The organism is Streptomyces sp. NPDC005483 (assembly GCF_040606035.1).
Taxonomy (GTDB): Bacteria; Actinomycetota; Actinomycetes; order Streptomycetales; family Streptomycetaceae; genus Streptomyces.
The window spans coordinates 125,039-182,478 of sequence record NZ_JBEXEA010000004.1 but is presented as its reverse complement, the minus strand read 5'-3'; the positions used below and the strand labels follow the sequence as shown (position 1 = coordinate 182,478).

Here is a 57,440-nt window from a genome sequence, read left to right as displayed (position 1 = left end):
TGATGCTGCGGCTCATCGAGCGGGCCCGCGAGAAGCGCGTGGCCGTGCCCGAGATGCGCAGCACGGACTACGTCAACACGATCCCCACCAGGGCGGAGCCGTTCTTCCCGGGCAACGAGGAGATCGAGCGGAAGATCCTGAACGCCACCCGGTGGAACGCGGCCGTGATGGTCTCGCGCGCCCAGCGTCCCGGGATCGGCGTCGGCGGCCACATCGCCACCTTCGCGTCCTCCGCGTCCCTCTACGACGTCGGCTTCAACCACTTCTTCCGCGGCAAGGACGAGGGCGACGGCGGCGACCAGGTCTTCTTCCAGGGCCACGCCTCCCCCGGCATCTACGCGCGCGCCTTCCTGCTCGACCGCCTCAGCGAGGCGCAGCTCGACGCGTTCCGCCAGGAGAAGTCGAAGGCGCCGCACGGGCTGTCCTCGTACCCGCACCCGCGCCTGATGCCGGACTTCTGGGAGTTCCCGACCGTGTCGATGGGCCTCGGCCCGATCGGCGCGATCTACCAGGCGCGGATGAACCGCTACATGCACGCGCGCGGGATCGCCGACACGAGCAAGTCCCACGTGTGGGCGTTCCTCGGCGACGGCGAGATGGACGAGCCCGAGTCGCTCGGCCAGCTGACCATTGCCGCGCGCGAGGGCCTCGACAACCTGACCTTCGTCGTCAACTGCAACCTGCAGCGCCTCGACGGCCCGGTGCGCGGCAACGGCAAGGTCATCCAGGAGCTGGAGTCGGTCTTCCGGGGCGCCGGCTGGAACGTGATCAAGCTGATCTGGGACCGGACCTGGGACCCGCTGCTCGCGCAGGACCGCGACGGCATCCTCGTCAACCGGATGAACACCACCCCGGACGGCCAGTTCCAGACCTACGCCACCGAGTCCGGCGCCTACATCCGCGACCACTTCTTCGGCGACGACCAGCGGCTGCGCGCGATGGTCGAGGGCATGACCGACGACCAGATCCTGCACCTGGGCCGCGGCGGTCACGACCACAAGAAGATCTACGCGGCGTTCAAGGCGGCCGTCGAGCACACCGGCCAGCCGACGGTCATCCTCGCCAAGACCGTCAAGGGCTGGACGCTGGGCCCGAACTTCGAGGGCCGCAACGCCACGCACCAGATGAAGAAGCTGACGGTCGACGACCTCAAGGGCTTCCGCGACCGGCTGCACCTGCCGATCTCCGACAGGGAGCTGGAGTCGGGCGCGCCGCCCTACTACCACCCGGGCCGGGACTCGGAGGAGATCCAGTACATGCACGACCGCCGGCTGGGTCTCGGCGGTTACGTCCCGACGCGTGTCGTGCGCGCCAAGCCGCTCGCGCTGCCGGACGACAAAACGTACGCGTCCGTGAAGAAGGGTTCGGGTCAGCAGTCGATCGCCACCACCATGGCCTTCGTCCGACTGCTCAAGGACCTCATGCGGGACAAGGAGCTCGGCAAGCGGTTCGTGCTGATCGCGCCGGACGAGTACCGCACCTTCGGCATGGACTCGTTCTTCCCGAGTGCGAAGATCTACAACCCGCTCGGTCAGCAGTACGAGTCGGTCGACCGGGAGCTGCTGCTCGCGTACAAGGAGTCCCCGACGGGTCAGATGCTGCACGACGGCATCTCCGAGGCGGGCTGCACGGCCTCGCTGATCGCGGCGGGTTCGGCGTACGCCACGCACGGCGAGCCGCTGATCCCGGTCTACGTCTTCTACTCGATGTTCGGTTTCCAGCGCACCGGAGACCAGTTCTGGCAGATGTCGGACCAGCTGGCGCGCGGTTTCGTGCTGGGCGCGACCGCGGGCCGTACGACGCTGACCGGTGAGGGTCTCCAGCACGCGGACGGCCACTCGCAGCTGCTCGCCTCGACCAACCCGGGCTGTGTGGCGTACGACCCGGCGTTCGGGTTCGAGATCGCGCACATCGTGCGGGACGGTCTGCGCCGGATGTACGGGCCGACCGCCGACGGCAAGGTGGGGGAGGACGTCTTCTACTACCTCACCGTCTACAACGAGCCCATCCGGCACCCGGCCGAGCCCGAGAACGTCGACGTCGAGGGCATCCTCAAGGGCGTCTACCGCTTCTCCGAGGGCACCTCGGGGTCGATCCCGGCGCAGATCATGGCGTCGGGTGTCGCCGTGCCGTGGGCGGTCGAGGCGCAGAAGATCCTCGCCGAGGAGTGGAACGTCAAGGCGGACGTCTGGTCGGCGACCTCCTGGAACGAACTGCGGCGCGAGGCCGTGGCCTGCGAGGAGTACAACCTGCTGCATCCGGAGGAGGAGCAGCGGGTGCCGTACGTGACGCGGAAGCTGGCCGGGGCGCAGGGTCCGTTCGTGGCCGTGTCCGACTGGATGCGGGCGGTTCCCGACCAGATCGCGCGGTGGGTGCCGGGCACGTACCAGTCGCTGGGCGCGGACGGGTTCGGCTTCGCGGACACCCGGGGTGCGGCGCGGCGGTTCTTCCACATCGACGCGCAGTCGATCGTGGTGGGCGTGCTGACGGAGCTGGCGCGGGAGGGCAAGGTGGACCGGTCGGTGCTGAAGCAGGCGATCGACCGGTACCAGTTGCTGGATGTCTCGGCTGCTGACCCCGGTGCGGCGGGAGGGGACGCCTAGTCGTGTGGCCGCGGGGCGGTGGGGGTTGTTCGCGCAGTTCCCCGCGCCCCTGAAGGGTGGTGAGGCCTGACGGCCCACCACCCTTCACCTTTTCTTTACGATGCGGGTATGACGGAACAGTCGGCGCAGGCCCGTTGGGAACAGCACACCCAGCGTCCTCTTCTGGCGCTCGCGGTGCTGTTCGCGGTCGCCTACGCCGTGCCGATCGTGGACGCCTCGGTGGGACGGTCGCTGACGACGGTGTGCACGGTGGCCGAGTGGGTGGTGTGGGGGGTCTTCGCCGTCGACTACCTCATGCGGTTGTCGCTCTCGCGGGACCGCCGTGCGTTCGTACGGCAGCACTGGATGGACCTGTGCGCGGTGGTGCTGCCGCTCATACAGCCCCTGCGGTTGCTGCGGCTCGTCTCCACGCTGCTGCTGGTGGGGCGGCGTGCGCGGATGGCCTCGCAGATCAGGGTGACGACGTACGTCGGCGGGGCGGTCGTCGGGCTGCTGATGTTCGGCTCGCTGGCCGTGCTCTCGGTGGAACGGGACTCGCCGAACGGGAACATCCGCACACTGGGTGACGCGGTGTGGTGGTCCTTCACGACCATGACGACCGTGGGCTACGGCGACCACGCCCCCACCACCGGCCTGGGCCGCATGATCGCGGTCGGGCTGATGCTGTCCGGGATCGCCCTGCTGGGTGTGGTGACCGCGAACATCGCCGCCTGGTTCATCGAGCGCTTCGAGAAGGACGACGTGGAGGAACGCGAGCAGACGGAGGCGATCCGCGTCCTGACGGAGGAGGTCCGGGCTCTGCGAGCGGAGGTCGCGGCCCTGCGGAAGACGTCCGTCGGGGGGTGACGTCGAACTCCGGCGGCGACGAGCTCGGTCCCAGCCGACTCCCACGGCCCCGATCCCACCGACAGACGACGGAGGCCCCGGGCCCGCCCACGAGGCGGACGGCGCCTGCTCGCCCCACCCGGGGGAGACGGTCCCTCACCCGCTGCCCGGGGTGGTCCCACCGATCCGAGCACTGACGCGGAAGCCCCGGGTCCGGACCAGGTCGGGCGGACCCCCGGTCGACCCACCGAGGGGCCATGCCTCACCCGCAGTCCAAGGCGGCCACACCGATCCAAGCACCGACACGGAAGCCCCGGATCCGGCCGAGGTCGGGCGGACCCCCGGTCGACCCACCGAGGGGCCATGCCTCACCCGCAGTCCAAGGCGGCCACACCGATCCGAGCACCGACACGGAAGCCCCGGATCCGGACCAGGTCGGGCGGACCCCCGGTCGACCCGTCGGCGGTGACCGCAGCGAACCGAGCGCTGAGGCGGGGGGTCCCGGTCCGGCCGACGGCGCGACCCCGCGCTGGACATCACAGACTCCGGCCCCCGATTCGCAGCGGACCGTCCCACCGGGAGACGGTCCCTCACCCGCTGCCCAACGTTGCCGCAGGGACCGGTCACTGACGCAAGAGGTCCAGGCCCTGCCGACGCCGTGATCCCGCGCCGGACACCACAGACCCCGGTCCCCCAAGACGCGGGCGGGCCCCCGGTCGTCCCACCGGGGGCCCTTCCCTCACGCGCCCCGGGTCAGAACAACCCGCTGCCCGGGGTGGCCGCTCCGACGAGCCAGATGATCGCCAGGAGCGTGTCGATGGCGCCCAGTACGAAGGCGACCAGAGCAGGCCAGGCACGGTTGCCGCCCGACCAGGTGCGGCCCATGGCGAGCCAGCCGCAGACGATCGCGACGGGGCCCAGGATGATGCCCAGTACGAAGAAGCCCGCGATCGCGCAGATGACTCCGATGATTCCGAGCGTCGCGCGATCCGGCCCGGTCCGTGACCACGTCCGGCCACGTGATCGGGGGTACCTGCGCGTTCCGTGTCCGAAGCCCGCCATCATCAACTCCCTGACACCCTAGGTTGGTTGGGTTCGTCTCGGGTTCAACGATGCGAGTACCCCGGTCCGCGCGGTTAATCCTCCGGCCTTGCGGCGCGCCGCCCCCCTCCGGCAGCGCGCCGCAGCGCCGTCCGCCCTCCGCGGCGTACGAGCGTGCCGTGCGGAGGACTTGACTTACTGTGACCTGCGGCGCGTACCGGGTGCGAGAAATCTTTAGCCTCTTCACCCTGATAGGGGAAGAACACTGAAGTCCCGTCAGATGTGGCCCACGCCCGCGCCCGCCTCCGCGTTCACCCCGCGCTTGGTGAACAGCGCGACCAGGATCGCGAACGCGGCGACTCCGGCAGCGACGAGGGACGCGAGGCTCATCCCCGAGATGAACGTGTCGTGGGCGACGTCGGTGATCTTCGCCGCGATCTCCGCCGGGGTCCCCTTGGCCACCGGGGCCACGCCCACCTGGACCGCCTCCGACGCCTGGTCCAGCTGCGCCGGCGTGAGCGGGGGCAGACCCGCGGCCTTCCAGTTGCCCGGGAGATCGCCGTCCACCTTGGAGGCCATCACGGCACCGAGGACGGCCGTACCGAGGCTGCCGCCGATCTGCATCGCGGCCTGCTGGAGACCGCCGGCCACACCGGAGAGCTCCATGGGCGCGTTGCCCACGATGACCTCCGTGGCGCCGACCATCACGGGCGCGAGGCCGAGGCCGAGCAGCGCGAACCAGAGGGACATCAGGGCGCTGCCGGTGTCCGTCTCCAGCGTGGACATGCCGTACATGGCGATCGCGGTGGCCGCCATGCCGCCGGCCAGCGGGATCCGCGGGCCGAGCTTGGTGATCAGCGCACCCGCGAGCGGGGAGCCGACGATCATCATCCCGGTCAGCGGGAGCAGGTGCAGACCCGCGTCGATCGGGCTCATGCCGTGCACGTTCTGGAGGTAGAACGTCACGAAGAACAGGCCGCCCATGAACGCGATCGCCATGAGCACCATGAGGACCACACCCGCCGACAGCGCCACCGAACGGAACAGCCCGAGCGGGATCAGCGGCTCCTTGACCTTCGTCTCCCAGAGCGCGAACAGCGCGAAGCCCACGACGGAGACGACGATGAAGGTCCAGGTCAGTCCGTCGCCCCAGCCCCAGGTCGGGGCCTTGATGAGCGCCCACACCAGGCAGAACATGGCGCCCGACAGCAGGGCTATGCCCAGGAGGTCGAAGGAGCGCGGGGCGTTCTCGGCGCGGTGGTCGAGCAGGATCAGCACCCCGAGGACGAGGGCGAGGACACCCACCGGCACGTTGATGAAGAACACCGACTGCCAGTTGACGTGCTCGACGAGGACACCGCCGAGGATCGGGCCGCCGGCGGTGGAGGCGCCGATGACCATGCCCCAGATACCGATGGCCATGTTGAGCTTCTCGGCCGGGAAGGTGGCCCGCAGCAGACCGAGCGCGGCCGGCATCAGCAGGGCGCCGAACAGGCCCTGCAGCACGCGGAAGGTGACGACCGCGGCGATGCTGCTGGACAGTCCGATCGCACCCGAGGCGGCGGCGAAGCCGACGACACCGATCAGGAAGGTCTGGCGGTGGCCGAAGCGGTCACCGAGCTTGCCCGCGGTGATCAGGGCGACCGCCAGCGCGAGGAAGTAGCCGTTGGTGATCCACTGGACGTCCGCGAAGCTCGCCTTGAGGTCGGCCTGGATGGCCGGGTTGGCGATGGCCACGATGGTGCCGTCGAGGGCCACCATCATGACCCCCACCGCCACGGTCAGCAGGGTGAGCCACGGGTGCCCGCGCAGCCCGGAGGAGGACGGCTGATCCGACGGGGACTGTGACGCCCTGTCCCCCGGCCCCGTCGTATCGATGGTGGTCTGACTAGTCATGTGTTCGAGGCTAGTGACAGCCACTGACAATTGACAAACCAATTCACAAGTCGGTAACTGACACCAATGGAAACACTGCGAGAACGCAAGAAGCAGCGCACCCGGGAGGCACTGCTGCGGGTGGCCATCGAGCTCTTCACCACCCGGGGCTACGAGCAGACGACCGTCGACGACATCGCCGACGCTGTCGGGGTCTCGCAGCGCACCTTCTTCCGCTACTTCGCCGGCAAGGAGGACGCCGCGCTCGCGCTCGACGAGATGACGGTGACGCGCTTCGTCGACGGCGTACGCGCGCGTCCGCCGCACGAACCCCCGCTGGAGGCGCTGCGCCAGGCCGTACTGGAGGGCTGGGACACGCTGCACGAGGTCGTGGAGTCGGTCGTACCGGTGGAGCGGTTCCTGGCTCTGTACCGGGTGATCGAGTCGACGCCCGTGCTGCTCGCCGCGCATCTGCGGCGCTCGGCGGAGGCCGAGGAGGTGCTCACACGCGTGCTCGCCGAACGCGAGGGCCTCGACGCGGCCACCGACCCGCGCCCCAGGCTGCTGGTGGCCGTCTTCAGCGGCGTGATGCGGGTGACGGAACGGCAGTGGTCGACCGACGGGGAGTTCAGCCTGGAGGCGATGCGCGCGTTGACGGTCTCCCACCTCGAACTGCTGGGTCCGGCGTTGACCGGCAAGTGGGTCCCCTACCTCAAAACGTGATCCCTGTCACTCGATTAACCCGAGACCGTCCCGTTCTCCTAGTGTGTCCTTTCAGTGACTTCCTTCGACACCTCCCCGCAACTCAACGTCTGGCGCGCACTGCTCGCGCTGGCCGTGGTGTTCGTGATGCTGGCGACCACCGGCTGGACCGCTCTGCGCAACCAGAGGGAGGCCACCCAGCTCCAGGCCTCGCTCGAGTCCTGGGGGCATGGCCACCTCCAGGGACACCGGCTGCCGGATCCGGAGACCGCCCCCGCCCAGCTCACGCGCTTCTTCGCCTCGCTCACCTCCCAGGAGCGGGTCCGTCTCGCCCAGAGCTATCCGCTCGCGGTCGGCAACATGAACGGCGCCCCCGTCGGACTGCGCTACCAGGCCAACCGCCTCGCGCTGCTCCAGGCCCGCGGTGCCGAGCGAAAACGCATGCACGACCCCCGGCTCACGCCGGCCGGTCAGCAGGAGGCGGGCCGCCGTATGCACCGCTTCGAGTCGCTGACGGCCCCGGAACGCCACATCCTCGCCTTCGACCCCGACGGCTCCGGCCGGGTCGCCGAGGTCTTCGGTGATCTCCGCACGGCGGAGCGGATCTCCGTCGTCGTGCCCGGCGTCGACACCGACCTGCTCACCTTCCAGCGCACCAACCGCAGTTTCTCCGCGCCGGTCGGCATGGCCCAGGCCCTCTACGGGGCCGAGCGTGAGGCGAGCCCGTCCACGCGGACGGCGGTGATCGCCTGGGCCGACTACACGGCGCCCGCCGGACTCGGCATCGACTCGGCCACCGCGATGCGCGCCGAGGACGGCGCCGTCCGGCTGAACGCGCTGGTGCGCGCGCTGCCCGGCACCGCGCCCGTCTCCCTGTTCTGCCACAGCTACGGCTCCGTGGTGTGCGGGGTGGCCGCGCACACGCTGCCCGGCCGGGTGGCCGACATCGCGGTGGCCGGCAGCCCCGGGATGCGGGTCGCCAACGCCTCCCACCTGCGCACCACCGCGCGCGTGTGGGCGATGCGGGACGCCGACGACTGGATCCAGGACGTGCCGTACCTGGAGGTCGGCGGGCTGGGCCACGGCGCCGACCCGGTGTCCTCCGCGTTCGGCGCGCGGGTGCTGTCCGCGCGGGGCGCGGACGGTCATGCCGGTTACTTCGAGCCCGGAACGGAGAGTCTGCTCAACTTCGCCGAGATCGGCATTGGCGCGTACCGCTCGGTGCACTGCGCCCACGAGGACGAAGCCTGCCGCGCCGGTTTGTCCGGCACGGCCACGGCCGGACGCGCGTAGAGACCGCAGGAACTGCGGTCTGCGCGAGGAGGGACGAAGGAGCTCGTGCCGAATACGATGACCCGCATGGGTGACGTACTGGCCGGATTTCATGCCGCCTGGGAGTTCGAGTCCGACTCCGTGCTCATCCGCTACGAACGGGGGATTCGCACACCGAAGCTCTTCCAGGCGCTGGGGGAACGACGGATCCCCCTGGAGGCGATCTCCGGGGTGACGCTGACTCCAGGGAAGCGGGGCACGGTGGTGCTGCACGCCGAGCCGCGGCCGGGGGCGGATCCGCTCATGGAGGCGGCGGCGGGGCAGCTGAAAGAAGGGTGCGATCCGTACCGGCTGGTGCTGCCGGCCGACAAGGAGACGCTCGCCGAGTACTACGCGGACGAGTTGCGTACGCTCCTGAAAGAGGACGACGAGCCGGCCGAACGTTTCCTGGTGCCCGCGCCCGAGGTGCCGTTGCAGTTCAAGGCGTACGACGGGAAGGCGTCCTTCGACGGCCGTACCGTGCGTTTTCGCTGGTTCTGGACGGGAGCGTCGTCGGCGAAGTGGAAGGCCGGCGACCAGAGCTTCCCGGTGTCCGAGCTGACGGGTGTCGAGTGGCGGTCACCGGAGGTCTTCGAGGGGCACCTGCGGTTGCTGCGCGGGGAGCCTGGGCCGGTACAGGCGGACCAGGATCCGGCGGCTGTGGTGTTCGGGCTGGGGTACGGGCCGGTGCACGAGTCGTTGCCGTTCGCGGCGGCGGTGCTTGCGGCTGTGCGGGGGCGGGGGGCTACGGCAGCGGTCCCGGCAGCGGGTGTGCCGCGCCGGGACCCTGCGGATATTGCCGAACGGATTCGCCATCTAGGGGAGTTGCATCAGGCCGGGCTGGTCACTGATGAGGAGTTCTCCGTGAAGAAGGCGGAGTTGTTGGCGGAGCTCTGAGGTTCGTCGCCGGGTGCGGGCCGGTGGGGGCTTGTCGCGCAGTTCCCCGCGCCCCTGGGTGGGTTCACTCACGCCCTGCCGACGAGAACCGCATGTCCGCGTACCGGTCGCCCGCCACCTTCGCCGCTATCGGTTCCAGCAGCTCCAGTTCCTCCTTGGTGAGCTCGATGGCCGTCGCCGCCGCGTTCTCCGCCACCCGGGTCGGCTTGCGGGTGCCGGGGATCGGGATCACCGGGAGGTCGTGGACCGTCGTCTGCTGCTGGACCCAGGCCAGGGCGACCTGGCCCAGGGAGACTCCGTGGGCCTCGGCGACCGTGCGGATCGGCTCCAGCAGGGCCGCGTTCGCCGCCGCGTTGTCGCCCGTGAAGCGGGGCTGCTGGCGGCGGAAGTCGTCGGCGGTGAGGTCCTTGTCGGCATTGGTGAAGGAGCCGGTGAGGAAGCCGCGGCCGAGCGGGGAGTACGGGACGAGGGCCACGCCCAGTTCGCGGGCGGCCGGGACCACCTGGGCCTCGATGTCCCGGCTGAACAGGGACCACTCCGACTGGACGGCGGCGATCGGGTGCACGGCCTGTGCGGCTCGCAGCTCCGCCGAGGTGACCTCGCTCAGGCCCAGGTGCTTGACCTTGCCTTCGCGCACCAGCTCGGCCATGGTGCCGACGGAGTCCTCGATCGGCACGTTCACATCGCGCCGGTGCATGTAGTAGAGGTCGATCGCGTCGACGTCCAGGCGCCTCAGGCTCGCCTCGACTGCCTGGCGGATGTACGGCGGTTCGTTGCGGATGACCCGCCGGGTCGGGTCGTCCGGCGGGATGAACAAGGCGAACTTGGTGGCTATCACGACCTCGTCGCGGTGCGCCTTGAAGAACGGGGACAGGAACTTCTCGTTCTCCCCGTTGCCGTAGGCGTCCGCCGTGTCGTAGAGCGTGATGCCGAGCTCCAGGGCCCGCTCCAGGGTGGCCCGGGACTCCTTCGCGTCCGGGGGGCCGTACGCGAAGCTCATGCCCATGCAGCCGAGTCCCTGGACGCCGACCTCGGGGCCTGTGTCGCCGAGCCGTGCGGTCGGGATCGTGCTGTCCGTCATCCTGCCTTCTCCGTTTCGTAGGTGCGACCGGCTCCGGCGTAGAAGCTGATCTTCCGGTCGAGCACGGCGAGCGTGTCCTGGAGCTCCGCGATCCGGGACAGGACGTCCCGGCGGGTCGACTCCAGGAGCTCGAACCGGTCGGTGAACGTGTGGTCGCCCTCCCGCACCAGTTCCGCGTACCGGACCATGTCGGCGACCGGCATGCCGGTGAGCCGCAGCTTGCCGACGAAGTCGAGCCAGTCCAGGTCGCGGTTGCTGTAGCGGCGCTGGCCGGTGTGCGAGCGGTCGATGTGCGGCATCAGGCCGATGCGCTCGTACCAGCGCAGGGTGTGCGCGGTCAGGCCGGTGAAGGCGACGACCTCGCTGATCGTGTAGCTGTCCTGGCCTGCCGGGCGCCGGTGGGGGTGCGGCGGGGCGGCGCAGCTGTCGGTCCTGGTACCCGTGGTCTCCATCACCGTCATGACCCCAACGCTATGGCCTTGGAGTGCACTCGAAGCAAGCGGAACCGGTAAGAAATCCGCGGGACGCGCCACCGGAGCGGTCGCTAGCGTGCGGCTCATGAGTCTCGTACGCCGTGCCACGACCGAGGACGCCGAAGAAGTGCTGCGTCTGCGCCAGGTGATGATCGACGCACTGCCCGGCGGGGACGTCTCCACAGGGTGGCACACGGAGGCACTGCCGTCGCTGCGAGGGAGGCTGGGCGAGGCCGACGGGGACTTCGCGGCCTTCGTCGTCGACCATCCGGACCGGCCGGGGGCGCTGGCCGCGCTGGTCGTCGGGACGGTCGACTACCGGATCGGGAAGGCGGGCAATCCGCACGGGCTCGCCGGGTACGTCTTCAGCGTCGCCACCGACCCGGACGCGCGTCGGCGCGGGTACGCGCGCGCGTGCATGGACGAACTGCTGGCGTGGTTCCGCGAGCGGGGTGCCGGGCAGGTCATGCTGACCGCCTCCCCGGAGGCCGAGCCGCTCTACGTCTCCCTCGGTTTCGTCCCCAAGCCGGACCCCACGATGATTCTGAAGCTGTGAGCCGCTTACTCTCGACGGCATGTCCTTGCAGAGCCTCGCGTCGATCGAGAACTGGCCGGTTCCCACCGCTGCGGCGGGGGTGGTGCGCGCCGACGGCACGGTCCTCGGCACCCACGGGCCGACCGCTCACCGCTTCCCGCTGGCCTCGGTCACCAAGCCGCTCGCCGCGTATGCCGTCCTCGTCGCGTACGAGGAGGGGGCCGTCGAGTTCGACGAGCCGGCCGGGCCGAGCGGATCGACGGTGCGGCACCTGCTCGCGCACACCTCGGGGCTGGCCTTCGACGAACACCGGGTGACGGCCGCTCCCGGGGAGCGGCGGCTGTACTCGAACGCGGGGTTCGAGCAGCTCGGTGACCATGTCGCCAAGGCGACGGACATTCCGTTCGCGGAGTATCTGCGGCAGGCGGTGCTGGAGCCGCTGGGCATGACGTCGACGTCCCTGGAGGGCTCCCCCGCGAAGGACGGGGTGTCGACGGTCGAGGACCTGCTGCGGTTCGCGGCGGAGGTGCAGGCACCGCGGCTGCTGGACCCGCGGACGGTCGCGGAGGCCATGACGGTCCAGTACCCGGGCACGAAGGGCGTGCTGCCCGGCTACGGCCACCAGAACCCCAACGACTGGGGCCTCGGCTTCGAGATCCGCGACGGCAAGTCCCCCCACTGGACGGGCTCTTCGTCCTCGCCGCGCACCTTCGGGCACTTCGGCCAGTCCGGCACGTTCCTGTGGGTCGACCCGGCCGCGGGGGCGTCCTGTGTGGCGCTGACGGACCGCGCGTTCGGACCGTGGGCGATCGAGGCGTGGCCGGCGTTCACCGACGCGGTGCTGGCCGAGCTCTAGGACATCTCCCACACCAGCAGCTCGGCCGGGGTCACCGCCACCACGTCCAGTTCCTCGGCGTCGGTGACCCGGGCCGCGTCACCGGCCCCCAACTCCTCGCCGTCCAGCCGTACTTCGCCCCGCACGACGTGGACGTACAGGTAGCGCCCGTCCGGCACCGCCGTCCGCTCCCCCGCGCCCAGCCGCCGCACGTGGAGCATCGCGGCGGCCTCCGGGATCGCGTAGGGCGTCGAGTCGGCGATCCCGCGGACGATCTCGTACGACGGCTCACCGCCGGGCTCGAGCGGCGCCAGCCAGGTCTGCACGAAGGTCAGCGGGGTCTCGGCGTCGTTGCGCTCGACGTGCCGGACGCCCGCGGCGGCGCTCAGCCGCTGGACGTCTCCGGCCCGTACGACCGTCTCGTGCCCCGTGGAGTCGCGGTGGGTCAGTTGCCCCTCGACCACCCACGTGACGATCTCGGTGTGGCTGTGCGGGTGCTCGTCGAACCCGGCCCCGGGCACGAGCCGTTCCTCGTTGCAGGCGATCAGCGCGCCGAACCGGAGGTTGCCGGGGTCGTAGTGCGGCCCGAACGAGAAGGCGTGCCACGACTCGATCCCGGCGCCGGGATCCCCGCCTGGGTAGCGCTCCGCTGCGCGCCGTACGTCCGTCACGGGACCACGGTAGCCGCGCGGCCACGTGTCCGACGGCGTAGGCCACCGACGAGCGGCAACGGCCCACCGACTCGGCCTGCACCCCGGACACCGGCCGTGAGGGAGCGCAGGGGGCGCATCGGTGTCGAGAGGGCATGGGGGCCCCTCCCGCTCGAGGGAAGCCGAAAGTGGGGGAGCGCGGAGGCCCGAAGGGTCGAGCACGATCCGCCTCTCGACACCGACTGAGGCGCCCCCGGAGCGACCGAACCATCAAGCACAGCCCCGGCGGCGCGCACTGACGTCCGGATAAGGCAGTCTTGTCCCCGTGCCCGAACCCGAACACCGCAAGTCCGACCCCTCCGCGCCCGGCGCCCACGCCCACGCCGCGACCCTGAAGCGGCTGGAGAAGTCGTCCGGGTCGCTCGCGCAGCAGGCCATCACGCGCATGGACGAGACGCTGCCGTGGTACCGGGCCATGCCCCCGGAGAACCGTTCCTGGATCGGGCTGGTCGCCCAGGCCGGTATCGCGGCCTTCACCGAGTGGTTCCGGCGTCCGGACGCCCCCCAGGCCATCTCCACCGACGTGTTCGGCACCGCTCCCCGTGAGCTGACCCGGGCCATCACACTGCGGCAGACCGTGGAGATGGTGCGCACCACCATCGAGGTCATGGAGAGCGCGATCGACGAGGTCGCCGCCCCCGGTGACGAGTCCGTGCTGCGTGAGGCCCTGCTCGTGTACGCCCGCGAGATCGCCTTCGCCACCGCCCAGGTCTACGCCCAGGCCGCCGAGGCACGCGGCGCCTGGGATGCCCGCCTCGAGTCGCTGGTCGTGAACGCCGTGCTGAGCGGTGAGGCCGACGAGGGGGCCGTGAGCCGGGCCGCCGCGCTGGGCTGGAACTCTCCCGAGCATGTGTGCGTCGTCCTCGGTCCCGCTCCCGAGGGTGACTCCGAGCTGACCGTCGAGGCCATCCGGCGGGCCGCCCGGCACGCCAAGCTCCAGGTGCTGACCGGGGTCCTCGGGGCCCGGCTCGTCGTGATCGCGGGCGGCAGCGACAACCCCCTCGCCGTGGCCAAGTCGCTGATCGGGCCCTACGCGGCCGGACCCGTGGTCGCCGGGCCCGTCGTACCCGATCTGCTGGCCGCCACGCGGTCCGCGCAGGCCGCCGCCGCCGGGCTCAAGGCGTGTTCCGCCTGGCAGGACGCCCCGCGCCCGGTACTGGCGGACGACCTGCTTCCGGAGCGCGCGATGGCCGGTGACCCCAGTGCGCGCGAGCAGTTGGTGGAGGAGATCTACAGACCACTGGAGGTGGCCGGTTCCGCGCTCCTGGAGACGCTCTCCGTCTACCTCGAACAGGCGTCCAGTCTGGAGGGTGCGGCCCGGATGCTCTTCGTGCATCCCAACACCGTGCGCTACCGGCTTCGACGTGTGACTGACGTCACCGGCTGGTCGCCCTCCGATGTACGTTCGGCGTTCACCTTGCGGATCGCGCTCATCCTGGGGCGTCTGGCCGACGGGGATCTCCAGCCCTAGGCTTTTGTCGGGGGCCCACAAAACCCCCTCCTGTTCTTCGTCCCTGTCCCCACGGGCGGCTTGGGCCGCCCTCAAGAGAGAGTGTGAGAGTGCTCGTACTCGTCGCTCCCGGCCAGGGCGCCCAGACGCCCGGCTTCCTGACCCCCTGGCTCGAACTCCCCGGTGCCGCGGACCGCGTCGCCGCGTGGTCCGACGCCATCGGACTGGACCTCGCCCACTACGGCACACAGGCCGACGCGGACGCCATCCGCGACACCTCCGTCGCCCAGCCGCTGCTGGTCGCGGCCGGGATCCTGTCGGCCTCGGCACTCGGTGCCGTCACGCCGGGCGCCGTCGCGGGCCACTCCGTCGGTGAGATCACCGCCGCCTCCTTCGCCGGCGTCCTCGACGACACCGCCGCCCTCACCCTTGTACGCAAGCGGGGTCTGGCCATGGCCGACGCCGCCGCGATCACCGAGACCGGCATGTCGGCGCTGCTCGGCGGCGACCCCGAGGTCTCCGTCGCGCACCTGGAGAAGCTGGGCCTGACCCCGGCGAACGTCAACGGCGCCGGGCAGATCGTCGCCGCGGGCACGCTGAAGCAGCTCGCCGTCCTGAACGAGGACAAGCCCGAGGGCGTCCGCAAGGTCGTCCCGCTGAAGGTCGCCGGCGCCTTCCACACGCACCACATGGCCCCCGCGGTCGACGCGCTGGCCAAGGCCGCCGCCGATCTGACGCCGGCCGACCCGACGGTCACGTACGTCTCCAACAAGGACGGCCAGGCCGTCGCCACCGGCGCCGAGGTGCTGGAGCGGCTGGTCGGGCAGGTCGCCAACCCGGTCCGCTGGGACCTGTGCATGGAGACCTTCAAGGAGCTCGGCGCCACCGCGTTCATCGAGGTCTCCCCCGGCGGCACGCTGGTCGGCCTCGCCAAGCGCGCGCTGCCCGGCGTCACGACGCTGGCCCTGAAGACCCCCGACGACCTCGACGCCGCTCGCGAGCTCATCGCTGAGCACAGCGCCTGAAAAGGAGCACCAGAGCAATGTCGAAGATCAAGCCCAGCAAGGGCGCCCCGTACGCGCGCATCCTCGGTGTCGGCGGCTACCGCCCGACCCGGGTCGTGCCGAACGAGGTGATCCTCGAGACGATCGACTCGTCCGACGAGTGGATCCGCTCGCGCTCCGGCATCCAGACCCGGCACTGGGCGAACGCCGAGGAGACCGTCGCCGCGATGTCGATCGAGGCGTCCGGCAAGGCGATCGCCGACGCCGGGATCTCCGCCGAGCAGATCGGCGGCGTGATCGTCTCGACCGTCTCGCACTTCAAGCAGACCCCGGCGGTGGCGACGGAGATCGCCGACAAGCTGGGCACGAACAAGGCCGCCGCCTTCGACATCTCGGCGGGCTGCGCGGGCTTCGGCTACGGCCTGACCCTCGCCAAGGGCATGATCGTCGAGGGCTCGGCAGAGTACGTACTTGTCATCGGCGTGGAGCGGCTCTCGGACCTCACCGACCTCGAGGACCGGGCCACGGCCTTCCTGTTCGGCGACGGCGCGGGCGCGGTCGTCGTGGGCCCCTCCCAGGAGCCGGGCATCGGCCCCACGGTCTGGGGCTCCGAGGGCGACAAGTCCGAGACGATCAAGCAGACCGTGGCGTGGACCGAGTACGACTCCACGGGCAAGTTCCCTGCGATCACGCAGGAGGGCCAGGCGGTCTTCCGCTGGGCCGTGTTCGAGATGGCGAAGGTCGCCCAGCAGGCGCTGGACGCGGCCGGGATCAACCCGGACGACCTGGACGTCTTCATTCCCCACCAGGCCAACGAGCGGATCATCGACTCGATGGTGAAGACGCTCAAACTGCCGGAGCACGTCACGGTCGCGCGTGACGTACGCACCACCGGCAACACCTCGGCCGCCTCGATCCCGCTCGCGATGGAGCGGCTTCTGGCGACCGGCGAGGCGAAGAGCGGCGACACCGCGCTCGTCATCGGATTCGGGGCGGGTCTCGTCTACGCCGCCACTGTCGTTACCCTCCCCTAGGCACTCCGTGCCGGATCAACCGGTCCGGGACGGGAAGCACTGCCAACCCTCTGAACAAGAAAACGAAGGAGCGCCCAATGGCCGCCACTCAGGAAGAGATCGTCGCCGGTCTCGCCGACATCGTGAACGAGATCGCCGGCATCCCGGTTGAGGACGTCCAGCTGGACAAGTCCTTCACCGACGACCTGGACGTCGACTCGCTGTCCATGGTCGAGGTCGTCGTCGCCGCCGAAGAGCGCTTCGACGTCAAGATCCCGGACGACGACGTCAAGAACCTCAAGACGGTCGGCGACGCCACCGACTACATCCTCAAGCACCAGGCCTGAGTCTCCCGGGCTCCCTCCGGAGCCCTCCAGGCCGGACATGCCCGGCCCCGCCACCCGGCGGTGGCGCCGCTTAATCCTCGTAACGTTGGAGAAAGATTTCCCGTGAGCCCGACCAATCGCACCGTGGTCGTCACCGGTATCGGCGCAACCACACCGCTGGGTGGCGACGCAGCCTCTACCTGGGAGGGTCTGGTCGCCGGCAAGTCCGGTGTCAAGCCCCTGGAGCAGGAGTGGGCCGCCGACCAGGCGGTCCGTATCGCGGCGCCCGTCGCCGTGGAGCCGACCGAGGTCATTCCGCGGCCGCAGGCCCGGCGCCTCGACCGTTCGGCGCAGTTCGCGCTGGTCGCCGCCAAGGAGGCGTGGGCCGACGCGGGCTTCGAAGGCAAGGCCGGTGAGGACCAGAAGGTCGACCCGGACCGCCTCGGGGCCGTCATCGCCTCCGGCATCGGCGGTGTGACGACCCTCCTCGACCAGTACGACGTGCTGAAGGAGAAGGGCGTCCGCCGCGTCTCCCCGCACACCGTTCCCATGCTGATGCCGAACGGCCCCTCGGCCAACGTGGGCCTGCTCGTGGGCGCCCGTGCGGGCGTGCACACGCCGGTCTCCGCGTGCGCCTCGGGCGCCGAGGCCATCGGCTACGCCATAGAGATGATTCGCACCGGCCGCGCCGACGTCGTCGTCGCGGGTGGCACGGAGGCGGCGATCCACCCGCTGCCCATCGCCGCGTTCGGCAACATGATGGCGATGTCCAAGAACAACGACGACCCGCAGGGTGCCTCGCGTCCCTACGACGTGGCCCGTGACGGCTTCGTCCTCGGTGAGGGCGCGGGTGTGGTCGTCCTGGAGTCCGCGGAGCACGCGGCCAGGCGCGGGGCGCGTGTCTACGCCGAGGCGGTCGGTCAGGGCATCTCCGCCGACAGCCACGACATCGTGCAGCCCGAGCCGGAAGGACGGGGCATCTCGGCCGCCCTGCAGCACCTGCTCGACAACACCGACCTGAACCCGGCGGAGATCGTGCACGTCAACGCGCACGCGACGTCGACTCCGGCCGGTGACATCGCCGAGCTCAAGGCGCTGCGCAAGGTGTTCGGGGACGACGCCGACCACATGGCCGTGTCCGCCACCAAGTCGATGACCGGTCACCTGCTCGGTGGCGCGGGCGGCGTGGAGACGGTCGCGACCGTCCTCGCCCTCTACCACCGGGTGGCTCCGCCGACCATCAACGTCGAGAACCTCGACCCGGAGGCGGAGGCCAACGCCGACGTCGTCCGCGGCGAGGCGCGCAAGCTGCCCGTGGAGGGCCGTATCGCCGCGCTGAACGACTCGTTCGGGTTCGGCGGCCACAATGTCGTACTGGCGTTCCGTACGGTCTGAGAATCGTCCCTACGCAACTGAAGGGCCCCCACCGCTCGGTGGGGGCCCTTCACGTGTACGGAGGACTCAGACGACCTGGTGCAGCCAGCGGACCGGGGCGCCCTCGCCGGCGTACCGGAACGGCTCCAACTCGTCGTCCCAGGGCTTGCCGAGGAGCTTCGCGAGCTCTGCCTCCAGGTCGGTCTCCCCTCGCTGCGAGCGCGTCAGCGCGGCCCGCAGGCGGTCCTCGGGGATCAGGATGTCGCCGTGGATGCCGGTGACGGCGTGGAAGATGCCGAGCTCCGGCGTGCAGCTGTAGCGCTCGCCCTCCGCGGTGGGGCAGGGCTCGGCCGTGACCTCGAAGCGCAGCAGGTGCCAGCCTCTGAGGGCCGACGCGAGCTTGGACGCCGTGCCGGCCTCGCCCTTCCAGGAGAACTCCGAGCGCCAGGTGCCCGGCGCGGCCGGCTGCCGGATCCAGTCGAGGTTGACGCGCGTGCCGAGCACCCCGGCGACGGCCCACTCGACGTGCGGGCACAGCGCGCGCGGCGCGGAGTGCACGTACAGAACTCCACGTGTCGTCACCGGGACCTCCGGGCAGAGCGGGACAAGTCTTGCTGGCTGGCATGGCGGCGATGGCAGGCAGCCACGTTGATGGCGAGGCTACCGTGCGGCGGCGCAAGGAGTGTGACGTACCGTCCGTCCCGATGCCCCGAAACGCCCGCCATTCACCCGGCAGGACGCTAGTACGGGTGTCGATCGTTCCCTCGCGGCCGCCGGGAACTCCCGTGCGTTGTGATGAGAGGACCACCATTTCACGAGGGGAACACCACGGATGCGGAAGCAGGGCCACCGCTCGCGGGCCGTAGTCGCCGTTCTGACGGCGGCTCTTGTGGGCGTCGCCGGCTGTGACGCCGTGGGCGGCGACTCGGCGGGACCGACCCAGAAGGCCAAGCCGTCGCCGAAGCCCACCCCGGCGTGGGACAGCAGCCCGGGGTCGGTAGCGGCCGTCGGGGACTCCATCACCCGCGGCTTCGACGCGTGCGGCATCCTGAAGGACTGCCCCGACGTGTCCTGGTCCACCGGGAGCAGTACGCAGGTCGACTCGCTGGCCGTACGGCTGCTGGGTAAGGCGAAGGCGGCCGGGCGCAGCTGGAACTACGCGGTGTCCGGGGCGCGGATGGCCGACCTGCCCGGGCAGATGGCGCAGGCGGCGGGGCACAGGCCCGGGCTGGTGACGGTGATGGTGGGCGCCAACGACGCGTGCCGCGACTCCACGGCGGCGATGACGTCGGTGTCCGACTTCCGCGCCGGCTTCGAGGACGCGCTCGACGTGCTGCGGAAGACGGCGCCCAAGGCGCAGGTGTACGTGGCGAGCGTGCCGAACCTCAAGCGGCTGTGGTCCGAGGGCCGCACCAATCCGCTGGGCAAACAGGTGTGGAAGCTGGGCGTGTGCCCCTCGATGCTGGCCGACGCGGACGCCCTGGACGCGGCGGCGGCCGAGCGGCGGGACACCGTGCAGGAGCGGGTGGAGGGCTACAACACCGTGCTGAAGGAGGTGTGCGCCAAGGTCGGGCGGTGCCGGTACGACGGCGGTGCGGTGTACGACTACCGGTTCGGCACGGACCAGCTCAGCCACTGGGACTGGTTCCATCCGAGTGTGAACGGACAGGCGCGGCTGGCGGAGATCGCTTACCGCAAGGTCAGGTCCGTGTCCTAAAGTTCCGCACATGAACGAACTCTTCGCCACACTTCCCGACGGCACGCCGGTTCACCGCTGGACCCTGGAGCGCGCGGGCGTCCGCGTGCGGATCCTGTCGTACGGCGGGATCGTGCAGTCGGTCGAGGTCCCGGACCGGGACGGGCGGACGGCGGACGTGGTGCTGGGCTTCGCGGAGCTGGAGGGATACCTCGAGCACTCCGGTCCGTATCTCGGCGCCTTCATCGGGCGGTACGCCAACCGGATCGCGGGCGGCCGCTTCGAGCTGGACGGGGTGACGTACGCGCTCGCGCCCAACAACGCGCCCAACTCCCTGCACGGCGGCGAGAACGGCTTCGACAAGCGGGTGTGGGACATGGAGCCCGCCGGTGAGCACGGGGTGCGGCTGAGCCGGGTCAGCGCGCACGGCGAGGAGGGCTTTCCGGGGCGGCTCGAGGTCTCCGGGACGTACAGCCTGGACGAGTCGGGGGCGCTGCGCATCTCGTACCAGGCGGTCACCGACGCGGCGACCGTCGTCAACCTGACCAACCACAGCTACTTCAACCTGGCCGGTTCCGGGAACGCGGGCGGGCACGAACTGCGGATCGACGCCTCGCGGTTCACCCCGGTCGACGCGGATCTGATCCCGACCGGGGTCGAGGAGGTCGCGGACACCCGGTTCGACTTCCGCCGGGCGCGCAAGGTCGGGGCGGGCTACGACCACAACTTCGTGCTCGACAAGGGGATCACCGAACAGGCCGTCGGGGTCGCCGAGTTGTACGACCCCGTGTCCGGGCGGGTGCTGACGGTGGCGACCACCGAGCCGGGGCTCCAGCTGTACACCGCGGACCATCTGCCCGAGCCCTTCGCGCCGGGCGACGGCATCGCCCTGGAGACCCAGCACTTCCCCGACTCCCCCAACCGGCCGGAGTTCCCGAGCACGGTGCTGCGGCCGGGCGAGGCGTACCGCTCGGAGACGGTGTACGGCTTCGGCACGCGGTAGGAACGGACGAGCCCCGGCCCAGGGGTCAGGTCCCGGGCCGGGGCTGCTTGTGTGAGGGCTGTGCCCCCTGCGATCAGACGTTAATCGTCGCGGTGACCCGGCGGTCGCCGATCGAGCGCCCCACCTGGATTTCGTACGAACCCTTCACATACGACCACGATGAGGTCTTCTCGTCCCAGACCTCGAAGGCCCGGCGCGGGATCTCCACCGTGACCTCGACGCTCTCGCCAGGACCGGCCTCGGCTCCCGCGAAGCCGGCGAGCCGGCGGGCCGGGCGTTCGGCGTCGGGTCCGGCGGGCGCCAGGTAGACCTGGACGACCTCGCGGCCCGCGCGGGCGCCGGAGTTGCGCAGCCGGACCCGGACGGTGGTGCCGCGCACCTCGACGGACTCGTAGGTCCAGTCGGTGTAGCCGAGGCCGTGGCCGAACGGATAGGCCGGGGTGCGGCCCTCCTTCTCCCAGGCCGCGTATCCGATGAAGACGCCCTCGTCGTAAGGGAGTTCACCGCCCTGCGGGGTGACCCGGGTGACCGGGGCGTCGGCCAGGGCACCCCAGGTGGTGGGGAGGCGGCCGCCGGGCTCGTGGGCACCGGTCAGGACGTCGGCGAGGGCCGCGCCGCCCTCCTGACCGGGGAACCAGCCGAGCAGGACGGCGGCGACGTCCTCGCGCCAGGGCAGCTCCACCGGGGAGCCGGAGTTGACGATCACGACGGTGTTCGGGTTGGCGGCGGCGACCGCGCGGACCAGCTCGTCCTGGCGTCCCGGCAGCGTGAGGTCCCTGCGGTCGAAGCCCTCGGACTCGACCCGCTCCGTGGTGGCGACCACCACGACGGCGGTGTCGGCATTGTGGGCCGCCTCGACGGCCTCGGCGATCAGCGCCTCGGGGTCGCGCTGCGGGTCCTGGTGGGCGAGGGTGAAGGCGATGACCTTCATCGGGATGTCCTCGGGGAGGGCGACGACGTAGGTGAGGGAGACGTCGACCGGCTCGCCCGCGGTCAGTTGGACCTGGGCGCGGGGCTGCGGGGCGCCGAAGAAGGTGATGAAGGGGTCGTCCTCGTCGGTGCTCTGGACGTCGTCGTAGTGCGTCGTGCCGTCGACGACCAGCTTGAAGGCGCCCAGTCCCTTGATGCCGAAGGTGTGTTCACCGCCCTCGCGCGCGGTGAAGGTGCCGGTCAGCTCGACGGTGTGCAGCCGGTCGTGGGTGACCCCCTCGGGGAGGTCCGAACCCATCCACTGGATCTGGCCGTTGGGGGCGGACCCCGTGCCGATGACGTTCCCGTCCGCGTCCCGGCAGACCGTGGTGAGAGTGAACCCCTTGTCGGCGAAGCCGAGTTCGGTGTTCGGGTCGGCGCCCACGGCGTAGGTGAGGGTGCCTTCGGGGAGGGCGGCGGTGAGGCCGTCGAGCGGGGAGACGACACGGTCCGGGAAGACGGTGGCGGAGCCGCCGCCGAGGACCCGGGCGTCGCGGGCGGCGGCGCCGATGAGGGCGACCGTGCCCTCGCGCAGGGGCAACGCCCCCTGGTTGCGGACCAGGACGAAGGCGCGGCGGGCGATCTCGCGGGCCAAGTCGATGCCGTCGACGGGGTCCGGGAGCTCGGTGACGACGGGTTCGGCGCCCTCCAGGATGCCGACGCGGGCGGCGAGCCGCAGCACGTTGCGTACGGCCGTGTCGACCGCGCTCTCCTCGACCTCGCCGTCCCGCACCGCCCGGGCGAGTGCCTCGCCGTAGACGGTCGTCGGGCCGGGCATCGCGACGTCGAGGCCGCCCTCGATGGCGCCCTTGGTGGAGCGGGCGGCCATCCAGTCGGAGACGTTGTAGCCGTCGAAGCCCCATTCGCCGCGCAGGACTTCGTTGACGAGGTGGTGGTGCTCGGTCATCGTCGTGCCGTTCACCGTGTTGTAGGCGGTCATGATGCCCCACGGGTGGGCGTTCTCGACGATGTGCTCGAAGGGCGCCAGGTACAGCTCGCGCAGGGCGCGGTCGGACACCAGGTTGTCCACCGTGAAGCGGTCGGTCTCGGCGTCGTTGGCGACGAAGTGCTTGACGGTGGTGCCGACGCCGCCCTCCTGTACGCCGGTCACGTACCCGGCGCCGATCCGTCCGGTCAGGTACGGGTCCTCGCTGTAGGCCTCGAAGTGGCGGCCGCCGAGCGGGGAGCGGTGGAGGTTGACGGTGGGGGCGAGCAGGACGTGGACGCCCTTGCGGCGGGCCTCCTGGGCGAGCAGCACGCCCGCCCTGCGCGCGAGTTCCGGGTCCCAGGTGGCGGCGAGCGCGGTCGGGGAGGGCAGGGCGATCGACGGGTCGTCGGCGCTCCAGCGCACGCCCCGGACGCCGATCGGGCCGTCGGACATGACGAGGGAGGGCAGGCCGATCTCCGGGAGCGCGGGCAGTGACCACATGTCCTGACCGGCGAGGAGCCGGGCCTTGGCGTCCAGGTCCAGCCGGGCCAGGGCCGCCTCGACGGCCGCCTCGCGGGCCTGGTCGGCGGGGGTGGTGCCCCGGGGTCCCTCAGCTGCCTTGGGTGCGGCCATGGCGGCGCCTCCTCGTCGAAGTCCGTGCGGTCCTCTCATCGTGCATCGATTACCTGGTGAACGGTAGGTTTCGTTATCTTGTCGTTGCACAGGCAGGGGTGGCATGTCGTACGGTGACGCCATGAGCGCCAGGACGAGAAGCGAGGAGCGCCGGGCCGAGATCGTCCGGGCGGCCCTGGAGGTCATCGCCGAGCGCGGCTACCGGGGCGCGAGCCTGGCCGCGGTGGCCGAGCGGGTCGGGCTGACCCAGCAGGGGCTGCTGCACCACTTCCCGACGAAGGACGCGCTGCTGGTCGCGGTGCTGGAGGAGCGGGACAAGTGGGACGCGGTGCCGAACGGCAGCTGGCGCGTCGACCTGCTCACCTCGCTCGTCGAGTACAACGCGATGCGGCCCGGCATCATCCAGACCTTCTCGGCGCTGCTCGGCGAGAGCGTGACGGAGGGGCATCCGGCTCGGGAGTACTTCACCGACCGCTACACCCGGGTGCGCGCGTCGATGACGGTGGCCCTGCGCGCCGAGTACGGCGACCGCCTCCCCAACGGACTGAGCCCTGAACGCACCGCGCCCCTGCTGGTCGCGGTCATGGACGGCCTCCAGTACCAGTGGCTGCTCGACCCGGAGTCGGTGGACATGCCGGGCGCGTTCCGGGACTTCCTGCGGCTGCTGGGCGAGCCGGTGGAGTGAGGGTCACCGGCTCCAGACGACGGCGAGTGTCTTGCTGAGCACACACACGCACGCGAAGGCTCAGCGCCCAGGCATGCTGACCCGCGGCGTACAGCAGCACGACACCCGCTCCGAACCAGAGCACTTCGAAGGCCACACGGGCCGCACCGCGGAGCTTGAACCTCGCCCTCGGGGAGCCGAACAGACCCCACACCCAGCCGAGAGCGACCACCCCGCGGCCTTCGCTGCCTTCATATGCCGCAGTATCACCCCGCCGCCGGCACCGCCGCCACGACTTCGATCTCGATCAGCGCCTCGGGCCGGAACAGCCGGGACACCTCGAAGGTCATGCTGGTGGGCGGGGTGCCGGTGAGAAACTCCCGTCGTACGGCGCCGTACTGCTCCAGCTCCGAGATGTCCGTGAGGTAGGTGCGGATGTTGATGACGTCGGCCAGGCTCGCCCCGTGCGCCTCCAGCAGCGCGGCGAGGGTCTCGAAGACGCCCCGGGACTGTGCGGCGAGCGTGGCGCCTTCGGCGATCTGGCCGGAGACGAACAACAGGACGCTGCCGTCCGCCTGTTCGACGCGGGCGACCTGGGAGTAGTAGGGGCTCAGGGGCTGGGGCGCGCCGGCGGGGTTGTCCAGGGTGATCTGCATGCCGTCGACGCTAGGTGCGCCCTTGTGATGCGACAAGCGAATGTCCAGCATGGCTGTCATGCCGAACCCGCATCGCACGGACCCGCCTCCCGATCTCGCCACCGTCTGGCTGCGGGTCTTCCTCGAGGTGGCCCGGCACGAGTCGTTCACCGTGGCCGCGCGCGCTCTGGGCTGGACGCAGTCGGCGGTGTCCCGGCAGATCTCCTCGCTGGAGGGGGCGCTGGGCGGGGCGCCGTTGTTCGACCGGCTGCCGCGGGGCGTGCGGCTGACGGAGGCGGGGCGGGTGCTCGTGCCGTACGCGGAGACCGTCACCGGGGCGCTGCACGGGGCCGTGCGCGAGCTGGCGGCGCTGCGTGAAGTGGCGGGCGGGCGACTGCGGTTCGGGGCGTTCCCGACGGCCGACGCGGCGCTGGTCCCGCATGCCCTCGGCGCCTTCCGTAGCCGCCATCCGCGCGTGCGGGTCTCCCGCGAGGAGGGGCTCACGCCGTTGTTACTGGACCGGCTCACCGACGGGCGGCTGGATCTCGCGGTCGTCTCCACGACCGGCGGAGCGCCGCTGTCGGCGTACGAACTGCGTCATCTGCTCGACGAGTCGCTGTACGTCGCCGTCCCGTCCGGGCATCCGCTGGTGGGTGAGGGCGTCGGCCCGGTGCGGCTCGGGCGGCTCGCGGACGCCGACTGGATCTCCGGGAGCCCGCGGCCCGAGGGCACCCTGCTCGACGCGGCCCTGCGGCAGGGCTTCCGGCCGCGGATCGCGCACGTCGTCGGCGAGTGGACCGCCAAACAGGGGTACGTCGCCGCCGGGCTCGGCGTGGCTCTGGTCCCGGCGCTCGCCGCGCAGTCCGTACGGCCGGACGTCGTACTGCTCCCGGTGCTCGACGAGGGGGCGCCGGCGCGGGCGGTGTACGCGGCGACGCCGCGGGGGCGGTCCACCTCGCCGGCCGTGGCGGCGTTCGTGGAGGCGCTGCGGGAGGCCGCGGGGCGCATTCCCCGCACGTCACCCCCCATGGCGTAGACCACTTTCGTCACGCGATACTGCCGTCGTCCGGCACCACTCGCGCCCCACAGCGACGGAAGGACCTGAACTCCCTTGACATCCCTACGCGTTCGGATCGGCATCCTCGGACTGGCCCTGCTGGCGGGGCCCGTGGCCCCCATGAGCCCGGCAGCGGCAGCGACCGCCCCTTCGCCCACGGTGGAGGAGCGGCGGCTCGACCAGGCCGTACCGCGGGAGATCCTCGAACGGTCCGGATTCGACGCCGTGCCGCTCCGCCTCACGCGGGCGCTCGGGTCGGCGCGTTCCTACGGGGAGGCCCGGAAGGCCGTCGTAGGGCAGGGGTCCGCGCTGTGGAAGCGGGCCGTCGACCGGGCGCAGGGGCGGGGCCCTGCCGGTGGGGATCTGAGCCGCGACGACGACCGGCCCCTGTACTGGGCGCGGTTGGCGATGACGCGGGAAGTGCGCACCTGGGAGCCGGAGTTCGCGCTGTCGGACGGGCAACGTGCGGCACTTCTGGGCGAGTTGGAGCTGGCCTCGCGAGGCCAGACGTCCGTACGGTATCCGGGTGGTGGCCGGCTCAAGAGGGTGCTCCTCACCGGGTTCGACCCGTTCACGCTGGACCGGGACATACGGATCTCGAACCCGTCCGGGGCGAGCGCGCTCGCGCTCGACGGGACGGTCATCGAGACGGCGGACGGGCCGGCGCGGGTGGAGACCGTCGTGTTCCCCGTGCGGTGGCAGGACTTCACGGACCAGACCGTGGAGCGGGCGCTGCGGCCGTATCTGAAGCGCGTGGATCTCTTCACGACCGTGAGTCAGGGGCGGGTGGGCCGGTTCGACGTCGAGCGGACCAACGGGGCCTGGCGCGGCGGGTTCCCGGACAACGACACCATCGGGGTGACGGGGACGGTTCCGGTCACCGACCCGGCCTCGCAGCCCCAGTGGACGACCACGACGCTGCCGTACAAGGCGATCGTGGACGCGGACACCGGGCGTTTTCCCGTCTACGACCACACGAGCGTGACCGAGATCCCGGCGGGAGGGACGCAGCCGGTCGTCCGGCCGGACGGGCCGAGTCCCGGGTCCACGGCGCGTGCCGGGGGTGGCGGGGACTACCTGTCCAACGAGATCGCGTACCGGGTCACGCTGCTGCGGGACCGGCTGGGGCTGCACGACGTACTGCCGGGCGGCCATGTGCACACGCCGGTACTGGAGTTCGGGGCGGGGAACACGGATCCGGCGACGGGGACGGTGACCGATCCGGGGTTCGTGCGCAACCGGCTGGACATCATCGCGCAGGTGCGGGCGATCGTCGCGGTGGCGGTGGGGGCGTAGCAGGTTCGGGGGGTGGGGGCTGCCGCCCCTTCACGGGCCGGGCACCGCTTGCGCGTCGTCCTCCTCGTCGGACTCCTCCCGCGTCTCCTCCCCCAGCAGTTCCCGCGCCATCAGCGTCGCCCCCGCCACCGCGCCCGGCATCAGGAACACCGCCACGAAGGGGACCAGGAAGGACAGGCCGAGGGGGGTGCCGAAGCCCCAGATGAGGGTTTTGCGGGAGCGCAGGAGGGTCAGGCGGGCCCGGAGGTCCACGCCTCGGCGCTGGAGGGCGACCGCGGTGAGCTCCTCGGTGAGGAAGAACCCCGTGACGAAGAAACCGATCACCGGGACGACCGTCTGGCCGACGACGGGGACGAAGCCCAGGGCGAAGAGCAGGACCGCCCACAGGAGGGCCCGGACGACGATCCGAAGGCTGTCCCGCGCCGAGATCCACAGCTCGCGCCAGAGCGGCAGGCCGGACTCGGGGGCGGTGCCGTCCGGGGAGACATCCCGGTCGACCTTCTCGGAGAGGTTCTCGTAGAAGGGCTGGCCTATGAGAAGGGTGACCGCCGTGAAGGTCAGGACGGCGAGGAGGAGGGCCAGCGCGAACAGAACCACCGTGAGGAACTCCCGGAACAGGCCCCGCCACGGGCTCGACCAGTGGTCGGCGAAGGGGGTCGACCAGGACACCGCGTCCCCGCCCCAGGTCGCCAGGGCCACCAGGGCCACCGCGTACAGCACCAGGGTGATCAGGCCCGGGATCAGCCCGAAGCCGTACTGCTTGCCGTGCCGGGCCACCCACCGCTGGCCCTTCAGGAGATAGTGGAAGCCCGCCCCGAGATCACGCATGCCCGCACCCTATCGGGTGCCCCTCGGGCGACTCCCTCCAGTCGCGGTTGAGTCGAACAGGTACGTCTCGCCGTACCGATCTCAGGAAGCCCCAAAGGAGGTGTCGCGGATCATCCCCAGGGGGGCGCCCAGGTCGGACGGGCGTTGTTCACCATGGGACACGCGAGCAGCGGCTGAGGTTGAGGAGAGCGGATGACGCAGGAGATCCACGGCACCGTCGCGGACGGCTTCGAGGCGGTGCGCGAGGAGTTCACCGCTTTCGTGACGGGCGAACGGCCCGACTACGAGGGGCAGTTGAGCGCGTATGTGCACGGCAGGCGGGTCGTCGACCTGTGGGCCGGTGAGGGCGTCGGACCGGACTCCCTCTACGGCGTGTTCTCGTCGACCAAGGGTGCCGCCCATCTGGTGGTCGCCCTCCTGCTCCAGGAGGGCACGCTGGAGCTGGACCGCAAAGTCACCTATTACTGGCCGGAGTTCGGGGCCGAGGGCAAGGGTCAGCTGACCCTGCGGGATCTGCTGGCGCACCGGGCCGGGGTGGTCGGCCTGGACGCCGGTTTCACCGCTCAGGAGCTGGCGGACGACCGGGTGGTGGCGGAACGGCTCGCGGACCAGAAGCCGTTCTGGCGCCCCGGCACGGCCTTCGGCTACCACGCGCTCGTGATCGGCGCGCTCACCGGCGAGATCGTCCGGCGGGCGACGGGCCGCACGCTCCAGGAGGTGCACGAGGAGCGGATCCGTGCGCCGTACGGGCTGGACTTCCACCTGGGGCTGCCCGCGGCGCTGGAGCCCCGGTACCGCTCCGTGCAGCCGATGCTCCCGAGCGCCGAGCAGCAGGCCCTGCTGGACGCGGCGCCGGCAGGTCCGCACACCCTGACCGCGATCGCCTTCAACCAGCAGGTGCCCGACCCAGGCGACCTGGTGGATTACGCCAACTCCCGTGCCGTGCGCGCGAAGGGGCCGGCGTCGGCGGGTGGAGTGGCGGCCGCTCGGGGCCTGGCCGGGATGTACGCGGCGGCGATCAGCGAAGTCGCCGACCGGCCGCCCCTGTTGAAGCCGGACACCATCGCCGAGGTGGGCCAGATCCAGTCCGTCGGCTACGACCTGGTGGCCCGGTCCCACAAGTCCTACGGCCTGGGCTTCCAGGCCACGGCCGACATGTGGCACCCGTTCCTGGGCGCCGGTTCCTTCGGCCACAGCGGCGCCGGCGGCTCCCAGGCCTTCGCCGACCCCCGCAGCGGTCTGGCCTACGGCTACACCCGCCGCCGGATGGCGTTCCCGGGAGGGGCGGCGCCGGAGAACGAGCGGTTCGTGAGGGCCGTACACAGGGCGGCTCTGGCCGTGTGAGAAGGACGGAGCCCGCACCCCACGTCCAGGAGTGCGGGCTCCGCCCGGTACGACCAACGAGCTCCGTCAGGCGAGCGTCACGGTGATGTTTCCGTGGGTCGCCTTCGAGTACGGGCAGACCTGGTGGGCCTTCTCCAGCAGGGCCCTCGCGGTGTCCGGGTCGGCGTTCGGGAGGGTCGCCCAGATCTCGACGATCAGGCCGAAGCCGTCGGAGTTCCTGCCGATGCCGACCTTCGCGGTGACCGTCGAACCGGAGATGTCGGCCTTCTCCTTGCGGGCGACGACGCCGAGGGCGCCCTGGAAGCAGGCGCTGTACCCGGCGGCGAAGAGCTGCTCCGGGTTGGTGCCGTTGCCGCTGCCGCCCATTTCCTCGGGCGGGTTGACGACCACGTCGAGCCTGCCGTCGTCGGTGGCGACACGGCCGTCGCGACCGCTCTCGGCGGTGGCGACGGCCGTGTAGAGGACATCGGTCTGCTGGAGGGACGTGCGGGTGTCTTCCTCCTCGGTCCACCGCGACTCGCGCCCACGATCGACGGCAGATTCGGAAAGAAGTTACCGCATTACGGAAATCCAGCACAGGGCCGGCGCCTAGAGCTTGACGATCATCTTTCCGGTGTTGTCGCCACGCAGGACCCCGAGGAACGCCTCGAGGTTGTTCTCGATGCCCTCGACGACCGTCTCGCGGTACTTCAGCCGACCGGACGCCACCCACGGGCCGACCTCGGCGACGAACTCCGGCTGGAGGTCGTAGTTGTCGCCGACGAGGAAGCCCTGAATGCGGCCGCGGGTCTGGATCAGACGGGCGAGGTTGCGCGGGCCGGGGGCGGCCTCGGTGTTGTTGTAGACCGAGATCATGCCGCAGACCGCGATCCGGCCGCCCTGGTTGAGGGAGCCGATGGCGGCCTCGAGGTGGTCGCCGCCGACGTTGTCGAAGTAGACGTCGACGCCGTCCGGGGCGGCCTCGCGCAGCTGGTCGCTGACCGTGCCGTTCTTGTAGTTGAAGGCCGCGTCGAAGCCGTACTCCTCGACGAGCAGCTTGACCTTCTCGTCCGAGCCGGCCGAGCCGATGACCCGGGAGGCCCCCTTGAGCTTGGCGATCTGGCCGACCTGGCTGCCGACGGCACCCGCGGCGCCGGAGACGAAGACCGAGTCGCCCTCCTTGAAGGAGGCGGTGCGCAGGAGGCCGGCGTAGGCGGTGAGGCCGGTCATGCCGAGGACGCCGAGGTACGTCGACAGGGGGGCCGCGTCGGCGTCGACCTTGACGGCGTGCTTCGCGTCCATGACCGCGTGCTCGCGCCAGCCGAAGAAGTGCAGGACGTGGTCGCCGACGGCGATGCCCTCGGCGTTGGAGGCGACGACCTCACCGACCGCGCCGCCCTGCATGACCTTGCCGAGCTCGAAGGGCTCGGCGTACGACTTGGCGGCGCTCATGCGGCCGCGCATGTACGGGTCGACGGAGAGGTACTTGTTGCGGACCAGTACCTGGCCCTCACCGGGGGGCGGGACCTCGGCTTCGACCAGGGCGAAGTCCTCGGGCTTGGGCCAGCCGACCGGTCGGGAGACGAGGTGCCATTCGCGGTTGATCATGATGCCTGCGACCTTTCCATTTACTTCAGTGCCTTAAACAACCATGCTCCTGAATATTTCAGGTTGTCAAGTAAAGGGGTATCCTGGAGTCCATGCCCACTCCTCACAAGACCCGGCCCGACGCGCTGACCATGGAAGTCGTGGAGCTCATCGGGGACGTGGTGGCCCGCTTCCACTCGGACTACGAGGACGCGGCCGCGGAGCACGCCCTCACCGGGGCGCAGGCGCGGCTGCTGAGTCTGCTGTCCCTGGAGCCGCTGCCCATGCGCAAACTGGCCCAGAAACTGAAGTGCGAGCCGTCGAACGTCACCGGGATAGTGGACCGGCTGGAGGCACGCGGGCTGGTGGAGCGGCGCCCCGATCCCGCGGACCGGCGGGTCAAGGTGGCGGCGGCGACGGAGGCGGGCCTTGAGATGGCCCGGGAACTGCGGGAGGGACTGCGGTTCGCCCGGGCGCCGCTGGCGGGGTTGTCGGAGGGGGAGCGGACGTCTCTGCGGGACCTGCTGCTGCGGATGCTGGAGGCGTGACCGGGGGGGGCGCCTGCCCCGTGGCGCCGGGTCGCGTCGGCCGGCTGCCGGACCAGCGGGAACGGGCGGCTAGCGGCCCTTCCGCACGAGGTCGGAGATGCGCTCGCCCTCGCTGATCGTCAGCGGACCGGTCCCCTCCGTGGCGTCGCCCATCCCCAGCGCGGCCGCCAGCGTACGGCCGTACAGGTCCAGGGCGGCCTCGGTCAGGGTGGTGAGATCGGCTACGGCGGAGCGGGCGCGGGCCCACCCGGTCAGCCCGATGCCCGCGGCGACCAGCACGGCGGGCCACCACACCACGGTGAGCAGGAGGTAGGGCACGGCCCAGGTTCCGGTGGCGACCGCGGCGGCGAACGCCGACTGCGCGGTGGTGAGTTCGGTCCGTGCAGGGTCGGGCAGGACCAGCCAGAGCCGGGACCAGCCGTAGGCCAGGTCGAGTCCGTAGCGGTGGTACGCGATGGACTCCACGGCGTGGATCCGGTCGCCCATCCAGGTCGGCCGGCCCGGTTCGGCCATGGCCAGCCGGGTGATGCGGTGGGCCACGGTGTCGATGCGGTCCTGCTGCTCGCGGGTGCGGGTGGCCGGGCCCGCCGCTTCGAGCGCCCGGCGTTCCTCGACGAGCCGGTGCCATCGCGCACGCCGACGGGCCGTACGCGCGGCCGCGACCGGGGCGAAGGGGCGGGGCCACGGTCCCAGCCAGACGCGCCGGGTGATCGCGGCCAGCGCCTGCACGACGAAGCCCACACCGGAGGCGGCCGCCAGTACGGCCACGACGAGGAGGGCCTGCGCCCCGCTCGACAGGTCGGCGATCCTGGCCATGGCGTCCTCGGCCTGCCGGGTCAGCAGCGCGACGTTCCACGCGTCGGCATGGCCGAGGCCGAGGGACAGCCACACCGCGCCGAGGAAGAAGGCACCGGGGAGCACGAGCAGGCTGATCCACCGGTCGGCCAGGGTCTTGGCCAACTGCTGGAAGAAACCGCCCACCCGCGCTACCCCCGCTCCATGGGCCGGCCCATGACCGCGCAGCGCGGGATCGCGCCCGCCGGTGGCGGTACCGCCGTCCGGTCGCAGGCGCCGTCCGGGCAGCGGAAGTCCTCCCGACGGGCGGTGCCCGGCCCGGCTCCCGGCAGTCCCGTGGCGAGTGTGCGCAGGGTGGTCTCACGGTCGGTGTTCAGCAACCGGCCCAGCAGGGTGAGCACCGGGCGCCGGGCCCGCGCCTCGGCCACGATCCGTTCCAGCAGTTCCTGACGTGCCGCGGAGTGCAGCCTGGTCTCGCCGATCAGCGCGTCGAACTCCTTGCACAGCGTGGTCAGGGCCGATCGTTCGGCGTCCAACAGGGCTCCCCCTTCCGGCAGTCGGCCGATAGTCTCATGGGCGATGTCCTCCGACCACCGGCTCGATCCGGAGCAGCTGAACCAGCAGGCGGTCGACCTTCTGAACCGGGCCACCCGAGCCGGTGACACGGCCCTTCTGGTCCGCTGCGTCTCGTTGTTCCGGAGCATCGTCGCCCTGACACCGGCGTACCATCCCCACCGCGCCACCCGCCTGTACAACCTCGCCGAGACCCACCGGGCGCTCTACGCGCTGACGGGACGGGAGGACGACGCCGACCAGTCGATCGGCATCGGGCGACAGGCCGTCACCACGCTCCAGGTCGGCAACCCGAACTCCGCGCTCATCCTGGGCAACCTCAGCGCCACGCACCTCCTCCGCTTCCGGCGGGCCGGGCACCCGGACGACCTGGACGGGGTCATCGAGTTCGGGGAACGGGCCGTCGTCGCGACCGGCGCCGACCTGAACATGGCGTTCTACCTGGCCACTCTCGCCATGGGCCACTTGCTGCGGTTCCAGAGGACGGGCCACCTGCCGAACCTGGACCGCGCCATCGACTCCGGCGAGCGCGCGATGGCCGCCGCCCCCGCCGGCTCCCCGCACCTGCAGACCATCCTGACCGACCTCGCCTCGGGCTACCTGCTGCGCTTCGAGAGGACCGGGTACTTCGCGGACCTGGACCGCGCCATGGACACCGGCGAGCGCGCGATGGCCGTCCTCCCCGCCGGCTCCCCCCACCTGCCGACCATCCTGACCAACCTCACCACGGGTCACCTGCGGCGCTTCGAGAGGACCGGGCACCTCGCGGACCTGGACCGCGCCATGGACACCGGCGAGCGCGCGATGGCCCTCGCTCCCGCCGACTTCCCGCACCGGCAGACCGTCCTGACCAACCTCGGCGCCGCCTACTGGGCACGGTTCGGACGGGCGGGCCGTCCGGCGGACCTGGACCGCGCCATCGGGTTCGGGGAACAGGCCGCCGCCGACACCGGTAGTCCGTACCGGGTGACCGCCTTGTCCAACCTCGCCGCCGCCTATCACGCCCGCTTCGCGCGGACCGGGAGCCTGGCGGACCTGGACCGGGCCATCGGCCACCACGAACACGCGGTGGCAGCCGGCCCGGGCGACACACCCGAAGGTGCGACCTACCTCTCCAACCTCGGCATGGCGTACCACGCGCGGTTCGAGCGGCTCGGCGAGGTGGCCGACCTGGACCGGGCCGTCGGCCACCTCGGCCGGGCCGTCGCCACGGCGCCCCAGGGGCACCGCCAGTTCGCGACGTTCCTGTCCAACCTCGGTGTCGCGTACCACGCACGGTTCGAACGGCTGGGGGACGCGGGCGATCTGGACCGTGTCGTCGCGTACTACGAACGGTCCGTCGCCGCCACGCCGTCCGACCACCCGGACCGTGCGACCCGCCTGTCCAATCTCGGTACCGCGTACGACGCGCGATTCGACCGGAGCGGAAACCCCGTCGACATGCACCGGGCCGTCGAGAACCTTCAGAGAGCGGTCGCCGAGGTACCCGCCGATCACCCGTTCCGCGCGACCGTCCTGAACAACCTCGCGGCGGCCCTGCGGGGGCGGTTCGAACAACTGGGGGACGTGGCCGATCTGAACCAGGCCGTCACACATCAGGAACAGGCCGTGGCCGCCACGCCCGCTGACCACCCGGATCTCGCGTACCGCCTGTCGAACCTGTGCCTGGCCCACTGGTCCAGGTTCGCCCGCACCGGGGAGCCGTCCGACATGGACGCGGCCATCGACGCCGGGAGACGCGCGGTGGCCGCCACACCGGACGACCATCCGAACCGTGCGGTGCACCTGAACAACCTCGGCAACGCCCTCAACCAGCGGTTCGGGCACAGCGGCAGCCTGCACGACCTGGACCGGGCCGTCGCGCACTACGAACAGGCCGTGGCCGCCACGCCGAACGACCACCCGAACCGGGCCACAAGGCTGTCCAACCTCGGGGTCGCCTACGGGGCGCGCGCCCAGCGCAGCCGCGACCGGTCCGACTTCGACAACGCCGTCGATCTCGCGCTCCGGGCGCTCGCGGCCACCCCCGCCGACCATCCCGACCGGCTGCTGCGCCTGTACAACCTCGGGCGGGCCCATCAGATGCGGTACGAGCACTCGGGCGATCCGGCCGACCTCGACCGTGCCGTCGACCTCGCGCGGGAGGAGGCCGCCGCCGTCCCCACCGGCCATCGGGCCCGCGCGCAGCATCTGTTCAACCTCGGTAACGCCTACCGGCTGCGGTTCCAGCGGACCGGCGCCACGTCCGACCTCGACCGCGCCGTCGACGCCGCGGAACAGGCGGTCACGGCCACCCCCGGCGACCATCCGAACCGGGCCGCACGGATCTACTTCCTCGGGACCTGTTACAGGAGGCGGTGGGACACCGGCGGCGCCCTCGACCGGTCGCGGATCGCCGGGCTCGCTCGGGAAGCGCTCGCGGCCACGACGGCGCCCCCGCTCGACCGGCTCCGCGCCTGCTGGGCAGTGGGCCGGCTCGCCTACGTACTGGACGAACCGCACACCGCCCGGCTGCTGTTCGACACGGCGGTGGAGTTGCTGCCGTCGGTCGCGGCACGGGAGACCTCGTCGGCGGACCACGAGTACCGCCTCGGCGCGAACCGCGGACTGGTCGGCGAGGCGATCTCCGTGCACTGTGCCCTCGACGATCCGGGCGGCGCGGTCCAGGCAGGTGAGCTGGGCCGGTCGGTCCTGCTGGCGTCCCGGCTGGCGCTGCGGACGCCCCTCGCCGACCTCGAGGCCGAGCATCCCGCACTGGCCCGCCGGCTGAGCCGCGTCCGCGATGCCCTCAACGCGCCGGATCCCCCGGCCATGGTCACGCCTGACGGCCAGGACCTCGATCACGTCGACCGACGCAGAAGACTGTGGGCCGAGCACGACGACGTGCTGACGGAAATCCGCCGGCTGCCGGGGCTGGACCGGTTCCTGCTCCCCCCGGCGTGGAGCGAGCTGCGGCCGACCGCCACCGGCGGGGCGGTCGTGCTGCTCAACGCCGGACTGCAGCGGTGCGACGGCATCGTCATCACCGCCGACGGCCCCCCGCTGCTGGTACCGCTGCCCGACCTGCGACTGGCCGAAGTCGAGGCGTGGGCAGTCGAGTTGACGGAAGCGACGCATGACACCGGGTCGTTCACCGGCGAGCTGCGCCGGCAACGGGTGCTGACGGAGCTGCTGGGCCGGCTGTGGGACACGGCGGTCGAGCCGGTCCTCGACGCGGTCGACGACCGGCTCCGCCCGGACGACGGGGTACTCCCCCGCGTGTGGTGGATGCCGACCGGGCCGCTCGGGCTGCTGCCGCTGCACGCGGCCGGGCACCCCGGCGAGGCCGGGGCGCTCGACCGGGTGGTCTCGTCGTACACGCCCACTCTGCGAACCCTGGCCCGCGCCCACGGGCGTCCGGCGGCGACGGTCCTGCGCCGGCTCACCGTCGCCCTCGACCGGACCCCGGGGCTGCCGGACCTGCCGGCCACCGCCGCCGAGGCGGCGAGCCTGCACGCGGTCCATCCCGACATGCCGTTGCTCACCAACGAGCAGGCCACCGCCGCCCGAGTGACCGGCGCGCTCCCCGAGGCGAGCTGGGCGCACTTCGCCTGCCACGCCGGCACCGACCCCGACGCGCCGTCCGAGGGCGGGCTTCATCTCCACGACGGCGTGCTGTCCATCGCGGAGATCGGCCGCCGCGACCTCCACGAGGCCGAACTGGCATACCTGTCCGCGTGCTCCACCGGACATGTCGGCCGGCGGCACGCGGACGAGTCCATCCACCTCGCCTCCGCGTTCCAGCTGGCCGGGTTCCGGCATGTCGTCGCGAGTCTCTGGCCGCTGGACGACCGCGTCGCGGCCGGCGCGGCCGAGCACTTCTACCGGCTGATGCCGGACAGACCGTCCGCCGATGACGCGGCGATCGTGCTCCATCGCGTCATCCGGGAGCTGCGCGCCGAGCATCCGGGCCGACCGCACCTGTGGGCGTCTCTGATCCACAGCGGCCCATAGCGGAGTTCTCCCCCGGCGGGCCCACGGACGACCATTCCGGCTTCACACAGGCGAAGCCCTTACGTGCACCACCACAGGAAGCGGTCGCACTGTGTCGGGGACGGGGACGGGCTCGGGGCGGCGGTGGTGGGGGTCGCCGTGGGGGCCGAGCCTCCGCTGGTGGACGTGGGCTTGGCGGTGGGGGTCGACGCGCCGGGGGGCTTGACGGTCGCCGACTGGGCGTCGGGGCTCTTGCTCGCGTCGGCGTCCTCACTCTTGGACGCGGAGGGCGACGGGGACTCCGAGGTCGACGGGGACGGCGAGTTGGAGGGGGCGGTTCCGGCTGAGTCGGCCTCCGTCGACGCCGATGCGCTCGCCTCCGGGGAGGCACCGCCCTCGGCCGACTCCCCGTCCGCCGCGGCCGGCTTGGGGGAGGATCCCGGGGCGTCCATGCCCAGCTCCGCGAGGCTCAGACCGCCGGCCGCGAGCAGGAAGCCGGCGGCGATCAGCAGGGTTCGGCGGCGACGTCTGCGGTGCGCTGCGGCTTTGCGATCGCGACGACTTGCTCCGCCGGTGGGATCGTCGGGGTCGTCCTCGTCGTACTCGTCGTCATGGGTGTCCTCGGGTTCGGCGAGGCGGTCGGTGTCCTCGGCACCCCGGCCCCGTGCGCGCCGCCGTGAGGCTCGGCCGCCGGTCGGTTCCACGGCCTCCTCGACAGGGCTGCCGCTCACGCGAGCGGGGCTGCGGCTCGCCTCGGCGCCCGTGCGGGTGATGGGGTTGGCGTCGGCATCTGGGCCGGGGCGGGTCCCGGAGCCGGGGCCGGTCTCGAAGCCGGGGCCAGAACCGAGGCCGGTCTGGAAGCCGGGGCCGGAACCGGTCTCGAAGCCAGGGTCACCCCCAGAGCGGGAGCCCGTCCCGGAGCCCGCCCCGTAGCCCGTCCCGGAGCCGAGGCCCGCCCCGGAGCCGGTGTCGGCTCCGGTCGAGCCGTAGCCTGCCCCGGCCTCCGCCGCCCCGGCCCCCAGAGGATCGCCCGCGCGCGGGGCGCTCTGGTGGCCGTCCGCGCCGTACGCCATGTCACCCTGACCGGGCATGCCGTACGCCCCGGCATCCCCGCCGCCGACGTCGTACACCCCTTGAGGGTCGCCGCCGTACGACGCACCGCTCCCGGCACCTCCGCCGTACACCGCGCCGCCCGGACCGCCGTCCCCGCCGTACGTCCCGCCGCCCTCACCCTCCCCGCCATACCCCGCGCCGTCCTGCCCACCCATGCCGTACGGGGTGGCCCCCGCGGCCCCTCCCCCATATGGCGTCGCCTCGTGGCCCGGGAGCGGGCCGCCGGCCACGGCGGCGCCGTACTGACCCTCGGCTCCGTACGTCGCGTACGCCGGGGTCAGCGGGGGCTCCTGCGACTGGCTCTGGGCGGGCACGCGCGGGGTGTACGCGCGTAGCGCTTCGATCGAGGTGCCGCACCCCGGGCAGGCGAGGGCGCCGTTGAGGTGCCGTCGGCACGGGTCGCAGTAGTCCATGACGCGGGAAGACTAAGTTCCTCTCACCTGGCATTCATAGTCACGCCCGTGAAGGTTGTGTGTCGAACTACCCGTTCCGGCGCGGCAAGTTGAGAGGGCCGCCGGGGACCGTTCGGGCATCCTTCCCGATCTCACCGAAACCGCCTTCGAAAGCCGTGTCGAAAGCGGTGTCGAAACCGTTATGCGTTCGACCCATTGACACTCCCCTCACCCCCTCCTTACTGTCACGTCAGCATTTCGAACGTGTGACGAAATTTCGAACAGACGTCACTGAGCCGACGAAGCAACGAGGGGCAACCGCCGTGCGCATCACCGGAATCAGCACACACGTGGTCGGGACGCCTTGGCGCAACCTGACCTACGTCCAGGTGCACACCGACGAAGGCATCACCGGAGTCGGCGAGACCCGGATGCTGGGACACACCGACGCGCTGATCGGCTACCTGAGGGAAGCCGAGGCCAATCACATTCTCGGCTCCGACCCGTTCGCTGTCGAGGACCTCGTCAAGAGGATGAAGTACGGCGACTACGGTCGGGCCGGCGAGATCGTGATGTCGGGTATCGCCGTCATCGAGATGGCCTGCTGGGACATCAAGGGCAAGGCCCTCGGTGTGCCGGTCTGGCAGCTCCTGGGCGGCAAGGTCACCGACAAGGTCAAGGCGTACGCCAACGGCTGGTACACCACCGAGCGGACTCCCGAGGCGTACCACAAGGCCGCGCAGGCGGTCATGGAGCGCGGGTACAAGGCGCTCAAGATCGACCCGTTCGGTACCGGCCACTTCGAGCTGGACCACGAGCAGAGCCTGTACGCCGTCTCGCTGATCGAGGCCGTCCGCGACGCCATCGGCCCGGACGCCGAGCTGATGCTGGAGATGCACGGCCGGTTCTCGCCGTCGACCGCCGTCCGGCTGGCCAAGGACCTCGCGCCCTTCAAGCCCGCGTGGCTGGAGGAGCCGGTGCCGCCGGAGAACCTGAAGGCGCTGGAGAAGGTCGCCGCCAAGGTCGACATCCCGGTCGCCACCGGTGAGCGGATCCACGACCGCATCGAGTTCCGCGAGCTCTTCGAGAGCCAGGCCGTGGACATCATCCAGCCGGACGTCGGCCACATCGGCGGCATCTGGGAGACCCGGAAGCTGGCCGCCACCGCCGAGACCCACTACATGCTGGTAGCCCCGCACAACGTGGGCGGGCCGGTGCTGACCGCCGCCTCGCTGCAGGTCGGTTTCACCGCCCCCAACTTCAAGATCCTCGAGCACTTCAACGACTTCGCGGACGCGGAGATCAAGAAGGTCGTCAAGGGTGCCCCGCAGGTCGTGGACGGGTACTTCCACCTGTCAGACGCGCCCGGTCTCGGTGTCGAGCTGGACGTGGACGCGGCGGCGGAGTTCCCGCAGCAGCAGGCCCGGTTCGACCTGTGGGCCGAGGGCTGGGAGCAGCGCAAGCCCAAGGGCACCAAGTGAGCTCGCAGGTCGTCATCGAGGGGCCCGGCGAGCACCGGCTCGACGAACACGCCCCTCGTGAGCCCGCGGCCGGCGAGGCGCTGGTACGCGTCCACGCCGTCGGCATCTGTGGCAGCGACCGCGAGGTGTACCAGGGCAACCGGCCCGAGGGATACGTCCGTTATCCCCTCACTCCGGGCCATGAGTGGTCCGGGACGGTCGAGGCGGTCGGGGCCGGTGTGCCTTCAACTCTTGTCGGCCGCAAGGTCGTCGGTGAGGGCTTCCGCAACTGCCAGGTCTGCGATCGCTGCCATGCGGGCGAGACGACCCTGTGCACGGCCGGGTACGAGGAGACCGGGTTCACCCAGCCGGGTGCGATGGCCACCACGCTCACCCTGCCCGCACGCCTGCTCCACGTGCTGCCGGACGACGCCGACCTGACGGCCGCCGCCCTGCTGGAGCCGGCCGCCTGCATCGCGGCCGCCGCGCTCAAGGCGAACGCCCTGCCGGGCGAGCGCGTGGCCGTGGTGGGGACCGGGACGCTCGGTATGTTCGCCGTTCAGTTCCTGAAGGCGGGCTCGCCCGCCGAGCTGCTGGTGGTAGGAACCCGCCCCGACCGGACGGAGCTTTCGAAAGCTTTCGGTGCCACAGACTTCCGCACCAGGGCCGAGGAGCTCCCGGACGACTTCGACGTCGTCATCGAGACCGCCGGCTCCGCGTCCGCGGCGACGACCGCCGCCTCCCTGCTCAGGCGCGGCGGACGTCTGGTCCTGACGGGCATCCCGGCGCCGGGCGCCGAGGGTCTCGACCCGACGGACCTGGTCGTACGGCAGCTGGAGGTGCACACCGTCTTCGGGGCTCCGCCGGACGCCTGGGCGCACACGGTGCGGGTCTTCGGGGCCGGCCTGCTCGATCCGCTGTCGCTGGTCACGCACGAGCTGCCGCTCGACGGGTTTCCGGAGGCGATCGAACTGGTCGGGTCCGGTGATCCGAAGGTCGGGAAGGTGCTGCTCCGCCCCTAGACGTACGCCGGTACGGGGTGACCTGACCACCCCGTGCCGGCGTACACCAAGCCCCGCACGACTTGAGCCGCGAACCTTGTCCGACATATCGAACACAAAGGACAGCTTGTGACGACCGACGCTTCCGCCACGGCGGCCCGCCGCCCAGGTGAGCAGGCACTCACCGCGCTCGGCCTGGGCGCGCCCGCCCTCGATCCCGCCGACGCCTCACCGCACACCTTCCCCGGTGGCGGCCGGTGGCGCACCGAGATCCCCTCGTGCGAGGGGCCGGAGGCGCTGGCCGTCGTCCTGAAGGAAGCCTCGCGGCTCGACGTGCCGATCCACCGGATCAGCCAGGGCAGCGGTGTGTGGATGCTGACCGACGCCGAGATCACCGAGATGGTGGAGGCGACGGGTGAACGCGACATCGAGCTCTGCCTGTTCACCGGCCCGCGCGGCACCTGGGACATCGGCGGCTCGACGCGCAGCGACTCGCGCGGCGCGGGCCTGCGGGCCCGGGGCCACGACGCCGTGGCCGGCTGTGTCGAAGACGCCGTCCGCGCGACGGAGTTGGGCGTCCAGTGCCTCCTCGTCGCCGACGAGGGCGTGCTGTGGACGCTGCACCGGGCGCGGGCCGCCGGGATCATCCCGGCCGAGACCACCCTGAAGCTGAGCGCGCTCGTCGGTCCGGTCAACCCGGCGGCGTACGCGGTCTACGAGAATCTGGGCGCCGACTCCATCAACGTGCCCAGCGATCTGACGCTCGATCATCTCACCGAGATCCGGCGGGTGTCGGCCGCTCCGATGGACATGTACATCGAGGCGCCCGACGACCTCGGCGGTTATGTACGGATGTACGAGGTCGCCGAACTGATCAGACGCGGCGCGCCGCTCTACCTGAAGTTCGGCCTGTCGAAGGCTCCCGGAATCTACCCGTACGGCCACCACATGCGCGATCTGACCCTGAACACGGCCCGGGAACGGGTGCGCCGGGGCCGGCTCGCTCTGGACCTGCTCGCACGGCACGGAGCGGACGGCGACATGGCGCCGCTGGGTTCGCGGCTGCCGGGGGCGCTGAAGCGTTTCGAAACACCCTCATAACGTTTCGGACCGACTCCCTTCACAAAAGCAGACGCAGCCGCACACAATCCCACACACCCCTTCCTCGGTCACAGCCCGCACCTCCTTGCAGAGCGTTCCGCACCGCCAGACCGAACCCGTCCCGACATCAAGGATGATGATCATGCGTACTCGTCGAGCCGCACTCACCGCCATAGCCGGCGCCGCCTCCCTCGCCCTGACCCTCTCGGCCTGCGGCCAGGACAGCAAGGGCGGCAGCGAGGAGTCGACCGGCAGCGCCAAGGGAGGCACCATCGGCATCGCGATGCCGACCAAGTCCTCCGAGCGCTGGATCGCCGACGGCAACAACGTCGTCAAGAACCTCCAGTCCAAGGGCTACAAGACCAAGCTGGTCTACGGCGAGGACGACCCCGACCAGCAGGTCTCGCAGATCGAGAACCTGATCACGCAGGGCGTCAAGGGCCTGATCGTCGCGGCCATCGACAACAAGTCCCTGAACAACGTGCTCCAGCAGGCCAAGGACGCCAAGATCCCGGTCATCGCCTACGACCGCCTGATCCTCGGCACGCCGAACGTCGACTACTACGCGTCGTTCGACAACACCAAGGTCGGTGAGCTGCAGGCCAGCTACATCGTCGACAAGCTCGGCCTGAAGAGCGGCAAGGGCCCCTTCAACATCGAGCTCTTCGCCGGCTCCAACGACGACAACAACACCAAGTACTTCTTCGGCGGCGCGATGAGCGTGCTGCAGCCGTACATCGACAGCAAGAAGCTCGTCGTCAAGTCCGGCCAGACCAAGATCAACCAGGTCACCACCCTGCGCTGGGACGGTGCCACCGCGCAGAAGCGCATGGAGGACATCCTCACCTCCACGTACGGCAGCGGAAAGGTCGACGCGGTCCTGTCGCCGTACGACGGCATCTCCATCGGCATCATCGCCGCGCTGAAGTCGGACGGCTACGGCTCCGCCAGCAAGCCGCTGCCCGTCATCACCGGCCAGGACGCCGAGCTCGCCTCGGTGAAGTCGATCATCGCGGGCCAGCAGACGCAGACCGTCTACAAGGACACCCGCAAGCTCGCCGAGGTCGCCTCGACCATGGTGGACGACGTCCTCAACGGCAAGAAGCCCGAGGTCAACGACACCAAGACCTACGACAACGGTTCCAAGGTCGTCCCCGCCTACCTGCTGCAGCCGGTGAGCGTCGACAAGAGCAACTACACCAAGGAACTGGTCGACACCGGCTACTACAAGGCCAGCGAGCTCAACTAGTCAGCTCTGTCGGCCAATTCCTCTGATTGAAAGGCACGACCATGGCGGGACCCGTCCTGGAAATGCGCTCGATCGTCAAGACCTTTCCCGGCGTCAAAGCGCTGTCGGACGTCACACTGACCGTCCGTCAGGGCGAGGTCCATGCCATCTGCGGTGAGAACGGCGCCGGGAAGTCCACCTTGATGAAGGTGCTCTCCGGCGTCCATCCGCACGGCACGTACGAGGGCGACATCCTCTTCGAGGGAGAGGTCGTCTCCTTCAAGGACATCCGGGCGAGCGAGCAGCACGGCATCGTGATCATCCACCAGGAGCTGGCCCTGGTGCCCTTCCTGTCGATCGCGGAGAACATCTTCCTCGGCAACGAACACGCCTCCGGCGGGTTCATCAACTGGAACGAGACGCTGAAGCACGCCACCGAGCTGCTGCGCCGGGTGGGTCTGACCGACCACCCGGAGACCCGGATCACCGACATCGGTGTCGGCAAGCAGCAGCTGGTGGAGATCGCCAAGGCGCTCTCGAAGAAGGTGAAGCTGCTCATCCTCGACGAGCCGACCGCGGCTCTGAACGACGAGGACAGCGGCAAACTCCTGGATCTCATCCTGGAGTTGAAGAAGCAGGGCATCACCTCGATCATCATCTCCCACAAGCTCAACGAGATCCGCCGGGTCGCCGACTCGGTCACGATCATCCGCGACGGGAAGTCGATCGAGACGCTCGACGTGAAGGCCGCGGAGACCACCGAGGACCGGATCATCTCGGGCATGGTCGGCCGCGACCTCGACCACCGCTTCCCCGAGCGCACGCCGTACGAGGGCGAGGCGGACGCGGCCCCGGCCCTCGAGATCCGCAACTGGACCGTCCACCACCCGATCGACCAGACCCGCAAGGTCGTCGACGACGTCTCGATCCACGTACGCCGCGGCGAGATCGTCGGCATCGCGGGCCTGATGGGGGCCGGCCGCACCGAGCTCGCGATGAGCGTGTTCGGGCGCACCTACGGCCGGCACGCGGGCGGCCAGGTCTTCAAGGACGGCGCGGAGATCCGTACGAAGACCGTCGCGGAGGCGGTCGACCACGGCATCGCCTACGTCACCGAGGACCGCAAGCACTACGGCCTCAACCTCATCGACAACATCAACCGGAACATCTCGCTGACCGCCCTGAACAAGGTCGCCAAGCGCGGTGTGGTCGACGAGCACGAGGAGCGGAAGGTCGCCGAGCGCTTCCGCAAGTCGATGAACATCAAGGCCCCGACCGTCTTCGAGACGGTGGGCCGGTTGTCCGGCGGCAACCAGCAGAAGGTCGTCCTCAGCAAGTGGATCTTCGCGGGTCCCGAGGTGCTGATCCTGGACGAGCCCACGCGCGGTATCGACGTGGGCGCCAAGTACGAGATCTACACGGTCATCGACCAGCTGGCCGCCGAGGGCAAAGCGGTCGTCTTCATCTCCTCCGAGCTGCCGGAGCTGCTCGGGATGTGCGACCGCATCTACACCATGGCCGCCGGACGGCTCACGGGTGAGGTTCCGCGGGCCGAGGCCACGCAGGAAGTGCTGATGCGCCAGATGACGAAGGACAAAGAGGTAACGCGATGAGCACCGATGTGACGAAGGTTCCGGCCGCGGCGCCGCCGGGCAAGGGCGGGGGGTCGTCCTCCGGCGAGGGCCTGCTCCAGCTGATGCTGAACGGGCTGCGCCGCAACATGCGGCAGTACGGCATGCTGATCGCCCTCGGTCTGATCGTCGCGCTGTTCGCGGTGTGGACCGACGGCGACCTGCTGCTGCCGCGCAACGTCTCCAACCTGGTGCTCCAGAACAGCTACATCCTGATCCTCGCGATCGGCATGATGCTGGTGATCATCGCGGGGCACATCGACCTGTCGGTCGGTTCACTGACCGCGTTCGTGGGCGCCTTCGCGGCCGTGCTGACCGTGCAGCACGACGTGGCCTGGCCGGTCGCGCTGGTGCTTGCCCTGGTGGTGGGCGCGGTCGCGGGCGCGGTGCAGGGCTATCTGATCGCGTATCTCGGCATCCCGTCGTTCATCGTCACCCTGGCGGGCATGCTGCTCTTCCGCGGTCTGACGGAGATCCTGCTGGAGGGCCAGACCCTCGGCCCGTTCCCGAACGGTCTGCAGAAGCTCGGCAACGGCTTCCTGCCCGAGGTCGGCCCGAACACCAACTACCACAACATCACTCTGCTGCTGGGCTTCGCACTGCTGGCCTTCGTCATCTACCAGGAGGTCCGCGACCGCAAGCGCCAGCAGGAGTTCGCCCTGGACGTGCTGCCCAGGAACGCCTTCCTGCTCAAGCTGGTCGCGATCGCCGCCGCGGTCCTCGCGGTCACGATGCTGCTCGCCAGCTACCAGGGCGCGCCGATCATCCTGCTCGTCCTCGGTGTGCTGGTGGTCGGCTACGGCTACGTCATGCGCAACGCGGTCTTCGGCCGGCACATCTACGCGATCGGCGGCAACCTGCCGGCCGCGAAGCTGTCCGGCGTCAAGGACAAGAAGGTCACCTTCCTTGTCTTCCTGAACATGGGCGTGCTCGCGGCCCTGGCGGGTCTGGTGGTCGCAGCCCGCCTGAACGCGGCCTCCCCGAAGGCGGGACTGAACTTCGAACTCGAGGCCATCGCCTCGTCGTTCATCGGTGGCGCGTCCATGAGCGGCGGTGTGGGAACCGTCCTCGGCGCGATCATCGGTGGTCTCGTCCTCGGTGTGCTGAACAACGGCATGAACCTCCTCAGTGTCGGCACCGACTGGCAACAGGTCATCAAGGGCCTCGCCCTGCTGGCCGCGGTCGGGTTCGACGTGTGGAACAAGCGCAAGTCCGGTTCGTAAATCATCTCGGGCCCCGTCGGTAAAACCGGCGGGGCCCGCTTCCTTCACAGGAGCCGCTAGATGGAACTGAACAGACGAACGGTCATCGCCGGTGCCGCGGCCGCGGGAATCGCCGCGACGACGCTCGGGGGCACCGCTGAGGCGGCCGGCAGCAAGCAGCCGACCAAGAAGCTCTTCGGCAAGCTCGCCGACGGCACGAAGGTCTACATCTGGTCGCTGGCCAACGGCGGCACGCGGATGAAGGTCCTGTCCTGGGGCGGCGTCGTGCAGTCCCTGGAGATCCCGGACCGGCACGGACACCACGCCAACGTCTCGGCGGGCTTCGACAACATCGAGGACTACGTCGCCAAGACCCCGTACTTCGGCGCACTGATCGGGCGTTACGGCAACCGCATCGCCAAGGGCCAGTTCACCCTGGACGGCAAGAACTACCAGCTGTCCGTCAACGACGGGGTCAACAGCCTGCACGGCGGCACCCAGGGCTTCGACAAGCGGGTGTGGGACGTCGAGCCGTTCACCAAGGGCTCGGACGTCGGCCTGCACCTGCACTACACGTCCGTCGACGGCGAGATGGGCTACCCGGGCACCCTCAAGGTGAAGGTGACGTACACCCTCACCCGGCACGGCGAGTGGCGGATCGACTACGAGGCCACCACCGACAAGGCCACCGTGGTCAACCTGACCAACCACGTGTACTGGAACCTCGGCGGCGAGGGCACCGGCACCATCGAGGACCACGAGCTGCGGATCGCCGCCTCCCGCTACACGCCCACCGACTCGGGGCTGATCCCCACCGGTGAGCTGGCGAAGGTCGCGGGCACCCCCTTCGACTTCCGCAAGGGCAAGCTGATCGGCCGGGACATCCGGGCCGGCCACCAGCAGCAGGTCCTCGCCAAGGGCTACGACCACAACTGGGTCCTGGACAAGGGCATCACCGCCAAGCCCGAGCACGTGGCGACCCTGCACGACCCGTCGTCGGGCCGCACGCTGAAGATCTCCACCGTCGAGCCCGGGCTGCAGTTCTACTCGGGCAACTTCCTCGACGGCACCCTCACCGGCACCGGCGGTCACACCTACCGCCAGGGCGACGCGCTGTGCCTGGAGACGCAGCACTTCCCGGACTCGCCGAACCACCCGTCGTTCCCCTCGACGGTGCTGCGTCCGGGCCAGACATACCGGTCGACGACGATCCACTCGTTCGGTGCCTGAGCTGGCCTGATGCGTGATTCGGGCCAGGGGTTCCCGAACTCACACTTCTTTCACACCCGTTGAACAGCGCCACGCAGGAATCCGTATGTAAGGGCGGCCCGTGCTCCCCCGCGCGGGCCACCCAATGACGACGGACCCGGTCGTCCCCGCCGGGTCCGCCCCATACGGAGGTTCGATGGCCGACAACGTCACCTCGTTGTTCCGCAGCACGGCTGCGCACAGCCCGTCCATGGCGGCGCTGGCGCGCGAAGGCGGAGACGGGACGGGGCCGGTGGACTTCTGTATCCCCTGCAATCCCTACTTTCCCACCCCGGCGATGATGGACACCATGGCCGCCCGGCTGAAGGACATCATCACCTACTACCCCAGCAGCGCCGACACGATCACCGCCGAGCTGTGCAACCTGCTCCAACTGCCGCCGCAGGCCGTGGCGATGGGCAACGGCTCGACCGAACTGATCACCTGGATCGACCACCTGCTGGTCCGCGAGTCCCTCGCCGTCCCGGTCCCCACCTTCGGCCGCTGGACCGACCAGCCGATGGAGACCGGCAAGCGGGTCGACATGTTCCCGCTCCAGGAGTCCAGCGGATTCGCCCTGGACCTCGCGCAGTACGCCGAGTTCATACGCACCCGGGGCACGCGGGTCGCGGTCATCTGCAACCCGAACAACCCCGACGGCGGCTTCCTCCACAAGCACGCGCTCGTGCAGTTCATGGACGCCATGGCCGACCTGGACCTCATCATCATCGACGAGTCCTTCCTGGAGTTCGCGGACGCCGAGCAGGAACCCTCGGTGGTCCAGGAGGCGATGATCCGGCCGAACGTCATCGTCCTGCGCAGCCTCGGCAAGAACTTCGGCCTGCACGGCATCCGCTTCGGCTACATGGTCGCCAACCCCTCCCTCGCGGGCCGGGTCCGCTCGATGCTGCCGAAGTGGAACCTCAACGCCTTCGCCGAGTACGTGGTGTTCATGCTCAAGGAGCACGGCGCCGAGTACGCGCAGAGCCTCCACCAGGTCCGCCGGGACCGCCTCGACATGGCGAGCCAGCTCTCCGCGCTGCCCGGCCTGACCGTCTACCCCTCCCAGGGGAACTTCCTTTTCGTGCGCCTGCCCGTCGGCGCCGAAGGCACCGTGGTCCGGGACCGGATGCTCACCGAGCACCGCATCCTCGTCCGCGAGTGCGGCAACAAGATCGGCTCTTCCAGCCGCTTCCTGCGGCTCGTGGTGCGCCCCCAGGTGGACGTGCGTCGCCTGGTGTCCGGCCTGGAACAGGTGCTCTACGGGACCAGGAGGGGAGCCGCCGTGCCCGAGCTCGCTCAAGGGACCAGCTACAGCTCGGGTACGGCGGCAGTGGACCGTCTCGTCGGCCAGACCAACGGGGCGGGCATGCAGGATTTGGCGGCGATGGCCGTCGGCGGTGGGGGGATGGGCGGCGGAATGGGCGGCGGCGTCGGCATGCCGATGCCGGTCGCCCAGCCGGCGGCGGTGGCCGCGGCGGCGCCCATGGGGGCGGCGGCTTCCATGGGGACGCCCGCTTCCATCGGCGCGGCCGCCTCCATGAGCCCGGCCGCTTCCATGGGGACAGCTGCCTCCATGGGGGCGGGGATGCCGATGCCGGCCCAGATGCCGGCTCCGGACCCGATGCCGGCCCCCGCTCCCATGCCGGCCCCCGTGCCCGTGCCCGCCGCCCCACCGGCTCCGGCGCCCTTCACACCGTCCTACGGGCCGACTCCGCCGGGGGTGCCGGCCCGTGGAGGGCTCACCGCCGCGCAGGTACGCGGGATGACCGCGCCTGCGCCGGGGGCTCCGCAGGAACTGTCCCAGGCGCCCGCCACCGGCTGGCCCAACGCCCAGAGCTGGCCGAACGCCGCGGGGATGGGACAGGCCGGGTAGGTCACGGCGCCGTTTCCGGGTAACCGCCGGGCGTGGTAGGTCGAGTTGTACCTGCCATCTCCGGCGGGGGCGCCGCAGAATAGCCGCTCACGACGCCCCGCGCGGGTGGTATCGGCCGAACCCCCCGATCTCCCGTGACCGGGCGTCCGCTGTGGGACAGTCCGAGCGTGGACATCACCCTCAGCGTCGAGTCGGACCAGAGCGAGCCGGACCTCCGTTCCCTGGAGGACTGGCTCCTGCGGGACCGCAGGTTGCGGTCGATTCGTTTCAGCCGCCCCGAGCCGGTCCTCGAAGCCGACGACATGGGGGGCACGGTTGGCACGATCCTTCAGGCTTCACTCGCGGCGGGCGGCGCCGGCGCGGCACTGGCCGGGGCCGTGTCGGTGTGGCTTCAGAACCGTGTGACCCAGGTCAGGGTGCGGGTCAGGGGCCCGCGGGGCAGTGTGGTGGTGGAGGCCAAGGGGCCCGGTGATCCCGCCGTACTGATCGGCCGGATCCTGGAGGAACTCCCCGCCGCGCCCGCCGACGGGGCACCGTGACCGCCCCCGCCGATCCCCGGCGGTCCATGGCCCTGCTGATCGGCACCAGCACGTACGAGAGCGAGAAGCTCTCCCCGCTGCCCGCGGTCGGCAACAACCTCAACGCGCTGGCGGCCGCGCTCCGCGACTCGCGGACGTGGGGACTCGCCCAGGATCGTTGCCTCGTGCTCCGCGACGTCCGGGAACCGGGCGACGTCCTGCTCGAACTGCTGCGGGTCGCCCGAGAGCCGCTCGACACCCTGCTCGTCTACTTCGCAGGGCACGGCCTGATCGACCCGACCGCCAACGAACTGGTCCTGGCGACCACCAGGACGACAGCCACGGAACCACGACTGACCGGGCTGCACTACCCGACCGTCCGCAGCGTCCTGCGAAGCCGCCGTGCCCGTCGGCTGCTGGTCGTCCTCGACTGCTGCTTCAGCGGGCGGGCGGTGGACGTCATGGCGGACCCCTCGTCCGTGGTCGTGGGCCAACTTCCCATCGAGGGAACGTACATCCTCGCCTCGACGGATGCCGTGACGCCGGGCAAGGCCACCGGAGAGGACCAGTACACCGCGTTCACGGGCGGCCTGTTGCAGGTCATCAACGGCGGGGTTCCCGGCGGTCGCCCGTTCCTCACGCCCGGGGACCTCTTCCACCACACGCGGGACCTCATGGTCGGCCGCGGCTGGCCGCAGCCGACACAGTGCCATGAGGACACGATCCGGGAGCTTCCCCTCATGCGCAATCTCTGGAAGACGGCTGGTCGTTGGCTCGCTGGACGCGGATCTCCCGGGGCGACGGCGCCGCCCCACGTCCCGGACCGCACCGGCGGGGTGGACGCCTCGGATCTCGTCGTCGGGGCCCACATCGGAGTGAGCGCGATACGGCCCCGGTACGGCCCCGGAAGCCATGACTCGCTGGCCGTGCTCGACGCCGCGATCGCCGGGGAGGACAGCCGGTGGCTGCCCGGCATGGAACTGGTCCGGGACGTGATGACAGCCATGCGCCGGGAGTACGGCGACGGAGCCGCGACCGCCGCGATCGTCACCGGGGACCTGCTGTCCGGGGTCCACTCGTCGGTGGCGGCGGGCGCACCGTGGCAGGAGGTCACCGGTCGCATCCAGGAGCAGGCCGAGGCCGTACGGCACTGGCTGGGCGACCCCGCCGGGGACGGGGAGCCGGCCGTCGAGGACCTGGAGCGGGCCTTGGCGACGGCACTGGGCGACCTGCCCGAGGCGGCCCTGGTGATGTCGGCAATCGCCCACGTGGGGAGTGACCGGGTCGAGATCACCACCGGCGCCGCCGCGGAACTCTCCGTGGTCAGCGGCCTCGCTCTCGACACCGCGGTCCTGGTGCCGAACGCCGCTGCCCGGCCCGTGACGTTCTACGAGCCGTACGTCCTCGTGGCTCCCGAAGGGGCGGTCCCCGTCGAGGAGTTGCAGCACATCGGCTGGCACTCACCGGCGCCGCTGCTGATCATCGCGCCCCGCATCGACTCGTACACCGTGAGCGCGCTGTACCGCCTGTTCGCGAGGACCATCGCGGTCGTACGGCCGACCGATCCCGCCGTCGACTGGCCCGCGCTGTGCGCCCGCGCCGGCGACACCCTGCTCCCCGGCCACCCACTCGCCCGGGCCTCGGCCGCTCTGATCACCCCAGCCTCCACCACCATCACCGCTCTGCCCGGCACCTCGCCCTCCGGCACCGGCCACGTCCTGGTCCACGCGGGGCCGCCCGGAGCCTCCGGTCACTCCGGGGCGGTCCGCGCCCTCACCGTGGCCCGCGCCGCGGCCCGCTTCGGGGTACGCGCCGGGGGCGGGGCGACGCTGTACCGCGCGGGGCGAGCGCTCGGCTCGCCGTATCGGACGGGGAGGCCCGCCCGCGTGGGTGGCGGACGGGGCGCGGAACCCCGCCTCGCCCTCCACGACGGCCTGTTGCGCACCGCACTGGCCGCCCCGGTGCGTCAGCTCATACGCAACACGGGCCAGGATCCGGACGCGATGACGCCCCTGCTCGACGCCGCCCTCACCGACCTCGCTCTCGGCTTCGAGTGCGAGGTCGGAGCGGTGACCGACCTGTGTGCCGCGGGGGTGCTGGACCCCGTGGCGACACTGCGGGGCGTGGTGGAGAACGCGACGGCCGCGGTGTCGCGCTATGCAGCGACTTTCTGACGGCCGTTCACGTCGCCGCCTTCTGTTCGCCGTCGCGCACACCGCAGTTCGAGCAGAAGGGAGCCTCCCCGGACCTCGGGTGACCGCACTGGTGGCAGTAGGCCCCGCTCGGCGACGGTGCGTCAGCAAGCCGATGCAGGCGGTTCAGGGTCAGTTCCGCCACCTTGATCGCCTCGTCGTCCAGCCCGGCCTGGTTGATGATCCCCCAGACCTGGGTCAGCAGCACCGGCCAGGTGACCAACATGGCGATCGCGAACGGCACCGCCTGTTTGCCGAAGATCCCGACGCCGGCGCGGACCAGCGTCCCGGTCGGCTGCGGCAGGATCTCGATCTTGAGGGCCGTACGCAGACCGAGCGCCTTCTTGAAGACGCCGCCCTTGGTGATGCTGATCTCGTGACCGCCGCCAGGCCCGGCGACGTGGACCGTGTCGTAGCCCCGCTCCTTGAAATGGGCGGTGACGTCGTCCGCCACCGCCATGAGGTCGGGAACCATGACGAGGATCAGCTTCTCACTGCTGAAGGCGCTCATGAGCCCGCCCCCGCCCCGGCCGTCGCCCTGAGGTCGGTCCCGCACTTCTGACAGAACAGCCAGTCGGCCCGCACCGGCTCACCGCAGTGGCCGCAGGGCGCCGGGCCGGTGCGCTGAGCGATCGCCTTGAGCTGCCGGTATGCCTCGGACTCGGCCCAGCGCTGCACCTCGCGGAACCGAAGTGCCGCATTCGGGTGGGTGCCTTCCCTGTCCAGGTGGCGCATGAGGTACCGGTCCAGCTTCTTCTCACCCATCACCGTGTCGAGTTCGTCGGCCTGGGCGGCGAACGCCGCGTAGCTGATCTGGTCCTTCGGCATGGTGTGGGGCATGCCGTGGAGGTGGAAGAGTGCCTGCTGAAGCTCGCGCGGGCCGCCCATGAACATGACCGCTGCCCGGTCGGCGGTCAGCTCGCTCTTGCGGTACCAGTCCAGCAGGGCCGCCTTCAGCGGTTCGGAGAACAGGCTGACGGCCGTACCCAACTTCCCCCCTAGGCTCTCCACCCCGCTGAACACCGTCATCGCCATCTGGCGGTAGAGAACGTGCTCGGCGAGGATGTGCCCGCACTCGTGGGCCAGCACCGCCTGGATCTCCTCCGGAGGCAGGGTGCTGAGCAGCTCGGTCTGGAGCACGATGCAGGGGCGCGAGTGGCCCAGCGTCATCGCGTTGGCCGATCCGGTGGCCAGATACAGCTCGGGCTGCTCGATGCCGAAAGCCTCACAGATCGGCGGCAGCAGTCGGTAGTAGTCCGGCACCTGGTCCGGGCCCAGACGGATCGCGTTGGACAGCAGCAGGGCCCGGTCGCGACGGTCCGCGATCACACTGCGGTACTTCTTCGCCGCGAGCTGGAGCCCCGGGATCTTCTCCAGCTGCTGCCGTGCGGCGAGATCGAGCGGATGGAGAATGTCATGGATGTCGAAGGACGCGAACGCCACCGTACCCCCCTAGTCGTGCGGGCCTTCCCCTCGATGGTGCAAGGCCAGGGGTGAATGGTGGCGCAGCGACCTACGCGGCCGACGGCACTTCGGACGCCAAGTGCCCCAACGTGTACCGGAGATCAGCCGGTGACGGTTCGTCGGGTACGGCAATGAGCGGACGGCACCTCAGTACGCGACGGGCCAACCCGTGCTCCAGTTCAAGAGGTTGATGCCGAGCTTGGGTGTGCCGTTGTCGTTGCCGTCGTAGTAGTGGTAGACGATCAGGTCGCCGTCGGAGTCGTTCATGATCGACTGGCCGCCGGGGCCGATGTACCGGCCGTGCGACTCCAGGACCGGCGTGCCGCCGTTGTTCATCATCGAGACGCCGTTCTTGTCGACGTACGGCCCGGTGACGCTGGTGGCGCGGCCGACCTTGACCTTGTAGGTCGAACTGGTGCCGGCGCAGCAGGTGTCGTACGACGCGAAGAGGTAGTAGTAGCCGTTTCGCTTGACGATGTACGGCGCCTCGACGGCCTTGGTCCCGGTGGGGCGGGAGGCGATGGAGTACCGGGTCGTGTTGGTGGAGAGCTGCTTGCCGGTGGACGGGTTGATCTGGATCATCTTCAGGCCGGTCCACCAACTGCCGAACGACAGCCACCACTTGCCGTCGCCGTCGACGAACAGGTTCGGGTCGATGGCGTTGTAGTCGCTGGCGGTGGTGGAGGTGTACACGGTTCCCTGGTCGCTCCAGGAGCCCGGCAGGCCGGTGCTCGAAGTCGCCAGGCCGATCGCCGACTTGTTGGAGCCGAAGGTCGAGACGGCGTAGTACATCAGGTACTTGCCGCCCTGGTAGGAGATGTCGGGCGCCCAGGCCTCGGTGGCGTACGACGACCACCAGCTCGGCTTGGTGGAGAAGGCGTCGCTGCCGGCCGTGAACGCGGTCCGGTCGGTGGAGGTGCGGTAGCCGAGACCGCCGCCGGTGCCGTACAGCAGGTAGCGGCCCGCCGACGTACGGATCATCGTCGGGTCGTGGATGGTGGTGGCACCGGTCACGGTTCCGGGGTTGGGGTACGCGGAGGCCGTGCCCGGGATCAGGGCCAGCAGGAAGGCGATGGGAACAGCCAGAAGTGAGGTGCGGCGCACGCTGACGCTCCTTCAAGGATGCGAGTGGGGGGATACCGCTGGGGGGCGGATGTTCGATGTGTCGATCACCGATCAGAGCTTCGGACGGGACCGTAGAATCGAACCCCTTGCGCGTCAATGGTCCGCGCAACCCCAGTAGGCGTACCGCTCGCGGTCGAAGGCGCTCAGCCGACCTGCTCGAAGACCATCGACCACCAGCTGTCCGGCTGGGCGAACGCGTACGGGTCGCGGGCCTTGAGGTACTCGACGAGCTTGTCGGTGTACGGGGCGCGGTCCTGCGGCGCGGCCTGTGCCAGGTGCCTGGTGCGCAGCGCGAAGCGGTACAGGAACTCGACGAGGTCGGCGAGGGTGCGGTTCACGATCTCGGCGCGCGGCTCGGCGTCGAAGGACATGAGGATGACGTAGCCGCGGTCCATGTCGAGGCAGTACCGCATCGCGGGATCGTCGGTGGGGCCGCCCAGGACGAGGATGTGGGTCTCCTCACCACCCGCGGCCACCGGCACCACGGTGAAGGGATCGGGTCCCTCCTCGGCGGTGTCGAGGGTGAACAGCACGTCGACGAAGACGGGTACACCGACCTCGCACAGCACCGCGGCGTCGGCCTCGGACAGTCCGCGCTCCTCGGCCACGGCACGGTCCAGCGTGACCACGCGGTCCGCGCCGAACAGTTCCGTCATCTCGTCATGGGTGGCCATGCGTCCTCTGCTTCCCTTCTTCCTGCAAACATCCGGCCGGGCCGGCGGTTCAGTCGGCGAGACCGGCCCGGCGCAGCAGTTTCAGCCAGTCGTCGTACTCCACCAGGTCGTCGTCGACCAGGGCGAGCCGCCTGTACTCGGCGGCAGTGGCCAGCCGCTCCAGGAAGAACGCCTCAAGGCCCGGGGCCAGCTGGTCGAAGCGCTCCGCGTCGACCCAGTCGGGACCCGCTTCCGGGGCACCGAGGACGCCGCCGCCCGCGCGGTCGAGGAAGACGGGCGCCTCGTTGGCCATCCCGACGCAGAACAGCTTCTCCGGGGACAGCGGCAGCGCGGAGTCGACCACCGGCTCACAGAAGAACTGGTGCTCCTCCGCCTCCTCCAGCCCGAAGAGCTGCACGGACGGCCCGCAGCTCGCGCCGTCCAGCACGCGGCAGAAGTCCAGGAACTCCCGCGGTGCCCCGTCGGCCTCCGCGGCGGTCGCCGTCTCCTCGTCGACCGTCCCGCCGAGCGTGAACGACAGCACGTCCGGGCTCTCCGCCAGTGCCGTCCGCAGAGCGTCCACCGTCGCGATCAGACGGGACGACGCCGGGCTCGCGCTAGTCATCTGGCCACCACTTGATGTCGATGTTGATGGGATTGCCGTCCGGAAGATCCTTGATCTGCGGGCGTATCTGCTGTGTGCCGATGTCGTAGTTCGTCGTCCGGTCGAGCATCCGCAGGTTACGCCACGCGTCCGGACCACCGGTCTGCAGCTCGTTGACGTGGTCGGGTTGCATTTTACGGGCGGCCACCGCGGCCTCTTCGGCGAAGTCGGGGTCGTCCTTGTGGTTCCTGCGGATCAGGGCTTCCAGCGCGCCCTTGTACTGCGCGGTGATCTGCTTGTCGCGGTAGTCCTCGGTCTTGCCCTTGAACTTGAAGAGCTTGCCCTCCTCGCCGAGCCGCTGCAGGGCCCGTGCCTTCCGCTCGAAGGCCTGCTTGGGCATGCCGGGCTTCCACTCCAGGGTGACGGTGTGCGGGTCCTTGGTGGTGTCCGGCCGGTCCTTGCCGATGCCGCCGCCGTCACGGACGGTGTCCTGGTCGCGGGAGCGCTTGACGATGCTCTGCAGCATCGTCTCGATGTTCTTGTCGTTGCGCGCGTGGTTGTCACCCATCGCCCGCACGCCCTTGGACACGTCCTGGAGGTGCTTGTGGAGCTGGTCCTCGGCCTCCTCGATGGCCCTGAGGATCTTCTCGGCCCCGGTCTCGACGGCCGCCGCCAGGGCGCCCTTGCCCCGGGTGCGGTCCAGCCCGGCACGGCTGCGGCGCAGGTGGGGGCGGGCACCGGACTCGTGCTCGTCGGCCTGGGAGGTGATCCGGTCGGCGAGCCGTTCGTGGAGGTCCTTGTCGCTGCGTACGGTGTCGCTCACGCGCCGCCTCCCTTGCCGGAGAAGGTCCCCGTGGTGCCGGTGGCGGCGTCCAGCCCCTCGGAGAGGCCCTCGCTGCCCGCGTGCAGGGTCTTGCCGGGGCTGTAACCGTCCTGCAGCCCCACGGCGTTGGCGCCGAGCTGGAGGACGAGGTCGGTGGCCATGTTGCCGAGCGCGGAGTACACCGGGCCCATGGCGACGGACATGAGCTCCTCCATGAGGAGCTGCTCGGCCTCCTTGAGCAGCCGCCGCACGATGAGCCGGGTGGCCTGGGTGGCACCGAGCGCGCCGACCTCGGAGAGCCCGAGCGTGAACGGCGCGGCGGCCTGCGCGGCGATGATCTCGGCGGCGAGGATGCCCAGTTGGACGATGGCGGCGACCTTGGCTCCGGCCACGGCGACGGCGGCGCCGTCGAGAGCCATCGCCCCGAGGTCGGCGGCTTCGCCGAGCCGTTCCAGGTGTACGTCGCTGACCTTGCCCCAGTGCTGCTGGAAGGCCGCGGTCGCGATCCCCTCGTTCCCTTCCAGGAACTCCCGGACGACGCCCGCCGTGGCGTCCTTGCCCTCCCGCATCTGGGAGGCGAAGGAACGCAGGCCGTCGGCCATGTCCCGGTAGTCGTCCTCGTCGACGTTGGGCCACTCGACGCCGATGAGGTCCAGCACCCAGGCCGCCTCGTCGGGCAGCACGACGCCCATGTCCGTTCCCCCTTGTCTTGGCAGGACCATTTCAGGTCACGCTTGCGACGGCCGAACTTTACTACGGGGGGCGGGATTTGCCGGTGGTGTTGGAGGGAGTGGGACGGGGAGGGAGGTTCTGCTGGTGGGGGCGGCGGGGCCGTGAGGGAGGGGGAGGCGGGCGATGCGGGGCGGCTGGAATTCGGCGGCGGGGTCGCGGCGGAGACGGCCCTCAGCGGCGCTCAGCAGCGACGCGAGGGGCCGACCGAGCGGAAGCCGAGCGCGTCGCCCAGCTCGGTGCGGTGCCCTCCCGGGCGGGACCCGAGGCCTTCGCGGCGCTCGCTTACGGCCGATGGTGCCCCGGCCGGAACCCGACGCAGGCACGGTACTCAACAGCGACCGAACGAGCCGACCGACCGGAACCCGACGCCTACGCGCAGCTCAATCGCGACCGAGAGCGCCCACCGGCCAGGACCCGATGCCCACGCACAACTCGCTTACGGCCGAAGGCCCCCCGCCACACCCGACGCAGGCACGGTACTCAACAGCGACCGAACGAGCCGACCGACCGGAACC

The 57,440-nt window shown here is 70.6% G+C and carries 51 protein-coding genes and 1 pseudogene (1 of these 52 cut by a window edge); 30 read left to right on the top strand and 22 right to left on the bottom strand.

The genetic code is table 11. The features are described from left to right. Both aceE and ABZT06_RS09795 read left to right on the top strand, forming a co-directional pair. Nucleotides 1–2,603 carry the 3' portion of a pyruvate dehydrogenase (acetyl-transferring), homodimeric type gene (aceE, locus tag ABZT06_RS09800; RefSeq protein WP_355737512.1) on the top strand. Its footprint begins 145 nt before the window's first position, so only the last 2,603 of its 2,748 coding nucleotides appear in the window; its start codon lies beyond the left edge, outside the window; the stop codon is at nt 2,601–2,603. Nucleotides 2,604–2,711: 108 nt separating this feature from the next. Next, entirely contained in the window at nt 2,712–3,449 is a 738-nt protein-coding gene (locus ABZT06_RS09795; RefSeq protein WP_355737509.1) for a potassium channel family protein, read from the top strand. A 732-nt stretch (nt 3,450–4,181) separates the two neighbouring features. Here ABZT06_RS09795 and ABZT06_RS09790 read toward each other — a convergent pair. Both ABZT06_RS09790 and ABZT06_RS09785 read right to left on the bottom strand, forming a co-directional pair. Continuing rightward, a complete protein-coding gene (locus tag ABZT06_RS09790; protein ID WP_057615275.1) occupies nt 4,182–4,493 on the bottom strand; it encodes a hypothetical protein in 312 nt (103 codons plus the stop codon). A gap of 252 nt (nt 4,494–4,745) precedes the next feature. Continuing rightward, complete coding sequence (locus ABZT06_RS09785; RefSeq protein WP_355737505.1) at nt 4,746–6,365, bottom strand: MFS transporter; 1,620 nt, start codon at nt 6,363–6,365, stop codon at nt 4,746–4,748. Between the two features lie 66 nt (nt 6,366–6,431). On the opposite strand from ABZT06_RS09785, the gene ABZT06_RS09780 reads away from it, so the two are divergent. From ABZT06_RS09780 to ABZT06_RS09770, 3 genes are read left to right on the top strand one after another with little or no spacing between them, the layout of a single operon-like run. Next, the gene (locus ABZT06_RS09780) at nt 6,432–7,067 is read left to right on the top strand and encodes a TetR family transcriptional regulator (protein WP_355737503.1); all 636 of its coding nucleotides are present in this window, start codon (nt 6,432–6,434) and stop codon (nt 7,065–7,067) included. Between the two features lie 54 nt (nt 7,068–7,121). Then, a complete protein-coding gene (locus tag ABZT06_RS09775) occupies nt 7,122–8,339 on the top strand; it encodes an alpha/beta hydrolase (RefSeq protein ID WP_355737501.1) in 1,218 nt (405 codons plus the stop codon). A gap of 57 nt (nt 8,340–8,396) precedes the next feature. Beyond that, nucleotides 8,397–9,254, top strand: coding sequence for a DUF4429 domain-containing protein (locus ABZT06_RS09770; protein ID WP_355738268.1), 858 nt, complete (start codon nt 8,397–8,399; stop codon nt 9,252–9,254). Nucleotides 9,255–9,318: 64 nt separating this feature from the next. Here the strand turns inward: ABZT06_RS09770 and ABZT06_RS09765 are convergent, their stop codons facing one another. Together ABZT06_RS09765 and ABZT06_RS09760 are read right to left on the bottom strand one after the other, a co-directional pair. Then, complete coding sequence (locus ABZT06_RS09765) at nt 9,319–10,335, bottom strand: aldo/keto reductase (protein WP_355737498.1); 1,017 nt, start codon at nt 10,333–10,335, stop codon at nt 9,319–9,321. Continuing rightward, nucleotides 10,332–10,796, bottom strand: a complete 465-nt coding sequence (locus ABZT06_RS09760; protein ID WP_355737495.1) for a MerR family transcriptional regulator — start codon at nt 10,794–10,796, stop codon at nt 10,332–10,334. Before ABZT06_RS09760 ends, ABZT06_RS09765 begins: the two co-directional genes overlap by 4 nt. Nucleotides 10,797–10,893: 97 nt before the next feature. Between ABZT06_RS09760 and ABZT06_RS09755 the strand changes: the two genes are divergently transcribed. Both ABZT06_RS09755 and ABZT06_RS09750 read left to right on the top strand, forming a co-directional pair. Next, nucleotides 10,894–11,364 carry an N-acetyltransferase gene (locus ABZT06_RS09755; protein WP_355737492.1) on the top strand — a complete coding sequence of 157 codons (471 nt, stop codon included), beginning with the start codon at nt 10,894–10,896 and terminating at the stop codon, nt 11,362–11,364. Nucleotides 11,365–11,383: 19 nt separating this feature from the next. Beyond that, entirely contained in the window at nt 11,384–12,199 is an 816-nt protein-coding gene (locus tag ABZT06_RS09750) for a serine hydrolase domain-containing protein (RefSeq protein WP_355737489.1), read from the top strand. On the opposite strand, the gene ABZT06_RS09745 is transcribed toward ABZT06_RS09750, so the two are convergent. Next, nucleotides 12,196–12,849, bottom strand: a complete 654-nt coding sequence (locus ABZT06_RS09745; protein WP_355737486.1) for a pirin family protein — start codon at nt 12,847–12,849, stop codon at nt 12,196–12,198. The two genes, ABZT06_RS09750 and ABZT06_RS09745, sit on opposite strands and share 4 nt — an antisense overlap. 304 nt (nt 12,850–13,153) lie before the next feature. On the opposite strand from ABZT06_RS09745, the gene ABZT06_RS09740 reads away from it, so the two are divergent. From ABZT06_RS09740 to fabF, 5 genes are all read left to right on the top strand, one after another. After that, complete coding sequence (locus ABZT06_RS09740) at nt 13,154–14,359, top strand: helix-turn-helix domain-containing protein (RefSeq protein ID WP_355737483.1); 1,206 nt, start codon at nt 13,154–13,156, stop codon at nt 14,357–14,359. An 89-nt stretch (nt 14,360–14,448) separates the two neighbouring features. Next, complete coding sequence (locus ABZT06_RS09735) at nt 14,449–15,363, top strand: ACP S-malonyltransferase (protein ID WP_355737480.1); 915 nt, start codon at nt 14,449–14,451, stop codon at nt 15,361–15,363. A 17-nt stretch (nt 15,364–15,380) separates the two neighbouring features. Further along, entirely contained in the window at nt 15,381–16,376 is a 996-nt protein-coding gene (locus ABZT06_RS09730; RefSeq protein ID WP_355737477.1) for a ketoacyl-ACP synthase III, read from the top strand. 77 nt (nt 16,377–16,453) lie between these two features. After that, complete coding sequence (locus ABZT06_RS09725; RefSeq protein WP_007381745.1) at nt 16,454–16,702, top strand: acyl carrier protein; 249 nt, start codon at nt 16,454–16,456, stop codon at nt 16,700–16,702. Between the two features lie 102 nt (nt 16,703–16,804). Next, the gene (gene fabF, locus ABZT06_RS09720) at nt 16,805–18,076 is read left to right on the top strand and encodes a beta-ketoacyl-ACP synthase II (RefSeq protein WP_355737472.1); all 1,272 of its coding nucleotides are present in this window, start codon (nt 16,805–16,807) and stop codon (nt 18,074–18,076) included. A 66-nt stretch (nt 18,077–18,142) separates the two neighbouring features. Here fabF and ABZT06_RS09715 read toward each other — a convergent pair whose 3' ends face one another. Then, nucleotides 18,143–18,637 (bottom strand): DUF3145 domain-containing protein, encoded by a 495-nt coding sequence (locus tag ABZT06_RS09715; protein ID WP_037721013.1) that lies wholly within the window; start codon nt 18,635–18,637, stop codon nt 18,143–18,145. 250 nt (nt 18,638–18,887) lie between these two features. Between ABZT06_RS09715 and ABZT06_RS09710 the strand changes: the two genes are divergently transcribed. Both ABZT06_RS09710 and ABZT06_RS09705 read left to right on the top strand, forming a co-directional pair. Next, nucleotides 18,888–19,772, top strand: coding sequence for an SGNH/GDSL hydrolase family protein (locus ABZT06_RS09710; RefSeq protein ID WP_355737468.1), 885 nt, complete (start codon nt 18,888–18,890; stop codon nt 19,770–19,772). Nucleotides 19,773–19,782: 10 nt separating this feature from the next. Next, a complete protein-coding gene (locus ABZT06_RS09705; protein ID WP_355737466.1) occupies nt 19,783–20,754 on the top strand; it encodes an aldose epimerase family protein in 972 nt (323 codons plus the stop codon). 73 nt (nt 20,755–20,827) lie between these two features. Here ABZT06_RS09705 and ABZT06_RS09700 read toward each other — a convergent pair whose 3' ends face one another. Further along, nucleotides 20,828–23,284: a glycoside hydrolase family 3 C-terminal domain-containing protein gene (locus ABZT06_RS09700; RefSeq protein ID WP_355737463.1), complete on the bottom strand. Its 2,457-nt coding sequence runs from the start codon at nt 23,282–23,284 to the stop codon at nt 20,828–20,830. Between the two features lie 103 nt (nt 23,285–23,387). On the opposite strand from ABZT06_RS09700, the gene ABZT06_RS09695 reads away from it, so the two are divergent. Continuing rightward, on the top strand, nt 23,388–23,969 hold the full coding sequence (locus ABZT06_RS09695; protein WP_355737460.1) for a TetR/AcrR family transcriptional regulator: 582 nt from the start codon (nt 23,388–23,390) through the stop codon (nt 23,967–23,969). On the opposite strand, the gene ABZT06_RS09690 is transcribed toward ABZT06_RS09695, so the two are convergent. Then, nucleotides 23,866–24,162, bottom strand: coding sequence for a DUF2568 domain-containing protein (locus ABZT06_RS09690; protein WP_355738266.1), 297 nt, complete (start codon nt 24,160–24,162; stop codon nt 23,866–23,868). The genes ABZT06_RS09695 and ABZT06_RS09690 overlap by 104 nt on opposite strands. A gap of 52 nt (nt 24,163–24,214) precedes the next feature. Continuing rightward, entirely contained in the window at nt 24,215–24,604 is a 390-nt protein-coding gene (locus tag ABZT06_RS09685; RefSeq protein ID WP_355737457.1) for a RidA family protein, read from the bottom strand. Nucleotides 24,605–24,662: 58 nt separating this feature from the next. On the opposite strand from ABZT06_RS09685, the gene ABZT06_RS09680 reads away from it, so the two are divergent. Beyond that, complete coding sequence (locus ABZT06_RS09680; RefSeq protein WP_355737454.1) at nt 24,663–25,619, top strand: LysR substrate-binding domain-containing protein; 957 nt, start codon at nt 24,663–24,665, stop codon at nt 25,617–25,619. A 75-nt stretch (nt 25,620–25,694) separates the two neighbouring features. Next, nucleotides 25,695–26,936, top strand: coding sequence for a pyroglutamyl peptidase (locus tag ABZT06_RS09675; protein ID WP_355737451.1), 1,242 nt, complete (start codon nt 25,695–25,697; stop codon nt 26,934–26,936). Nucleotides 26,937–26,966: 30 nt separating this feature from the next. Here the strand turns inward: ABZT06_RS09675 and ABZT06_RS09670 are convergent, their stop codons facing one another. After that, entirely contained in the window at nt 26,967–27,764 is a 798-nt protein-coding gene (locus tag ABZT06_RS09670) for an EI24 domain-containing protein (protein WP_355737448.1), read from the bottom strand. Nucleotides 27,765–27,956: 192 nt separating this feature from the next. Here ABZT06_RS09670 and ABZT06_RS09665 point away from each other — a divergent pair, with 192 nt between their 5' ends. Then, nucleotides 27,957–29,108 (top strand): serine hydrolase domain-containing protein, encoded by a 1,152-nt coding sequence (locus ABZT06_RS09665; RefSeq protein ID WP_355737445.1) that lies wholly within the window; start codon nt 27,957–27,959, stop codon nt 29,106–29,108. A gap of 66 nt (nt 29,109–29,174) precedes the next feature. Here the strand turns inward: ABZT06_RS09665 and ABZT06_RS09660 are convergent. Both ABZT06_RS09660 and ABZT06_RS09655 read right to left on the bottom strand, forming a co-directional pair. Further along, nucleotides 29,175–29,591 (bottom strand): annotated as a pseudogene (locus tag ABZT06_RS09660) (organic hydroperoxide resistance protein); the annotation flags it as partial. A gap of 105 nt (nt 29,592–29,696) precedes the next feature. Next, nucleotides 29,697–30,695: an NADP-dependent oxidoreductase gene (locus tag ABZT06_RS09655; protein WP_355737442.1), complete on the bottom strand. Its 999-nt coding sequence runs from the start codon at nt 30,693–30,695 to the stop codon at nt 29,697–29,699. 92 nt (nt 30,696–30,787) lie between these two features. Between ABZT06_RS09655 and ABZT06_RS09650 the strand changes: the two genes are divergently transcribed. After that, on the top strand, nt 30,788–31,222 hold the full coding sequence (locus tag ABZT06_RS09650) for a MarR family transcriptional regulator (protein WP_355737439.1): 435 nt from the start codon (nt 30,788–30,790) through the stop codon (nt 31,220–31,222). Nucleotides 31,223–31,291: 69 nt separating this feature from the next. Here the strand turns inward: ABZT06_RS09650 and ABZT06_RS09645 are convergent, their stop codons facing one another. Next, nucleotides 31,292–32,203 (bottom strand): hypothetical protein, encoded by a 912-nt coding sequence (locus tag ABZT06_RS09645; protein ID WP_355737436.1) that lies wholly within the window; start codon nt 32,201–32,203, stop codon nt 31,292–31,294. A 5-nt stretch (nt 32,204–32,208) separates the two neighbouring features. Next, nucleotides 32,209–32,553, bottom strand: a complete 345-nt coding sequence (locus ABZT06_RS09640) for a hypothetical protein (protein WP_355737433.1) — start codon at nt 32,551–32,553, stop codon at nt 32,209–32,211. Between the two features lie 43 nt (nt 32,554–32,596). On the opposite strand from ABZT06_RS09640, the gene ABZT06_RS09635 reads away from it, so the two are divergent. Further along, complete coding sequence (locus tag ABZT06_RS09635; protein ID WP_355737430.1) at nt 32,597–36,583, top strand: CHAT domain-containing tetratricopeptide repeat protein; 3,987 nt, start codon at nt 32,597–32,599, stop codon at nt 36,581–36,583. A 59-nt stretch (nt 36,584–36,642) separates the two neighbouring features. Here the strand turns inward: ABZT06_RS09635 and ABZT06_RS09630 are convergent, their stop codons facing one another. Further along, nucleotides 36,643–38,088 (bottom strand): hypothetical protein, encoded by a 1,446-nt coding sequence (locus ABZT06_RS09630; RefSeq protein ID WP_355737427.1) that lies wholly within the window; start codon nt 38,086–38,088, stop codon nt 36,643–36,645. 302 nt (nt 38,089–38,390) lie between these two features. On the opposite strand from ABZT06_RS09630, the gene ABZT06_RS09625 reads away from it, so the two are divergent. The 10 genes from ABZT06_RS09625 (at nt 38,391) to ABZT06_RS09580 (ending at nt 51,506) form a co-directional block, all read left to right on the top strand. Further along, nucleotides 38,391–39,548: a mandelate racemase/muconate lactonizing enzyme family protein gene (locus tag ABZT06_RS09625; protein WP_355737424.1), complete on the top strand. Its 1,158-nt coding sequence runs from the start codon at nt 38,391–38,393 to the stop codon at nt 39,546–39,548. After that, nucleotides 39,545–40,549 carry an alcohol dehydrogenase catalytic domain-containing protein gene (locus tag ABZT06_RS09620; RefSeq protein WP_355737421.1) on the top strand — a complete coding sequence of 335 codons (1,005 nt, stop codon included), beginning with the start codon at nt 39,545–39,547 and terminating at the stop codon, nt 40,547–40,549. The genes ABZT06_RS09625 and ABZT06_RS09620 overlap by 4 nt, the downstream gene beginning before the upstream one ends. A gap of 108 nt (nt 40,550–40,657) precedes the next feature. Further along, entirely contained in the window at nt 40,658–41,629 is a 972-nt protein-coding gene (locus ABZT06_RS09615) for a hypothetical protein (protein WP_355737419.1), read from the top strand. Nucleotides 41,630–41,771: 142 nt separating this feature from the next. Continuing rightward, entirely contained in the window at nt 41,772–42,878 is a 1,107-nt protein-coding gene (gene chvE, locus ABZT06_RS09610) for a multiple monosaccharide ABC transporter substrate-binding protein (protein WP_355737416.1), read from the top strand. A 41-nt stretch (nt 42,879–42,919) separates the two neighbouring features. Continuing rightward, nucleotides 42,920–44,470 (top strand): multiple monosaccharide ABC transporter ATP-binding protein, encoded by a 1,551-nt coding sequence (gene mmsA / locus ABZT06_RS09605; RefSeq protein ID WP_355737413.1) that lies wholly within the window; start codon nt 42,920–42,922, stop codon nt 44,468–44,470. Beyond that, nucleotides 44,467–45,711 (top strand): multiple monosaccharide ABC transporter permease, encoded by a 1,245-nt coding sequence (gene mmsB, locus ABZT06_RS09600; protein ID WP_355737410.1) that lies wholly within the window; start codon nt 44,467–44,469, stop codon nt 45,709–45,711. Before mmsA ends, mmsB begins: the two co-directional genes overlap by 4 nt. A gap of 60 nt (nt 45,712–45,771) precedes the next feature. Further along, nucleotides 45,772–46,920 (top strand): aldose epimerase family protein, encoded by a 1,149-nt coding sequence (locus ABZT06_RS09595; protein ID WP_355737407.1) that lies wholly within the window; start codon nt 45,772–45,774, stop codon nt 46,918–46,920. A 175-nt stretch (nt 46,921–47,095) separates the two neighbouring features. After that, nucleotides 47,096–48,814 carry a histidinol-phosphate transaminase gene (locus ABZT06_RS09590; protein WP_355737404.1) on the top strand — a complete coding sequence of 573 codons (1,719 nt, stop codon included), beginning with the start codon at nt 47,096–47,098 and terminating at the stop codon, nt 48,812–48,814. Between the two features lie 167 nt (nt 48,815–48,981). Continuing rightward, on the top strand, nt 48,982–49,353 hold the full coding sequence (locus tag ABZT06_RS09585; protein ID WP_355737402.1) for a hypothetical protein: 372 nt from the start codon (nt 48,982–48,984) through the stop codon (nt 49,351–49,353). Further along, nucleotides 49,350–51,506 carry a caspase family protein gene (locus ABZT06_RS09580; protein WP_355737399.1) on the top strand — a complete coding sequence of 719 codons (2,157 nt, stop codon included), beginning with the start codon at nt 49,350–49,352 and terminating at the stop codon, nt 51,504–51,506. Before ABZT06_RS09585 ends, ABZT06_RS09580 begins: the two co-directional genes overlap by 4 nt. Before the next feature lie 7 nt (nt 51,507–51,513). Here ABZT06_RS09580 and ABZT06_RS09575 read toward each other — a convergent pair whose 3' ends face one another. The 7 genes from ABZT06_RS09575 to ABZT06_RS09545 form a co-directional block, all read right to left on the bottom strand. After that, nucleotides 51,514–52,035: a zinc ribbon domain-containing protein gene (locus ABZT06_RS09575; protein WP_355737396.1), complete on the bottom strand. Its 522-nt coding sequence runs from the start codon at nt 52,033–52,035 to the stop codon at nt 51,514–51,516. Then, the gene (locus tag ABZT06_RS09570; RefSeq protein ID WP_355737392.1) at nt 52,032–52,967 is read right to left on the bottom strand and encodes a M48 family metallopeptidase; all 936 of its coding nucleotides are present in this window, start codon (nt 52,965–52,967) and stop codon (nt 52,032–52,034) included. Before ABZT06_RS09570 ends, ABZT06_RS09575 begins: the two co-directional genes overlap by 4 nt. 168 nt (nt 52,968–53,135) lie before the next feature. Further along, nucleotides 53,136–54,092, bottom strand: a complete 957-nt coding sequence (locus tag ABZT06_RS09565; RefSeq protein ID WP_355737389.1) for an arabinan endo-1,5-alpha-L-arabinosidase — start codon at nt 54,090–54,092, stop codon at nt 53,136–53,138. Between the two features lie 164 nt (nt 54,093–54,256). Beyond that, nucleotides 54,257–54,787: an SUKH-4 family immunity protein gene (locus ABZT06_RS09560; protein WP_355737386.1), complete on the bottom strand. Its 531-nt coding sequence runs from the start codon at nt 54,785–54,787 to the stop codon at nt 54,257–54,259. Nucleotides 54,788–54,836: 49 nt separating this feature from the next. After that, nucleotides 54,837–55,391: a hypothetical protein gene (locus ABZT06_RS09555; RefSeq protein ID WP_355737383.1), complete on the bottom strand. Its 555-nt coding sequence runs from the start codon at nt 55,389–55,391 to the stop codon at nt 54,837–54,839. Then, nucleotides 55,384–56,193: a hypothetical protein gene (locus tag ABZT06_RS09550; RefSeq protein ID WP_355737380.1), complete on the bottom strand. Its 810-nt coding sequence runs from the start codon at nt 56,191–56,193 to the stop codon at nt 55,384–55,386. The genes ABZT06_RS09555 and ABZT06_RS09550 overlap by 8 nt, the downstream gene beginning before the upstream one ends. Then, nucleotides 56,190–56,885, bottom strand: a complete 696-nt coding sequence (locus ABZT06_RS09545) for a hypothetical protein (protein ID WP_355737378.1) — start codon at nt 56,883–56,885, stop codon at nt 56,190–56,192. The genes ABZT06_RS09550 and ABZT06_RS09545 overlap by 4 nt, the downstream gene beginning before the upstream one ends. Nucleotides 56,886–57,440 lie beyond the last annotated feature (555 nt).

Coding starts and splice junctions, on each gene's coding strand:
- ABZT06_RS09795 (WP_355737509.1), top strand. CDS start 2,712: ATGACGGAACAGTCGGCGCAGGCCCGTTGGGAACAGCACACCCAGCGT.
- ABZT06_RS09790 (WP_057615275.1), bottom strand. CDS start 4,493: ATGATGGCGGGCTTCGGACACGGAACGCGCAGGTACCCCCGATCACGT.
- ABZT06_RS09785 (WP_355737505.1), bottom strand. CDS start 6,365: ATGACTAGTCAGACCACCATCGATACGACGGGGCCGGGGGACAGGGCG.
- ABZT06_RS09780 (WP_355737503.1), top strand. CDS start 6,432: ATGGAAACACTGCGAGAACGCAAGAAGCAGCGCACCCGGGAGGCACTG.
- ABZT06_RS09770 (WP_355738268.1), top strand. CDS start 8,397: ATGACCCGCATGGGTGACGTACTGGCCGGATTTCATGCCGCCTGGGAG.
- ABZT06_RS09765 (WP_355737498.1), bottom strand. CDS start 10,335: ATGACGGACAGCACGATCCCGACCGCACGGCTCGGCGACACAGGCCCC.
- ABZT06_RS09760 (WP_355737495.1), bottom strand. CDS start 10,796: ATGACGGTGATGGAGACCACGGGTACCAGGACCGACAGCTGCGCCGCC.
- ABZT06_RS09755 (WP_355737492.1), top strand. CDS start 10,894: ATGAGTCTCGTACGCCGTGCCACGACCGAGGACGCCGAAGAAGTGCTG.
- ABZT06_RS09750 (WP_355737489.1), top strand. CDS start 11,384: ATGTCCTTGCAGAGCCTCGCGTCGATCGAGAACTGGCCGGTTCCCACC.
- ABZT06_RS09730 (WP_355737477.1), top strand. CDS start 15,381: ATGTCGAAGATCAAGCCCAGCAAGGGCGCCCCGTACGCGCGCATCCTC.
- ABZT06_RS09725 (WP_007381745.1), top strand. CDS start 16,454: ATGGCCGCCACTCAGGAAGAGATCGTCGCCGGTCTCGCCGACATCGTG.
- ABZT06_RS09710 (WP_355737468.1), top strand. CDS start 18,888: ATGCGGAAGCAGGGCCACCGCTCGCGGGCCGTAGTCGCCGTTCTGACG.
- ABZT06_RS09705 (WP_355737466.1), top strand. CDS start 19,783: ATGAACGAACTCTTCGCCACACTTCCCGACGGCACGCCGGTTCACCGC.
- ABZT06_RS09700 (WP_355737463.1), bottom strand. CDS start 23,284: ATGGCCGCACCCAAGGCAGCTGAGGGACCCCGGGGCACCACCCCCGCC.
- ABZT06_RS09695 (WP_355737460.1), top strand. CDS start 23,388: ATGTCGTACGGTGACGCCATGAGCGCCAGGACGAGAAGCGAGGAGCGC.
- ABZT06_RS09685 (WP_355737457.1), bottom strand. CDS start 24,604: ATGCAGATCACCCTGGACAACCCCGCCGGCGCGCCCCAGCCCCTGAGC.
- ABZT06_RS09680 (WP_355737454.1), top strand. CDS start 24,663: ATGCCGAACCCGCATCGCACGGACCCGCCTCCCGATCTCGCCACCGTC.
- ABZT06_RS09670 (WP_355737448.1), bottom strand. CDS start 27,764: ATGCGTGATCTCGGGGCGGGCTTCCACTATCTCCTGAAGGGCCAGCGG.
- ABZT06_RS09665 (WP_355737445.1), top strand. CDS start 27,957: ATGACGCAGGAGATCCACGGCACCGTCGCGGACGGCTTCGAGGCGGTG.
- ABZT06_RS09655 (WP_355737442.1), bottom strand. CDS start 30,695: ATGATCAACCGCGAATGGCACCTCGTCTCCCGACCGGTCGGCTGGCCC.
- ABZT06_RS09650 (WP_355737439.1), top strand. CDS start 30,788: ATGCCCACTCCTCACAAGACCCGGCCCGACGCGCTGACCATGGAAGTC.
- ABZT06_RS09635 (WP_355737430.1), top strand. CDS start 32,597: ATGTCCTCCGACCACCGGCTCGATCCGGAGCAGCTGAACCAGCAGGCG.
- ABZT06_RS09630 (WP_355737427.1), bottom strand. CDS start 38,088: ATGGACTACTGCGACCCGTGCCGACGGCACCTCAACGGCGCCCTCGCC.
- chvE (WP_355737416.1), top strand. CDS start 41,772: ATGCGTACTCGTCGAGCCGCACTCACCGCCATAGCCGGCGCCGCCTCC.
- mmsA (WP_355737413.1), top strand. CDS start 42,920: ATGGCGGGACCCGTCCTGGAAATGCGCTCGATCGTCAAGACCTTTCCC.
- mmsB (WP_355737410.1), top strand. CDS start 44,467: ATGAGCACCGATGTGACGAAGGTTCCGGCCGCGGCGCCGCCGGGCAAG.
- ABZT06_RS09595 (WP_355737407.1), top strand. CDS start 45,772: ATGGAACTGAACAGACGAACGGTCATCGCCGGTGCCGCGGCCGCGGGA.
- ABZT06_RS09590 (WP_355737404.1), top strand. CDS start 47,096: ATGGCCGACAACGTCACCTCGTTGTTCCGCAGCACGGCTGCGCACAGC.
- ABZT06_RS09575 (WP_355737396.1), bottom strand. CDS start 52,035: ATGAGCGCCTTCAGCAGTGAGAAGCTGATCCTCGTCATGGTTCCCGAC.
- ABZT06_RS09560 (WP_355737386.1), bottom strand. CDS start 54,787: ATGGCCACCCATGACGAGATGACGGAACTGTTCGGCGCGGACCGCGTG.
- ABZT06_RS09555 (WP_355737383.1), bottom strand. CDS start 55,391: ATGACTAGCGCGAGCCCGGCGTCGTCCCGTCTGATCGCGACGGTGGAC.
- ABZT06_RS09545 (WP_355737378.1), bottom strand. CDS start 56,885: ATGGGCGTCGTGCTGCCCGACGAGGCGGCCTGGGTGCTGGACCTCATC.